Below are 55,243 nucleotides of genomic sequence, written 5' to 3'. Positions count from 1 at the left end.
TCCGGTGGCTGCCACCGCAGCGTAGCCCTGGAACAGTTCGGGCCGGTCCCGGCGTAGGCGGAGGGCGCGGGAGGTGACCAGGAGCTTGCTGGACTCTGTGCCCGCGGCCGGCAACGTGCCGGCGTCGAGCTTTGCCAGCTCTGCCTGGCGGGCCGCAAAGTCCACCGGACGCCGGTTGTCCGGGTCCGTCAGCGACCGTTCCCAGAACTCGCTGCCCTGGTAGACGTCCGGCACGCCGGGCATGGTCAGCTGGACCAGCTTGGCGGCGACGGAGTTGACGGCGGAGAAGGCGTCGATCCGGGCCACGAAGTCCTCGACCACCTTGGCGACCTGGGCGTTGTCGAAGACTGCGTCGACGGCGGCCTGCACCTTGGATTCGAAGTCCTCGTTGGGGTCGGTCCACTTGGTGGAGTTGCCGGCCTCGCGGGCCGCCTTTTCCGCGTACCCCTGCAGCCGTTCCCGGCTCGCGGGCCACGCCCCGACGATCGCCTGCCACAGCAGGTTCTCATACGGACCGTCCGGTATCGGCGCAAGGCCGCGCAGCGTTTCCAGGGTTTCCGCCCATTCCTGCGGAAGCTCGGCGATGACCGAGATCCTGGCCCGGGCGTCCTCGCTGCGCTTGGTGTCATGGGTGGACAACGTGGTCATGGACAGCGGCAGGTCCTGCTGCCGCCGCTGCATCCGCTGGTGGAACTCCTCGGGGGACACGGCGAATTCGGTGGGTTCGGCGCCCACTTCGGTCAGGGTGCCCAGCCGGGTGTAACGGTAGAACGCGGTGTCCTCCACGCCTTTGGCCATGACCATGCCGGAGGTCTGCTGGAAGCGGATGGCGATGGGGTTGGCGGGGTCCAGGAGCAGGGGAAGGAGCGTTCCTACCGCAACCTCCAGGTCCGGACGGTGCGCAGCCGCTGACTCGCACGCTTCCTTGAGGATTTCGGCGCCCACGGGCAGGTAGGACCGGTATACCGGGAAGGAGGCGATGATCTCCGCGATGGCGTCTGCTGCCTGGTCCAGCTCAAGCCCGTAGGACCCGGGGACCAGCCGGGCCAGCCGCAGCACCTCTGAGCGCAGGATGCCGTCGGCGATCATGCGCTTGGTGCCGCGGATCATTTCTGCATAGTCCGCGGGCCCGGACGTCCCCCGCAGTGAAGCGTCCAGCGCATCCAGCGCCTGCTCTCCCGCGGGGTCGATGAAGACCCGGTCCACGTCCGCCAGAGCGTCGTACCCGGTGGTGCCTTCGCAGGCGAACTCCTGCGGCAGGACCTCACCCGGTTCGAGGATCTTTTCCACCAGGATGTAGGCGCCCCCGCTGAGGTCCTTGAGCCAGCGGAGGTACCCGGCAGGATCGGCCAGGCCGTCCGGGTGGTCCACCCGGAGCCCGTCCACGAGCCCCTCGGTGAACCAGCGGCCCACCTCGGCATGGGCCTTATCAAAGACCGAGGGTTCCTCCACCCGGATCCCCGCGAGGGTTGTGACGGCGAAAAAGCGCCGGTAGTTCAGCTCGGCGTCGGCGCGGCGCCAGTCCATCAGCTGGTAGTGCTGGCGGCTGTGCACGTCCTGCGGGGAATCACCTTCCGCGTTGGTGCCTTCGGCCAGCGGGAACCGGTGGTCGTAGTACCGGAGTTCGCCGTCCTTGATTTCCAGCTTGTCCAGGTCGGCGTCCGAGCCCAGCATGGGAAGCCGGACCTTGCCGCCGCCCAGGTCCCAGTCGACGTCGAACGCCTCGGCGTAGGGCGAGCCCTGCCCTTCCTTCAGCAGGGACCACCACCAGGGGTTCTGGACAGGCGTGGCGACGCCAACGTGGTTGGGGACGATGTCCACCAGGACGCCCATGCCGTGTTCGCGGGCGGCCCTGGACAGGGCCAGCAGGCCCTCGGGGCCGCCGCGTTCCGGGTCCACCGCCGAGGGGTCGGTCACGTCGTAGCCGTGGTCCGAGCCCTGCTCCGCGGTCAGGATGGGTGACAGGTACACCCAGTCCACGCCGAGGTCCTTCAGGTAGGGCACTTTTTCGGCGGCGTCGAACAGGGTGAAACCGCGCCGGATCTGCAGGCGGTAGGTCGAGGCGGGCGTCCTCATGCCTTGGTCGCCTTTGCCTCGCTTGCTTCCGCCGCCTTGGTTGCCCTGGCCTCGCTGGCTTCGGCTGCCTTGGTCTGGGCCTCCACCATTTCCTCCTGGGCTTCTTCCTGCTCCGCCATGGAGGCCAGGGATGCGGCCGCGGAAAGCTCCACCTCAGCCTCGGGGCCGGAGTAGGCGCGAAGCACCACCATGGACTTGGCGTCCAGCCTCAGCGTGGCCCCGGCCTTGAGCGGTTCGTAGGCGTCGGCCTGGGCCGCGGTGTCAACCAGGACTTCCCAGTACTGCGAGTACTCGTCAGAGGGAAGGCAGAAGTCCACCACGTCGTCGTGCGCGTTGAAGGCCATGATGAAGCTGTCATCGGTGATCCTGCGGCCGCGGGAATCCTGCTCCTGGATGCCGTCGCCGTTGTAGAACACGCCGATGGTCCGGCCGAAGCCGCTCCCCCAGTCCTCGGGCAGCATTTCGGTGCCGTCGGTCTTCAGCCACACGATGTCCGGCAGCTTTTCGCCTTCGCCGCGGCGCACCGGCCGGCCGTCGAAAAAACGGCTGCGGCGGAACGTGGGGTGGTCGTGCCGGAGCTTGCTGACAAATGCGGTGAATTCGACAAGGGGCTGGTCCATGGCTTCCCAGTGCACCCAGCTGAGCTCGGAATCCTGGCAGTACGTGTTGTTGTTGCCCTGCTGCGTGCGGCCAAGTTCGTCGCCATGCAGCACCATCGGAACGCCCTGCGACAGGAGCAGCGTGGCAATGAAGTTCCGCTGCTGGCGGGCGCGCAGGGTCAGCACCTTCTCGTCGTCGGTGTCCCCTTCGGCGCCGCAGTTCCACGACCGGTTGTGGGATTCGCCGTCGTTGTTGCCTTCGCCGTTGGCCTCGTTGTGCTTCTCGTTGTAGGAGACCAGGTCCCGCATGGTGAAGCCGTCGTGGGCGGTGACGAAGTTGATCGAGGCCACCGGACGGCGGGCGGAGCTTTCGTAGAGGTCGGCGGAGCCGGTCAGGCGGGACGCGAATTCGCCCAGGGTGGAAGGCTCGCCGCGCCAGAAGTCGCGGACGGTGTCGCGGTACTTGCCGTTCCACTCCGTCCACTGCGGGGGGAAGTTGCCCACCTGGTAGCCGCCGGGTCCGACGTCCCACGGTTCGGCGATGAGCTTGACCTGGGAAACTACGGGATCCTGCTGGATGAGTTCGAAGAAGGTGGACAGCTTGTCGACGTCGTAGAACTCGCGGGCCAGGGTGGAGGCGAGGTCGAAGCGGAAACCGTCAACATGCATCTCCGTCACCCAGTAGCGCAGGGAGTCCATCAGCAGCTGCAGGGAGTGCGGGTGCCGGACGTTGAGCGAGTTGCCCGTGCCGGTGTAGTCCATGTAGTGCTTGAGGTCGTTGTCCACCAGGCGGTAGTAGGCCTGGTTGTCGATGCCCTTGAAGGACAGGGTGGGGCCCAGGTGGTTGCCTTCGGCGGTGTGGTTGTAGACGACGTCGAGGATTACCTCGATGCCAGCGCGGTGCAGGTCGCGGACCATGGCTTTGAACTCCTGGACCTGGTGTCCCACGTCGCCGGTGGAGCTGTAGGTGTTCTGGGGGGCGAAGAAGCCGATGGTGTTGTAGCCCCAGTAGTTGCTCAGCCCCTTCTCCTGGAGGGTGCCGTCGTTGACGAACTGGTGCACGGGCATGAGCTCGATCGCCGTGACGCCGAGTTTCTTCAGGTGCTCGATCACGGCCGGGTGCGCCACGCCTGCGTACGTGCCGCGCTGCTCCTCGGGGATCTCGGGGTGCAGCTCGGTCAGGCCCTTGACATGGGCCTCGTAGATGACGGACTCGTGGTAGGGAACCTTGAGCTGGCGGTCGCCGTCCCACTCGAAGAACGGGTTGATGACCACGCCGTGCATGGTGTGGGGTGCCGAGTCCGCGTCGTTGCGGGAGTCGGGATCGCCGAACTCGTAGGAGAAGAGTGCCTGGTCCCAGTCGATCTGGCCCTGGATGGCTTTGGCGTAGGGGTCCATCAGCAGCTTGTTCGCGTTGAACCGGCTTCCGCTTGCGGGGTCGTACGGTCCGTGCACCCGGTAGCCGTACTTCTGGCCGGGCTGGATGTGCGGCAGGTAGCAGTGCCAGACGTAGCCATCCACCTCGGTGAGCTCAATGCGGGTCTCGGTCAGGTCGTCGGCCAGGAGGCACAGTTCAACCCGCTCCGCCTGTTCGCTGAACAGGGCGAAATTGGTGCCGGTGCCGTCAAAGGTAGCTCCCAGCGGGTAGGCGTTTCCAGGCCAGACTTCCATCGTGCTCCTCATTGTTGGTCAGCAGCAGAGGGCATCGGAACGCCCCTGCTGCTGGTGCGAACTAATGCCTACCGTAGTGGTTGGCTGTGACTTTTACGTTTCCGGGCTCCAGAGTTACTAAGCATGCTGACCTTACCCCACGTTTCGGGTATAGTATTCGCGATTCCGCTGGCGGCGATCGGACCGCCGGCGGCTCTTTCGGACGCCGCCGTTCCGGCACGTCCGTGCAGCGCCGCCCCCAGCGCGGCAAGCGCAGCCCAGCGGTCGTCGTCGTCGATGCCCAGGGCCCGGAAAGGTTCGACGTCGTGCCCCGCCTGGGCGAGCAGCGCACCGATGACGCCCGCCAGCACGTCCCCACTGCCTGCCGTAGCGAGCCACGGAGTGCCGTCCGCCTGGCTGAAGGTGGTACCCCAGGGCGCGGCCACGAGCGTGGTGGCGCCCTTGAGCAGGACGGTGGCGCCGGTACGTTCGGCGGCATGGCGGACAGCGGCGAGCGTGCCGGCTTCCACCGCTTCCCGGTCCTCCCCGTGGCCCAGCCGCTGGAACAGCGACGCGAGCTCGCCGGCGTGCGGGGTCAGCACGACGTGCGGGGCGAGCATGGCCGGCAGTGCGGGCAGGGCTCCGGCGTCGGCAACGACCGGAAGCTCCGACACGATTGCCTCCCGTGCGCGGGTGAGTTGTTCGTGGTCGCGCGGTCCGATGCCCGAACCCACCAGCCAGGCCTGCACGCGGTTTTCGGCCACGGTTCCGGTGCTGCAGACCACCTCGGGGCAGGCCTGGCGCACCAGGTCCGCCACCGATGGCGGCCCGAGGTAACGGACCATGCCCACACCTGCGGCCAGCGCGCCCCGGCAGGCCAGGACTGCGGCGCCCGGGTAGTCCTCGGAGCCGGCCACCACTCCCAGCACGCCGCGGGAGTACTTGTGGGCACGCCGGGCGGGGTGCGGCAGGAGCTGGGCCAGTTCGTCGTCCCCCAGCCGGCGCAGCGCAGGCCGGGGCAGGTGCTCCTCGATCCCGATCGGCACCACGAGCACCCGGCCCGCATGGTCTGCCCCGGGGTCAGCCAGGAGGCCGGCCTTGGCTCCCCCGAACGTGACAGTCAGGTCCGCGGGCAGGACCGGGGCGGCAGCCTCGCCGGTGTCGGCGTCCACGCCACTGGGAAGGTCGCACGCCACCACGAGGCCCCGGCCGTTGCCGTCGGTAATGGCACGGACCAGGTCCGCGGCAAGTCCGCGGAGCCCGCCCTTGGCTCCGGTGCCAAGGATGGCATCGATGACGACGTCGGCCCGGCCGGCTTCGGCTGCAAGGTCCGGAAGTGCAGCTTCGGTGAGCCGGTGCACCCGGCCGCCGGCACGCTCAAATGCCGCCAGGCCGTCCGGATGGGCGGCATCTCCGGTGAGGACCGCCGTCGTACGCATTCCGCGGGCGGCGAGGAAAGCAGCGGCGTACAGGCCATCGCCGCCGTTATTGCCCTTGCCCGCCAGCACCGCGATGCCGGCACCGTTCAGGCGGGCGCCGCGTGCCTTGAGTTCATGGACGACGGCGTTGGCCAGGCCGTGCGCGGCCCGGTGCATGAGGACGTCGCCGAGTCCGGAAGCCAGGAGGGGCTCCTCGGCTGCGCGGACCTGCGTTCCGGTGTAGGCGCTGATCATGGTGTCCCCTCCTGCAGCCCCGGCCGGGTCAGCCCTCGGCCAGTACCGTGGCCGTGGCGATGCCGCCGTCGTGGCTGATGGACAGGTGCCAGCGCTTGACGCCCTTGGCCTCTGCGACCGCCAGCACCGTTCCCTTGACCTGGACGGTGGGGCCGTTCTGGTCCAGGCCGATCCAGCAGTCCTGCCAGTTCATGCCTGCGGGGGCGCCCAGGACCTTGGCCACCGCTTCCTTTGCGGCGAACCGGGCGGCCAGGGACCGGGTGTTGAGTTCCCGTTCGGCGGGAACAAACAAACGGTCCCGGAGGCCCGGTGTCCGCTCAAGCTGGCGGCCGAACCGCTCGATGTCTACAACGTCTACGCCAATGCCAACGATCATGCGGCTTATTCTACGGTGGCGCCCGCGGGCGAAAGCCGCCGCGCGCCGGTGGCGGCCGGTGTCCGCCATCAGCGCAAAAGCTGGACTTTAACGTGCAAAACCCCGGGCCGCTGGGCCCGGGGTTTTGCGTCTACAGCGGTTACTCGACAGTGACGCTCTTGGCGAGGTTGCGCGGCTGGTCCACGTCGTAGCCCTTGGCGGCGGCGAGTTCGGCGGCGAAGATCTGCAGCGGCACGGTGGTGAGCAGCGGCATCAGCAGGGTGGGCGTTTCGGGGACGTAGAAGACGTGCTCGGCGTAGGCCTTGACGGCTTCGTCGCCTTCCTCGGCGATGACCAGGGTCCGGGCGCCGCGGGCGCGGACTTCCTGGATGTTGGAGACCACCTTGGAGTGCAGCGAGTCGCGGCCGCGCGGGGACGGGACCACCACGAACACCGGCTGGCCTTCGTCGATCAGGGCGATCGGGCCGTGCTTGAGCTCACCGGCGGCGAAGCCTTCGGCGTGGATGTAGGCGATTTCCTTGAGCTTCAGCGCGCCCTCGAGCGCCACCGGGTAGCCCACGTGCCAGGCCCAGGAACAGCACCGACTTCTCGTCCGCCATGCTCCGCGCAAGCTCACGCAGCGGGCCGGCGTTGTCCAGGATGGTCTGGATCTTCGCCGGGATCTTGTTCAGGTCCGCCAGGACGTCCTTGATCTGCCCGGAGAAGATGTTCCCGCGCAGCTGCGCCAGGTACAGGCCCAGCAGGTAGGCGGCGGTGATCTGGGCCAGGAACGCCTTGGTGGAGGCGACGGCGATTTCCGGGCCCGCGTGCGTGTAGAGCACGGCGTCGGATTCACGCGGGATGGTGGAGCCGTTGGTGTTGCAGATCGAGATGGTCTTGGCGCCCTGCTCGCGGGCGTAGCGGACGGCCATCAGGGTGTCCATGGTTTCGCCGGACTGGCTGATGGACACCACCAGGGTGTTCTCGTTCAGGATCGGGTCCCGGTAGCGGAACTCGTGCGCCAGCTCCACCTCCGTGGGGATCCGGCACCAGTTCTCGATCGCGTACTTGGCCACGGTGCCGGCGTACGCGGCGGTGCCGCAGGCCAGCACGATGATCTTGTCGACCTTCTTCAACAGCTCGGGATCGATCCGCAGCTCGTCCAGGGTCAGCTTGCCCTTGATGTCCGAGCGGCCCAGCAGGGTCTGCGCCACGGCGTCGGGCTGGTCGTGGATTTCCTTCTCCATGAACGAGGAGAAGCCGCCCTTTTCAGCAGAGGCAGGGTCCCAGTCCACGTGGTATTCCTTGCCGGAGGCCGGGTTGCCGTAGAAATCGGTGATGTCCACCGTGTCCGCGGTGATGGTGACGATCTGGTCCTGGCCCAGTTCCACCGCGCGGCGGGTGTAGTCAATGAAGCCGGACACGTCCGAACCGAGGAAGTTCTCCCCGTCGCCCAGGCCAACCACCAGCGGCGAGTTGCGGCGCGCGGCCACCACGACGTCCGGCTGGTCGGCGTGCACGGCCAGGAGCGTGAAGGCGCCCTCGAGGCGCTGGCAGGCCAGCTCCATGGCGCGGGTCAGGCCGCCGTCGGCGGTGACGCCGCCCAGCTTGTTCCGGAAAATGTCACCCAGCAGCGCCGCGGCGACCTCCGTGTCCGTTTCAGAAATGAACGTGACGCCCTTTTCCAGCAGCTCAAGCTTCAGCTCGGCGAAGTTCTCGATGATGCCGTTGTGGATCACGGCGAGCTTGCCGCCGTCGGACAGGTGCGGGTGCGCGTTGCGGTCCGTCGGGCCGCCGTGGGTGGCCCAGCGCGTGTGCCCGATCCCGGTGGTGGCTGCCGGCAGCGGCCGGGCTTCCAGCTCGGCCAGGAGGTTGGTCAGCTTCCCGGACTTCTTCCGCGACTCGATGGTCCCTTCGGACACCACCGCCACACCGGCGGAATCGTACCCGCGGTACTCCAGGCGGCGCAGCCCCTCAAGGACAACATCCAAAGCACTGTGACCCTTAATTGCACCGTCAGACGAACGGCCTACGTATCCCACGATTCCACACATAGGCACAAGACTATCGGGAGCGTGCCTGTTGCTGCTAAACGGGCACGTCAGCGCCGTGTGCGTTCCTGGTCCGGGCGCGGCAGGCTCGTGACCGGGACCGCCGCGCTGAACAGGACCGTCATTTCGTGATGGCGCGGGAGCGGGGCAGAATCTTTAGCGTGACTTCGCAACGCAACGAAGCGAACGGGGAGGGTGCCTCGCCGTTCGTGGAGCTGGACCGGCAAACCTGGTCCCGGCTCGCAGCCCAGATGGAACAGCCCCTTAATGAAGAGGACGTGCTGCGCCTTCGTGGTCTTGGCGACCCCTTGGACATCAACGAGGTCCGGGATGTCTACCTCCCGCTGTCCCGGCTGCTGCACCTGTATGTCGAAGCCGCGGGGCAGTTGCATGCGGCCACCACAACCTTCCTGGGGGAGCAGACCCAGCGCACCCCGTTCGTCATCGGCGTTGCCGGATCCGTTGCCGTGGGAAAGTCGACCATTGCGCGCGTGCTGCGGGAGATGCTCCGCCGCTGGCCCGGCACCCCGAACGTGGAGCTGATCACCACGGACGGGTTCCTCTATCCCCTGGCCGAGCTCAAGCGCCGGCAGTTGCTGGACCGGAAGGGTTTCCCCGAGTCCTACGACCGGCGGGCGCTGCTGCGGTTCGTCAGCGAGATCAAGAGCGGCGCGGAGGAGGTCCGGGCGCCCTGGTACTCGCATGTCACGTACGACATCGTCCCCGGCAAGGAAGTGGTGGTCCGCCGTCCGGACGTCCTGATTGTGGAGGGACTGAACGTCCTGGCCCCGGCCCGGCCGCGGCATGACGGGCGGCAGGGCCTGGCGCTGAGCGACTTCTTCGATTTCTCCATCTACGTGGATGCCAAGACCTCGTATATCGAGGAGTGGTACGTGGACCGGTTCCGGAAGCTGCGGAGCACGGCGTTCGCCCAGCCGGAGTCCTACTTCCACCGCTACGCCACGCTCTCGGACGAAGAGGCGGAGAGCACCGCCCGGGACATCTGGAAGCGGATCAATGAGCCCAACCTGGAGGAGAACGTCCTGCCGACGCGGGGACGCGCGCAGCTGGTGCTCACCAAAGACGCGGACCACTCGATCCGCCGCATGCTCCTGCGGAAGGTGTAGCACAGGTGTGCCATGACTGCGGTTCCCCGAGCCGCCGCAGCTTCGCCCGCTTCCTCGCTGCCGGCGCCGGGCTGACTGTCCTGTCAGCCTGCGCGCCGGAGGCACCCGTGGCGGTGCCGTCGTCGGCTGGTCTTTCCCCTGCCGCCCCCTCCCCTGCTGGCGGATCGGCTTTGCCGGGCGCGACGCCGGATGCCGCCACGGTGGGCCAGTCACCGGACGTGCCGTCCCCGGCGCCGCCGCCCTCGGCAGCGTTGGCGCGGCAGTTTTCGCTGAGCGACCCGGCGAGCCAGTGGGTCATCGTGAACAAGCACCGTCCGCTGGCGCCCGCGGACTATGCGCCGGCTGACCTGGTGCGTCCCGCCGTCGCAATCTCCGCTTCGGGTGAGGCGGCGCTGCTGAACAGCACGACGGCGGCTGCGGCGGAGGCGATGTTCGCCGCTGCCGCGCGGGACGGCGTGGCGGTGGTCCTGGCCAGCGGCTACCGGTCGTACGGCACGCAGGTGACCACGTACAACGGGTATGTGGCGGCACGGGGACAGGCCGACGCCGACACGGCCAGCGCCAGGCCGGGCCATTCCGAACACCAGACGGGATGGGCGTTCGACATTGGCGACGGCGGCGGCGCGTGCAGCTTCCAGCCGTGCTTCGCGGACCAGCCCGCGGCGGTGTGGGCGAAGGCGAACGCCTACCGGTTCGGGTTCGTGGTGAGGTACCCGTGGATGCTGCACCCCGTCACGGGGTACTACTACGAGCCGTGGCACCTGCGGTATGTGGGCGTGGAGGCGGCCACGGACATGGCGAACCGCGGCATCGGCACACTGGAGGAGTACTTCGGCCTGGAGGCGGCGCCCGCGTACCTGTAATGCCGGTGCGCTAGGTTGGTTTCCATGCTTAATGGATTCAAGAACTTCATCATGAAGGGCAACGTGGTGGACCTGGCGGTCGCCGTTGTCATGGGTACCGCGTTCGGCGCGGTGGTGACGGCGCTGGTGAACAAGGTGCTGATGCCCTTCGTCTCCGGCCTGGTGGGCGCGCCGAATTTCGACAGCTTCGCCAGAGTGGAGCTGAACGGCAACGCCATCGAGTTCGGCGTCCTGTTGACTGCCGTGGTGAATTTCCTGCTGATCGCCGCGGCCATCTACTTTGTGGTGGTGATGCCCATGAACCTGATGATCGAGCGCCGCAACCGCCGGCTGGGGATCAACAAGGACGTGAAGAAGGACGCCGCCGAGGACCCGCAGGTTGCGCTCCTTACCGAGATCCGGGACGCGCTGAAGAGCCGCACGCCCTAAGCCCTCTGACCAACGCAGAGCGGCCCGTCTCCCCTGCGGGGAGGCGGGCCGTTCTTTTTGCTGCGCCTAGTTCGAGGCCAGTTCCAGCGCAAGTTCGCTGCGGACCACCTGGGCCAGGTGTTCGGCGATGGACTGCGCTGTCTCTTCGTCCGCGGCTTCCACCATGACGCGTACAACAGGTTCGGTGCCGGAGGGACGGAGCAGGACGCGGCCTGTTTCGCCGAGCGCTGCCTCCGCGGCGGCGACGGCCTGGGCCAGGACGTCGTTGCTGCCCACCCTGGTGCGGTCCACGCCCTTGACGTTGATGAGGACCTGCGGGAGCTTGGTCATCACGGTGGCCAATTCCTTGAGCGGCTTCCCGGTGAGGGCCACCTGGGCTGCGATTTGCAGGCCGGTGAGCACGCCGTCGCCGGTGGTGGCATAGTCGGAGAAGATCACGTGGCCGGACTGTTCGCCGCCCAGGTTGTAGCCGCCGTCGCGCATTTCCTCGAGGACGTACCGGTCCCCCACCGCAGTTTCGCGGATGCTGATGCCGGCCTGGCGGAGGGCGATTTTAAGGCCGAGGTTGCTCATGACGGTGGCCACGAGGACGTCGTCCCTGAGCTTGCCGGACTTCTGGAGTGCGATGGCGAGGATGGCCATGATCTGGTCGCCGTCCACCTCGTTGCCTTCGTGGTCCACGGCGAGGCAGCGGTCGGCGTCGCCGTCGTGGGCGATGCCCAGGTTCGCCTGGTACTTGACCACGGCTTCCTTGAGGGGGCCCAGGTGGGTGGAGCCGACGCCGTCGTTGATGTTGTGGCCGTCGGGCTCGGCGCCAATGACGACGACGTCCGCGCCGGCATCCTTGAAGACCTGCGGGGAGCAGCCGCTGGCGGCGCCGTTCGCGCAGTCCAGGACCACTTTGAGGCCTTCGAGGTTGTGCGGGAGCGTGCGCAGGAGGTGCACGATGTAGCGGTCCTCGGCGTCGGAGAAGCGCTGGATGCGCCCGACGTCGGCGCCCACCGGGCGGGCCGCCTCCTTGGACATCTGCGCCTCGATGGCGTCTTCCACGTCGTCCGGGAGCTTTTGGCCGCCGCGGGCGAAGAACTTGATGCCGTTGTCCGGTGCGGGGTTGTGGGAGGCGGAGATCATGACGCCGAAATCGGCGTCGAGGTCCGCCACCAGGTAGGCCGCCGCAGGGGTGGGGAGGACGCCGGCGTCGTAGACGTCGATGCCCGAGCTCGAGAGCCCGGCCTCCACTGCGGCGGCGATGAATTCACCGCTGGCGCGCGGGTCACGGGCCACCACGGCGCGGGGCCGCGAGCCGTTGGAGTTGCGGTCGTGGCCGAGCACGACGGCGGCCGCCTGGGCCAGCTGCATAGCCAGCTCCGCAGTCAGCAGACCGTTCGCAAGCCCCCGGACACCATCAGTTCCAAATAATCTAGACACCGGTCAAGTCTAGTGGATGGGCTGGGTGAGACCTGCGTAGGCCGCCTCCCGCGGTCCGTGCTACTTGGTGTGTACCTGCCTTCGGCCAGGGGCAATTACTGGGACTACTTGGTTTTTTTCGTTGCTACCTGTCTTTATCCAAAACCCTCGCCACGCCTGTTTGGGGGCTCCTACGATCCATGCATGACACCTAGCTATGGGGGCTTGGCGCTCGAAATTGTTGTACCGGTCTTCAACGAAGAAGCGGTACTCGAAAGCAGCATCACAAGGCTCGCCGACTACTTGACCCAAGAAATGCCATCGACGTGGAAAATCACCATCGCCGATAATGCAAGCACCGACCGGACTCCGGTGATTGCCGCTCGACTCAGCGAGCACATGCCGAACGTTGAATACCGCCGCCTTGAGGTCAAGGGGCGCGGCTTTGCATTGAGAGATGCATGGAGCGCCTCCGAAGCGAAGGTTCTGGCCTATCTTGATGTGGATCTTTCCACTGATCTTGCCGCCCTTCCGCCGTTGGTGGCCCCCCTTTTGTCCGGTCACTCCGACATTTCCATAGGCACACGCCTGGGCCAGAGTGCGCGCGTGAGCCGGGGCCCCAAGCGGGAATTCATTTCCAGGTCCTATAATTTCCTGCTTCGACGCACAATGCAGGTGCGGTTCTCGGATGCTCAGTGTGGGTTCAAAGCGATACGCGCAGATGTTGCCGCGCGCTTACTCCCGCATATCGAGGACAACGGCTGGTTTTTTGACACCGAACTGCTGATCATCGCTGAGCGCTCGGGACTGCGGATTCACGAAATTCCCGTTGACTGGGTGGACGACCCCGATAGCCGCGTGGACATCAAGCAGACCGCTCTTGATGACCTCCGGGGAATGATCCGGGTAGGTACATCTCTTGTTAGGGGGCTCATCCCGGTCCAGGCAATATACGCTGAGCTGGGGCGGGGGCCAATCGCGCCGGTGAGCCGGCCGAGCTTCTTCGGCCAGGTACTCCGTTTTGGGCTCGTTGGTGTCGCCTCAACGCTGGCTTTCGCACTGTTATACCTGATCCTCCAGGGCCCATTCAGCGCGCAGGAGGCTAACTTCCTGGCACTCCTGCTCACCGCAATTGGAAACACAACTGCCAACCGCAAATTTACCTTTGGTATCAGTGGCCCGGCGAAACTCTTCACCCAGCAATTCCAGGGGTTGCTGGTGTTTTTGCTCGCTTGGGGAATCACATCTTCGTCGTTGCTGGTTCTGCACTCGGTGCACGCCGATGCCGCACCCAACGTGGAACTCCTCACTCTTACCGCAGCCAACGTCTTGGCGACTCTGATCCGGTTTGTTCTCTTACGTCTTTGGGTGTTCCGCGTCCGGCGTTATGACGTACCCCGAACGATCACTGCTCTCCGCCCGGCGGGGGAATCTGTCCGATGACGATAACAACCCGGGCCCGGACAGCGGCCCTTCTGCCAAGCCGTGCCACGGGTAGTTCCTGGCCTTGGGAGGGAATCGGCCTGGCCGTCCTTCTCCTCGGGACCGCAGCGGCATTCCTCTGGGGACTGGACCGCAACGGCTGGGCCAACCCCTATTACTCCGCCGCGGCACAGGCAGGATCCCAAGACTGGAAAGCCTTCTTCTACGGCTCCCTCGACGCGGGCAATCTCATCACCGTCGACAAACCGCCCCTGAGCATCTGGATCATGGGCCTGTCCGTCCGGCTGTTCGGACTGAACTCCTGGGCCCTGCTCGTCCCCCAAGCGTTGATGGGTGTCGCCACAACCTGGCTCATCTACAAAATCATCCGTCGAAGCCATCCCGCAGCACCGGCATTGCTGGGCGGGCTGATTTACGCAACGACTCCCGTAGTCGTCCTCATGTCCCGGTACAACAATCCCGAACCGCTCATGGGCATCCTGACCGTAGCCGCTGTCTACTTCGTCATCCGGGCGATCGAATCCAACCACTGGCACTGGTACCTGCTGGCCGGCACATCACTGGGACTGGGCTTCATGGCCAAACAGATCCAAGCATTCCTTCCCATCCCTGCCCTCGTATTCGTGGTCCTGCTGTTCGGCGCAGGGACCATGGCATCACGACTCCTCCGACTCCTCGGATCGCTTGTCGCCCTGGTCATCAGCGGTGGCTGGTGGATGGCATTGGTCGAACTTACGCCGGCATCTAATCGGCCCTACGTCGGTGGATCAGCGACCAACAGCATCCTCGAACTCACCCTCGACTACAACGGCCTCGCTAGATTCATCCGTATCCCGACCCAAATAAGTGGGAATCGGGCTACTGCGAAAGATGAACTCGCACCATACAACGGTGGCTTTACGCGAATCTTCGATGGCAACTTCGCCCCTGAGATCGCGTGGCTTACTTTCACCGCAATAGCTTTGACGATCGTTCTGGTGGTTCTGTACCGGACCTTGGGACTTCCACGAGCACAGAGATGCCTCGTTGCCCTCTCCGCCAGCTGGTTTGCGGTCACATTCCTTTTGCTCTGTTACATGGGATCGATGATCCACACCTACTACACCTACTCATTGGCCGCGCCGGTCGCCCTAGTAGTTCCGGTTGGACTCGCCATTCTTTGGCAGCGGCGGGACAGGTTAGTCCTTCGGCTAATTGGCGCTCTGATTGTTGGTTCGTCCACATACATGTGCATCAGAGTGCTCAATTACAGCGATCAATGGCCAACATGGTTCCGGGTCCTTGTTGTCATAACGGGCGTCGCTGCCGTATGTGGATGGGTAGCCAGTAAAGACGACAGGCAGACACGAATCGCCTCCACTGCCATCGCGGCAGCTCTAGTGATAGCTCCGTTGGGAGCCAATGTCTACACCATTTCCACAGCACAAAACGGCACTAACCCCCAGTCCGGTCCCGTCGCCAACGATCCAATGGCTATGTCCCGCCTCCTGTTGATGGCAAAGGCCGGATCGCCAGCATGGGCTCTGCAAACCGCTTATGGTTCGACACCAGTTGAACGCGTAACAGAGATGCTCAGCCAGACCAAAGGCAAAAGCACTTGGGCCGCAGCCACATTCTCAGCGCAGAACGCAGCCCTGTATCAACTTGAATCAGGACAGCCTGTGATCGCTGTGGGCGGTTGGCTCGGAACGGATCCGGCCCCCACTCTGGCCCAGTTCAAGGCACTTGTGGCTGAAGGCAAAATTGGCTTCTTCATCTGGCAGCAGGAGCTTCTGGATCGGGGCGAACTGAGCCAGGACACGATGGACATCTCACAATGGGTGCAGGACAACTTTAAGGAGCAGAGCGTTGACGGCGTCACGATCTATCACCTCAGCTCCTAATGGCGAGCGGCCATCACGACCGAAAAATGAAACTGCCACAAGGCGTTGGGCTTCCCTAGCACGGCAACTCTTTCGGGGCACCAAGGCAAGCCCGGTTTGGGAGCGGCCAGCTCTCCTGCTAATACTTCTCGCCAACTCCGCGCTCTACTTTACAAACATCGGGATAAACGGGTGGGCAAATTCGTTCTACTCGGCGGCGGTTCAATCCGGGACAATGAACTGGGAGGCGTTCTTCTTCGGGTCGTCTGATTGGGGAAACGCAATCACTGTGGACAAGCCTCCACTTAGCCTGTGGATTATGGGTGCATCGGTTAGGCTATTCGGATTTTCACCCACGAGCATACTAATTCCTCAAGCGATAATGGGAGTTACAACAACTTTCCTAATTTATGTAATTGTCCGCCGCAGTTTCTCTGCTGTCGCAGCCCTGGTCGCAGCAGTGATTTTTTTCACAACACCAATCATCACTCTGCTTTCCCGATACAACAATCCAGACCCTCTAATGTTGCTGCTCATGGTCGCGGCAGCCTACTTTGTGATACGGGCAGTAGAATCCGGAAGTTCTGTAGCTTTTGCATTGGCAGGCGCCCTCCTGGGTCTGGCCTTTATGACCAAGCAGCTCCAGGCGCTACTAAATGTTCCTGCACTCGGGATAGCTTTCATGGTGTCGGCCACCTGTGCGTGGACGAAGAAACTTCGAGCTTGCATGTATGGGGTGGTCTCCCTAGTGCTACTAGGCGGGTTGTGGACTGCCACAGTTGAACTTATACCGCCGGCCAGCAGGCCATTTATCGGTGGTTCTACCAGTAACAGTGCAGTTGAACTCACACTTGCTTATAACGGACTTGCTCGACTTTTTCCGACGCAGAAGGACCCAACCGTTGGTTTGATTCCGGAGGCTTTCAAAGCGGCGGAAAGTGACGCTGGGTTTCTCCGGTTGCTAAACAGCAACTTCTCGCAGGAGATTGGCTGGCTGCTGATGGTCGGATTGTTCTCTTGCATATGGGTGCTTCTGACATGGCGGAGTGTTGCCTACACTCCGGCACGCCGGGCTACCGCTGTTATCTCACTGGTCTGGTTTCTTACCGCCTACCTCATGCTGTCGTTCATGGGAGACGGCATTCACACGTATTACACGGCAACCTTGGCCTCTCCCCTGGCACTCATGATCGCAATGGGTCTCGAATCAATCATGGCAATGAAATCCAGGACAGTCGCCAGGATCTTAGCCTCATGCAGCATACTGGTCGGATCCCTTGTGCAGTGGGCCCTCCTCAGCGGAGTCGAAGGCTGGCAACCAGCCTTCATTACTGCCGCACTTATCTTGGGCCTTTCAGGAGCCGCGCTACTTGCAATCCGCCCGCCTGCCGGGTGGATCAACGTCGCAGGGTGTGGCCTTGCGGCTGCAGGGTTATTGGCCGGTCCCGTAGCAACATCCCTTTACACAACGACTGTGGCACACCAGGGTTCAAATCCAGTTTCCGGCCCCCTCACCAAAAGCAGTAACTCAATAAGTCACTTTCTCGCGGGTGTAAAAGCCAGGGAATCGGGATGGTCCTACGATCTGGGCTTCGGGTTCGATCCATCACCGGCCTTGATTTCGCTGACTCGCGATGCCTCTACGTGTGATTGGGGAGCGGCAACGTACCCGTCACAATCGGCGGCGAAGCTTCAGCTGGCTAGCTCGAGAGCGGTGCTGCCGCTTGGCGGCTTCAACGGCACCGACCCTGCACCGACGCTGGAGCGCTTTCGAGCGCTCGTCCGAGAAGGAAAAATATGTCTGCTCGTCTGGCATCAGGACCATTTGGACCTTCCCGGCCGGAGCGGTGAGCTGCTCGAAATATCGAGCTGGGTCAAATCCAATTTTCCATCCACCCTGATAGACGGTGTAACTGTCTACAACCTGAAGGCGCAGCAGTAGGCATCCAGTGAGGGCTAAGGGCGGTAAGGCATCAAGTTGTTGTTCGTGCAGTCAGGAACGCAGAAAGCCCGTCCCACCAAACGGCGGGACGGGCTTCTGTGCAAGCGGATTTAGCGCTTGGAGTACTGCTGGGCCTTGCGGGCCTTCTTGAGACCGGCCTTCTTACGCTCGATGACACGGGCGTCGCGGGACAGGTAACCGGCCTTCTTCAGGGTCGGGCGGTTGTTCTCGACGTCGATCTCGTTCAGCGAACGGGCGATGCCGAGGCGCAGGGCGCCGGCCTGGCCGGAGATGCCACCGCCGTGGATGCGGGCGATGACGTCGTAGGCGCCTTCAAGATCGAGGATCTTGAAGGGCTCGTTGACGTCCTGCTGGTGCAGCTTGTTCGGGAAGTAGTTCGCCAGCTCGCGGCCGTTGATGGTCCACTTGCCGGTGCCGGGCACAACGCGGACGCGTGCAACGGCTTCCTTGCGGCGGCCAACAGCTGCGCCGGCAACCGTCAGGGCCGGGCGTTCCTTCTTGGGAGCAGCTTCAGCAGCGGAGCTCTCAGAGGTGTAGCTGGTCAGGTTTTCCTCGGCCTCGGGGGCCTCGGTGGTCAGTTCTTCGTTCTGAGCCACGATTCTCCTTGTATTAAGTAAGTTGTTTGGTGGCCAGGACTACTGGGCGACCTGGGTGATTTCGAAAGTCTTGGGCTGCTGTGCGGCGTGCGGGTGCTCGGCACCGCGGTACACCTTCAGCTTGCCCAGCTGCTGGGCAGCCAGGGAGTTCTTGGGGAGCATGCCCTTGATGGCCTTCTCAACGGCGCGGACCGGGTTCGATTCCAGCAGTTCCGCGTAGTTGACGGAGGTCAGGCCGCCCGGGTAGCCGGAGTGGCGGTAAGCACGCTTCTGCTCCAGCTTGGCGCCGGTCAGGGCAACCTTCTCAGCGTTGATGATGATGACGAAGTCGCCCATGTCCATGTGGGATGCATAGGTGGCCTTGTGCTTGCCGCGCAGCAGGATTGCGGTCTGGCTTGCAAGACGGCCAAGGACAACGTCGGTGGCGTCAATGACGTGCCACTGGCGGTTGATATCGCCGGGCTTCGGGGTGTACGTACGCACGGTGTTTGCCTCGTTCTTGTTCTGGCGTTCTTGTTTAGGTGTCACTAGCTCGTGCACCTACTGTCTGCGCGCTACCGGAACAGAGGTGAGGGCTCTATGTAACCAGTCATCCTGAAGTTCCGAATATGCACGTTGAGTAGTTATCCTGCAACCGGATTCTCAAGCGGGCACGCACCATCGGAATAGGACACGCACAACGACTACCAAGATTAGCGCGTCCGGGGGTTCAGGGTCAAAATGGGGTAGCCGGATGCCGCCTCAGCGCCTGCCGGCCTGACGGACGCAGGGGGTCGCGGTGTTTACAACGGGTCATGAGGGCCTGCCGGGATGGCTTTGGGTTGTTGGCATCGGCCTAGTGGGCGCCGCACTCTCCCCCCTGGCCGAGGTCCTCATCGCCAAACGGCTCCCGCGGCTGGGTGGCCTGCCTGGCCTCCCCGCACGGATTACGACGGCGGCACTCACCGGGCTCGCGTGCGCGGCTTTTGCTTTCCATTTTGGAATTTCTTTTAGTCTTCCAGCTTTCCTCTTCCTTGCAGTATTAGGCGTACAGCTGGCACGGATCGACGTTGCGCTCCATCTACTGCCTAATCCGCTCGTATTATCACTCCTTACTGGTGGCGCACTATTGTTTTTACTTCCCTGGCTCTTTGAGAAACAGGCGGATAGTTTCCTGCGGGCATTGCTTGGAGGGGCAGTTTTGTTCGCCAGTTACTTGATATTGGCCTTGATCTCTCCCGGCGGCATCGGCATGGGAGACGTCAAGCTTGCCGCGCCAGTGGGCTTGTACCTCGGGTACCTAGGCTGGGTCCAACTCCTCTACGGCGGCCTTCTCGGATTCATCCTTAATGGGGTGGTGACGGTCATTGTCGTCGGCCGAAAGGGCCGAAAACAGGCCACAGAGGTGGCACACGGCCCCGCGATGCTCGGTGCCCTCGCGACAATTGCGCTCCTCTTCACGTAGCCACTGCTGCGGAGCACATGCCTGTGCCCCGACGTCCCTGCAAGGGGACTCCAAGTAGTGAGCCGCGTACCTGCCGCGGCTTATGAGTACTGCCCTCACTTTTCAAGTACGTACTTTTGACAACCCCCAAAAAAATCGAGTACCACTACGCATTGTTGCCCCTGCCCCCAAATGACAATCTCTTCTTAGCGAAGTCCAGCCGCTAAAGGATTTATGGGGGCAGCTGGAAATTCGTTGAAATAAATAATCAATTCAATTTCACCGAATTAAGGAAAATACAATGACTTCTCTCATGGTCTCGATGATGGCTTTCGTCGCCGGCATCAAGGATCGCTTCTCTTCCGAAAAGGGCGCCACGGCAACTGAGTACTCGCTTCTGGTGGGCCTCATCGCCCTCGTTATTGTCGCGGGCGTCACCCTCTTCGGAAGCAACCTCCAGACCTTCTTCAGCAGCCTCGCCGTCAAGGTCGGGGCCTGGTAACCGTCAGCCCATCAGCAGAAAGGCTCGGAATCATGTCGGATTTCCCATCAGCTCTTCAAAAAATGGCTGCAACGATTCGGGCGATATTCACCAACGAAAAGGGCGCTACGGCAACTGAGTATTCCCTTTTGGTGGGACTCATCGCCCTGGTGATCGTCGCCGGCGTCACCCTCTTTGGAAGCAACCTCCAGACCTTCTTCAGCAGCCTCGCCACTACGGTCGGCACCTGGTAGGTCAAATCCACCGGTGTGCCGCGCCTTATCGGCGCGGCACACCGCACTTAAAGCCCACGCTGCAACCGCCCAGGGGGACCCGTTGAAACGCAGCCCAAAAAATCGGAAACACGATGAGCGAGGCGCAGTTGCCGTCGAATTCGCACTCGTCGCCCCGATCCTGATCGCCCTGATCATCGCCATCGTCGAGTTCTCCAACGCATACAACATCCAAGTTTCCGTTACCCAGGCTTCCCGAGAGGCCGCACGGACTATGGCCATTACCAAGGACGCCACGAAGGCAACTGCCGCCGGCAAAGCCGGCGCACCCTCAATCAACTCTTCTCTGCTCACCTTCGACTACTCGGCCGCAACCTGCCCCGCGGCGACGCCAGCGTCGACCGCCGTCGTGACCGTCACATACAGCGGCTCGTCGTTGACAGGATTCTTCGGGTCCACACTCACAGTTACAGGCAAAGGAGCCATGCAATGTGGCGGCTAAAGAAGAAAGCACAAGTCGCTGATGGTGAACGCGGCGCCGCAGGCGTAACGGTGGCAGTGATGATGCTCGTACTCATCGGGGCTGGCGCCATGGCCGTTGACGTCGGCCAAATCTACGCTGAACGCTCGCAGCTGCAAAACGGAGCGGACGCCGGTGCCTTGGCAGTGGCCAAGAGTTGCGAGCAAGGCGCGTGTGCGCCAGCCTTGGCCGACGGATTGGCAAACTCGAACTCCAATGATGCCGCCAGCAATGCCTCCGTGGATCTGTCCGTCCCAGGTCAGGTGACCGTTACCACGTCGACCAAAAACGGTTCGTCCAGTTTCCTGACCAACCTTTTTGCGAATGCCATAAACGCTGGCCCGGTCACCGTGGGAGCACAGGCAACGGCAGGGCACGGTTTCCCTGGCAGTGGTTCTGGCTTTCCTCTAGCTCTGTCGGACAACTGCTTCAACCTGACGTCAGCAAGCCCCACCGCTGAGCTGCAGAAAATCTCGTACAAGCCAGGTGCCACGTGCACAGGCCCCTCCGGAACCGAGATCCCTGGTGGCTGGGGTTGGCTCGATGAATCATCACCGTGTGTGGCGACCACTCAAGTTGGCACGAACGGCATGGCCTCGGATCCGGGCAATAACCCTCCCAATGGGTGTTCGACGATCTTGGCCGGGTGGCAAAACACGATTCTTGGGGGCGGCGAGGTCAAAGCACAATTCCCGGTCTTCGACACCGCCACTGGCACAGGCAACACCGGCAGTTTCAACATCATCGGCTACGCGACTTTCAAGATCTGGGGCTGGAAGTTCGGGAACAACCACGAATACGAGTTTCGCAACACCGCAACTGACCCGGGCATGACCAGTGCTCTCGCATGCAGTGGAGGGCAGGACCGTTGCATCATCGGTCAGTTTGTTGAATACGTCGCTATCGGGTCCGGAAGCCCGGTCCCCGGCGGTGTGGACCTGGGCACCTCGGAAGTTCGACTTATCAAGTAGTTCCAACAAAGGGGAAGTAGAAAATGAAAGCACGCCTACTGGGAGGCATTGCCGCGCTGGTTGTCGCAATCATAGGCACCGTCCTTCTGTTCAATTACGTCCAGGGCGCAGACCGCCGCGCTCTCGCCAACACGGAAACGCAGGACGTCCTGGTGGTCAAACAGGGGGTGCCGGCGGGAACGCCGGCAAGCCAACTGTCGCAGTACGTCACCACAAAGCCTGTACCGAAAACCGCTGTTGCGGCCGACGGCGTGCAGGACCTCAGCGCCGTAGGTTCGATGGTCACCTCAGTGGCCCTCGTTCCCGGCGAACAACTCCTCAGCAGCCGCCTGGTGGATGCAAATGCGTATCTTGGGCCCGCGCGGGTAGCGGTGCCGTCCGGGCTCCAGGAAGTCACCCTCCGGTTGGGAATCGAGCGAGTGGTGGGCGGCAAGATACAGGCCGGCGACACCGTGGGCATCTTCATCTCGATGGCAGATGCTGCTGGTGGTGGCAATGGGACCCAGCTGACATTCCACAAGGTACTGGTCACGGCGGTCCAGTTCAGCTCTGGGGCTCCAGCCCAGACTCAGGCCCAAACCACCCAGGCGAGCTCAACGGGTTCTTTGAACGCCGACAAGAGTGCACAGACATCCGGTGATTCTTACCTAATAACCTTCGCACGTGACGCCGTCGACACCGAGAAGCTCGTCTACGCGGCCGAATTCGGAAAGATCTATCTCTCAAAAGAGCCGGCTGATGCCACTGAGGGCACCAGCGGTGTGGTCAATCAGACAAAGGTATTCAAATGAGCCGCTTCATTTTGATTTCCCCGTCTCTGGACTACGAGCGGAAGGTTCGGGCATCGGTGGCCCCGCTTAGCGGATCGCTGCAGTTCTTCCAAGCCGCATACTTGCCCGAGTCCCCGGATGACATCCTCCGCCAGCAGGCCGGAGAACCGCCCGAAGTACTGATTCTCGGCCCGGGTTTGCCGCAGGAAGAAGCACTCAAGTTCGCGGCCGTCATGGATCTCCAATACCCCGAAATCAGCATCGTGTTGGCAGCTGACGACGACGGCGAACTCGCCTTGAACGCCATGCGTTCCGGCATCCGTGATCTCATTCCACCGTCCGCCGACATGGATCAGGTCCGGGCATTGGTGGAGCGGGCGAGTTTGGCCTCTGCAGGCCGTCGACGTGGGTTGGGTCCCAACACCGCTGAGCGTCCCACTGCGGAAGGTGGACGCGTCGTTGCAGTCATGTCGCCGAAAGGCGGGGTAGGCAAGACAACAATCGCGAGTAACTTGGCCATCGGTCTTGGGCAGATTGCGCCGATGAGTGTAGTGGTGGTGGACTTGGATCTGCAGTTCGGTGACATCGCCAGTGGCCTCATGCTCGACCCCGATTTCACCATCACCGACGCCGTGGTGGGAGCGGCGAGCCAGGATGCCATGGTTCTCAAGACCTATCTGACCCTCCATCCGGGAAATATCTACGTCTTGTGCGCCCCTCGCAACCCTATCGATATGGACAGGATCACCGGGGAGCATGTCAGCCATCTCCTGCGTCAACTACGGGCTGAATTCCAATATGTAGTTGTGGATACAGCGCCAGGCCTGGGAGAACACGTGTTGGCCACCCTCGAGCAGGCCACCGATGCCGTGTGGGTCTGTGGAATGGACATACCAAGCATCCGCGGCCTCAGGACCGGCTTCCAGATTCTGTCGGAACTCGATCTCCTCCCCGATAACAGACATGTTGTCCTCAACATGGCGGACCGCAAGACCGGCCTCACCGTCCAGGACGTGGAAGCCACCATTGGTGCTCCCGTCGACATCGTGCTTTCCCGCTCCCGAACCGTTCCGTTTTCGACAAACAAGGGCGTTCCCCTCCTTCAGGACGGAAGCCGCGATTCAGTTGCCAAGGGCCTCCGGCACCTGGTCGAGCGATTCAAACCAAATTGGGAAGCTCCCCGTAAGAAGCTCCACCGAAGGGCGGTAGTGCAATGACACTCTCAAACCGATTTGCCAGGCTGCGCTCCGATGGAAGCAGCACTCCCGATGTAAGCGTCGAGACTCCATCCGCGCCGCAGGCCCCAGCAGCTACCCTGAGTGCATTGCAGCAGGCACAAGCAGCTGAACAGTCCCAGGCTGCCACGCATATCCAACTCACCGAGGGCGGCGCAAGTGAAGCACTGGCAGGGCTTAAGGAACGGGCCAGCCAAGCCTTGTACGAGCGGCTTGGATCCAGGATTACCGATTCGTCCCTTGACGAGGCTGAGCTTCATCAGTTCGTCAAGGATGAACTGCGCGCAGTCGTCGATGAAGAGCAGGTTCCCCTCTCCCAGGGGGAACGCCAGCGACTAACCCGCGAAATCATCGATGACGTGCTGGGGCATGGCCCCATGCAGCGCTACCTCGATGATCCCAGCGTCACAGAAATCATGGTGAACCGAGCGGACCAAATTTACGTGGAGCGCAACGGCCAACTGTTCCTCACTGACACCAAGTTCACCAGCGAAGATGCACTGCGGCGAGTCATTGAGCGCATCGTCACCAGGATTGGGCGGCGCATCGACGAATCATCTCCTTTGGTCGATGCCCGGCTTCCCGACGGATCCCGCGTCAACGCGATCATCCCGCCCTTGGCTGTCAACGGGGCCTCCCTCACAATTAGGAAATTCTCCCGGGAGGCTCTCACCGTTGAGAAACTCATTAGTTTTGGGAGCCTGTCCCCCGAGATGGCTGAGTTGCTCAGGGCATGTGTGTTGGCCAGGATGAACATCATCGTTTCCGGCGGTACTGGCACCGGAAAGACAACGATGCTGAACGTTTTGTCCTCCTTCATCCCGGCCTCCGACCGGATCGTCACCATTGAAGACGCCGTGGAACTGCAGCTTCAGCAGGATCACGTCGTCAGGTTGGAAAGCCGGCCAGCGAACATCGAAGGAAAAGGCGAAGTCTCAATTCGCGACCTGGTCCGCAACTCCTTGCGTATGAGGCCGGACCGAATCGTTGTAGGCGAAGTTCGTGGAGGCGAGTCGCTGGACATGCTTCAAGCGATGAACACCGGTCATGACGGTTCGATCTCAACTGTCCATGCGAATTCCCCTCGAGATGCTGTCGCCCGTTTGGAAACCCTCGTGCTGATGGCCGGGATGGACCTCCCTCTGCGGGCCATTCGCGAACAGATTGCTTCCGCAGTGAACTTGATCGTGCACATTTCCCGGCTTCGGGACGGATCTCGACGGGTCACGCATGTTACGGAGGTGCAGGGAATGGAAGGGGACATCGTCACGCTTCAGGATGCCTTCGTGTTCGACTATTCTGCCGGCATCGATGCCAACGGGCGCTTCTTGGGGAAGCCAATTCCCACAGGCGTCCGGCCCCGATTCACGGACAGGTTCGAGGAACTCGGCATCAGGATCTCCCCCGCCGTGTTCGGTGCCCAAGCAGTCAGGAGCCGGTAATGGAGGTACCCGAGACCTCTCTCGTACCGCTGGCCCTGGGAGTGCTGTTGATTCTGGCGGCGATTACCCTGCTCTTCACAGTGGTTCTCAAGTCCACGCACGTGATTCCAGTCGAGCGGCGTCGACCGGACGTCCCCTCGGCTACTTCCAAGCTGACCCTTCTCACCGATTCCGCTGTGGGCGCGATCAACAAGAGACTCAAGGGGAAGAACGACTTCCTCATCAACCGGGAACGGCTCGAGCGTGCTGGGCTGAAGTCGCAGCCAGCAGACTTTCTCCTAATGATGGGAGCAGGCGCTCTGGCAGGCGGAGTTCTGGGGTTCTTGCTGGGCGGCCTTTTCTTCGCAGTCCTGGCAATTATGGCGGTTCCTGCTGGAATGCTGGCGTACCTCACCGTGTTGACTTCACGGCGAAAGAGCAAGTTCGACGAACAGTTGCCGGACACGCTCCAGATGCTGACCGGGAGCATGCGGGCGGGTCACAGCCTTCTCCGTGCCATTGATGCCTCGGCAAAGGAGTCGGAGGCTCCGATGTCCGAAGAGCTGAGCCGCATTGTCAATGAGACCAGGATCGGCCGGGATCTCGGCGAGTCCATGATGGATGTTTCCGCACGCACAGGCAGTGAGGATTTCTCCTGGATCTCACAGGCGATAGAGATCCACCGCGAGGTTGGTGGAGACCTTGCCGAGGTACTGGACCATGTTGGCGAGACCATCCGGGACCGGAACCAGATCCGGCGCCAAGTGAAAGCCTTGAGTGCCGAAGGCAAGATGTCTGCCGCCGTCCTCATGGGTCTTCCCGTAGTACTGTTCTTCGCCTTGATCTTTATCAACCCTCAATACTCGAAGACGTTCACGAGCACGGTGCCCGGTTATCTGATGCTGGGAGTTGCCGCTGTCATGCTGACCGCCGGCGGTGTCTGGCTCAGCCGCCTGATCAAACCCAAGTACTAGGAGCAATGAGATGTCACCAATAGCACTAGGCGCGACGCTGGCAATCGTTCTTCCGATTTCATATTTGGTTTGGTCCGTGTTCGCAACGGACAGGGTTGCCATCCGCAACATTCAGGCCAACCTGGGGCAAAGGGCCAGGAATGCCTCCCAGCAAAGCCTCTCTGTCGATACTGCTGCAATCGCCCGCAAAATCACTCCCGTGGGCTATGTAGCTTGGCTGGACAAGCAACTTGCTGGTGTGGGGAGGCCGAAGGAGTGGCCTTTGGAACGCCTCCTGGTGGTCAAGCCAATGTTGGCTCTCGGAGGTGCGGCTTTCGGTCTGTTCTTCTTCCTTGCTTCCCCGGAGCCGTCCCGTTTTGCCGTGTTCATGGCCGCGACGGCGTTTGGCTACTTCGCGCCGGATCTGCTGGTGCGAACCAATGCCGAGAAGCGTAGGGCCAAGATCAGGCAGGAACTGCCCAACACCCTGGATCAAATGCTGATCTCCGTGCAGGCAGGTTTGGGTTTCGAGGCCGCGATGGCCCGCACGGCCCAGAATGGCAGCGGCCCCTTGGCAGAAGAGATGACCCGGACGCTGCAGGACATGCAGGTAGGGCGCTCGCGGAAGGAAGCGTACCTGGCGATGTCTGACCGTGTTGATGTCCCTGATTTGCGGTCCTTTATTCGGGCGATTGTCCAGGCAGACGCTTACGGCATCGCCATCGCCAAGGTACTGAAGGTTCAAGCCCACGAAATGCGCCTCAAACGGCGTCAACGTGCTGAGGAACACGCGATGAAGATCCCCGTGAAAATCCTTTTTCCGCTGATCTTCTTCATCTTCCCGACCCTGTTTATCATCCTGCTGGGGCCGGCAGTCATGAATATCATCGCTGCTTTCTCCTAGGCGGAGTCATGAGGAACTTAAAACAGGCACTGTCCCTGGTCCGAGAGATCGCGCAGCGGCTGAGAAGCGAGGAAGGCGGTGCCACCGCCACGGAATATGGGATCACAGTCGGGTTCATAGCAATCGTGATTGTGGCTGGCGTGGGCGTATTCGGCATCTCGCTCAACGGCTTCTTTGACCATCTCGCCACCGGCGTTAAAACGGCGCTCGGTATCCCCTAGGCGCAGTCTGGCTGCAGCGCCCCATAGACCGGACCCCCTCGGCACCCAGAACCGAGGGGGTCCGTTTGTGTGCGCGCCACCACCCCAAACCCGGCTTTAGCGCAGCGAAATCCAAGCAAAAGCGCAGGAAAAGTGCGGAAGTGAAAGCGTTTGCGCAGGATGTTCCAAGATACGGCTTTTAGGCCAAATTCGGTTGCTAACTTATTTTCAGTGCTGGTGCAGGGCCAGCCAATCCGTCTCGCTCAGGAGTCAAAAATGCTTTCTCTCTACACCAACCTCATGATCCGCCTCCGCAGTGAAAAGGGCGCCACCGCCGTTGAATACGGCATCATGGTCGCACTCATCGCCGTGGTCATCATCGTCGCCGTCACCCTCCTGGGTGGCAACCTCAGCAGCATGTTCAACAACGTTGCCGGCAAGGTTCCGGTGCCGACGACTGCTGCCACCACCACCCCGTAGTAGAACCCGCTAGTCCGGTTCCGGACCCCATATCGGAACCGCACCGCCTCCAGCGACAGGGGCAACAACAAGACAGACCAAGAGGAGGTGCAGCAGGTGTCACGAGATTCGGAGCGCGGAGCAGCCGCCGTCGAATTCGCGATCCTGCTGCCCCTCCTATTGATGCTTGTCCTGGGGACCATTGAGTTCGGCAGGGCGTACAACGCCCAGATCACCCTGACCAACGCAGCCCGTGACGGCGTGCGGGTCATGGCGATCAACAACGACCCCGCTGCGGCGAAGACCGCGGCCCAGAATGCAGCTGCATCGGTCAGCAGCACCATCCCGGCTTCGGACATCACGCTCAGCACCAATACGTGCAGCACGGGGAGCCAGGTGACCCTCACCATCAAGTACACGCTTTCCACCATCACCGGCATCGCGGGCCCGTTCCCGATGACGGGTAAAGGAGTCATGCTGTGCGGCGGCTGAACAGGAACACAAGGGAGCAGCACGGCGAGCGCGGTGCCGTGAGCGTCATCGTCGCCATCCTTCTGGTTGTCCTCTTGGGCTTCGTGGCCATCGCCGTCGACGTCGGCGTGATCTACTCGGAGAAGGCCCAGCTGCAGAACGGCGCAGACGCTTCAGCCATCGCCCTCGCACAGAAGTGCGCACGCAACAGCTCGGACACCCTGTGTTCGACGACGTCGACGCTCGCCGGAAGCCTCGCCGACCAGAATGCCTTGGACGGCAAGAGCAACGTCAACAACATCCAGCTCGACAAGACAGCCAGAACTGTATCCGTCATCACTACGGCGAAAGAAGCCGGCGCTCCGGACAACTCCGTCTCGCTCTTCTTCGCCTGGGCGCTTGGGATCCCGTCAAAAGAAGTCGGTACCAAGTCGTCTGCGATGTGGGGCAGCCCCAAGGCCGGCCGCACCGCTTTCCCGCTCGCGTTCTCCATCTGCCAGGTCAAGGACTACGTCGACGGCCCGCTGCAGCTCCTCCAGGACCACGGCAAGAATGCAAACGCCGACTGCAACTACGGACCGTCAGGAGCTGCCGTTGAGGGCGGCTTCGGCTGGCTGGTCCAGGACGCCGGAAAATGCGGCGGCACCATCGACCTCGCCCTCAGTGAAGGCGGCAGCGACCCTGGGAACAATGCCCCAGGCAATTGCTCGGACACGCTCACCAAGTGGTCCAACGACATCAGCGCGGGCAAGCACGTCATCGTGCTGTTGCCCGTCTACAACAAAGTCACCGGAACAGGATCGGGTGCAGTTTACGGCCTGATCTCGTTCGCGGCCTTCGATGTCACCGGCTGGAAGTTCAGTGGTGACAGCGGCCTTCCCTACACCTTCCAGAACCGGGCCTCCACCGTCACCGGGGTAACCGCCACGACTGAATGCCGCGGCGAATGCCGAGGCATCATCGGCAAGTTCGTCAAATACGTTTCCCTCGCCGACGGTTACACCCTCGGCCCCGTGGACCCCTACGGTGCCACCATCGTCCGCCTCGCTTCCTGATCCACCCCTCAACACACCACGGAGTCCAACGTGAAGTCTCGCATGCTCGCAGGCACGGCCGCAGTGGCCTTGGCGCTTGTGGGAGCCCTCTTGATTATTTTCTATGCACAGGGAGCAGACCAGCGGGCGATTGCGACCACAAGTCCCAAGAAAGTGTTGGTGGTGCAGAAAGCCATTCCCGCCGGAACCCCGGTGAACGATATGGCCCGGTCGCTTGCCGTCGAGGACGTTCCAGCCGCCGGCGTTGCCACCACAGCCCTCAGCAGCCTCGACAGCAAAGCCGGAACCGTCGCCGCCGTGGACCTCGTCCCCGGCGAGCAGCTCCTGGCCGAGCGGCTTGTGAACCCGGCGGATGCCAAGACGAGCGGCGCGGTCAAGGTGCCCACCGGCCTGCAGGAAGTGACATTCGAACTGGAAGCTAAGCGTGTGGTGGGTGGCCGGATCGAGGCCGGCGACCATATCGGTATCGGCTTCAGCTTCGCCGCCGGCGCGGACAAGGACAAGGCCAAGGCAGGCGAGCCCACCACCCAGCTCACGCTCCGCAAGGTCCTGGTCACCGCCGTCCAGCGTGCACCCCAGGCAACGGCCAAGCCCACCGACGGCACCAACCCCCAGGACACCACACTCCCCCAGGGATCACTCATGGTCACGGTGGCAGTGAACGACGTCGACGCCACCAAGATCATCTACTCCTCCAACAACGGCGACCTCTGGCTCACCAAGGAACCCCTCGACGCGCAGGACAACGGCGGCTTCATCGCCAGGAAGGACACGGTGTACAAATGAGCCGCTTCGTCCTCCTCTCCCCCAACGCCGAGTTCGAACAGAAGCTGCGCGCCGCCGTCGCCCACGGCCTGCGCGGCTCCGTGCAGACCATCGCCAGTGACATCCTGCCGGCAGGCCCGGCGGAGCTGTTCGCCCTCCTCAACCAGGAACAGCCCGAAGTCCTCATCATTGGCCCGGACGTTCCATATGAAGAGGCATTGCGGTTCGCCAAGGTCTTCGACGTCCAGCTCCCCGGCCTCAGCCTGGTCCTGGTCAGCGACGTGGATCCGTCCCTACTGCTGCACGCCATGCGCGCGGGCATCCGGGACATCCTCAGCCCGCAGGCTGACGCCGCCGAAATCAGGGTGCTGCTCGAACGCGCCTGCCAGTCCTTCGCCACCCGCCACCGCGGCATGGAGCCGCAGCAGACGGAGAACAGCAAGGGCCTGGTCATCGGTGTCTTTTCCCCCAAGGGCGGCGTGGGCAAGACCACCCTGGCCACCAACATCGCAGTCGGCCTGGGCCAGATCGCGCCCATGAGCGTGGTGATCGTGGACCTGGACCTGCAGTTCGGGGATGTCGCCTCCGGCCTCTACCTCAACCCGGAACACACCGTCACCGATGCCGTCACCCCGGCCGCAGCCCAAGACTCCCTGGTCCTCAAGGCCTTCCTCACCGTGCACCCCGCCGGCATCTACGCCCTCTGCGCCCCGTCGAACCCGGTGGACGCGGACCACATCACTCCGGACCAGGTCAGCCACCTGATCGAACAGCTGGCCCAGGAGTTCCAGTACGTGGTGATCGATAGCGCCCCGGGCATGCCGGAAATCGGGCTCGCAGCCATGGAACAGTGCACCGACGTGGTCTGGGTCAGCGCCATGGACGTGCCCAGCCTGCGCGGCCTGCGCTCCGGCCTGGAAGTCCTCCGCCAGCTCGACATCATGCCCGAATCCCGGCATGTGGTCCTCAACATGGCCGACGCCAAGGCTGGCCTCAACGTCGCTGACGTTGAATCCACCATCGGCGCCCCCGTGGACGTCAGCGTCCCCCGGTCCCGGGCCGTGGCGTTGTCCACCAACCGCGGCGTCCCCGTCCTCCAGGAATCCAGGAAAGACCCCGCCGTCAAGAGCCTCCGCCAGCTCGTGGAGCGCTTCAACCCGGCCTGGCGTGCACAGGCACAACGGAAGCTTCACCGAAGGGTGGTCATCTAATGAAACTCTCAGAACGCATCAACGCAGCCCAGGGCCGCGGCCCGGTATCCGCCTCAGGGCCGGGCACCGCCACCGCGCTGCTTGAGGCGCCGCGTCCGGTGCCCGCGCCCATGACGCCCCCGGTGGAAAGCACCGACCGGCACCTTCCGGCCCGTCCCGTCGTCGTGCATTCAGCGCACGACGACGCCAGCCAGCAGGTTCCCACCGCACCTAAGGTGGACGTCTTCGCGGCCATGAAGGACAGGGCGGCCACCGCTCTTTTCGAACGCATGGGAACGCGTTTCAACGACGCCACCGTCACCGAGCAGGAACTGCGGAGCACCGCCAAGAAGGAACTCACCCGCATCATCGACGCCGAGCAGGTGCCGCTGACCCCTGAGGAACGGACACGCCTGGTCCGCGATGTTGCCGACGACGTCCTGGGCTACGGGCCCCTCCAGCGCCTGCTCGATGATCCCGCCGTCACCGAAATCATGGTCAACCGCATGGACCAGATCTATGTGGAACGCAAAGGCAAGCTCACCCTTACCGAGTCGCGCTTCAGCTCCGAGGAACACCTGCGCAAGGTGATCGAACGCATCGTGTCCAAGGTGGGCCGCCGCATCGATGAGTCCTCGCCCCTGGTGGACGCCCGCCTGGAAGACGGCTCGCGCGTCAACGCCGTCATTCCTCCCCTGGCCGTGGGCGGTTCCTCGCTGACCATCCGTAAATTCAGCAAGACCCCACTGACCGTCCGCAACCTCATCGACTTCGGCACCCTGACCCCTGAGATGGCGGAACTGCTCAACGCGTGCGTCAAGGCCAAGCTCAACATCATCGTCTCCGGCGGTACCGGCACGGGCAAGACCACGCTGCTGAACGTCCTGTCCTCTTTCCTGCCGCACGACGAACGGATCGTCACCATCGAGGACGCCGTGGAGCTGCAGATCCAGCAGGAACACGTGGTCCGGCTCGAAAGCCGGCCGCCCAACACCGAAGGCAAGGGCGAGGTGACCATCCGCGAGCTTCTCCGCAACTCGCTCCGTATGCGCCCCGACCGAATCGTGGTGGGCGAGGTCCGTGGCGGTGAATCGCTGGACATGCTGCAGGCCATGAACACCGGCCACGACGGCTCGCTCTCCACCGTTCACTCCAACTCCCCACGGGACGCGGTGGCCCGACTCGAGACCCTGGTGCTGATGGCCGGCATGGAGCTTCCACTGCGCGCCATCCGCGAGCAGATCGCCTCCGCCGTGAACCTCATCGTCCAGATTTCCAGGCTCCGCGATGGCTCCCGCCGCATCACCCACGTCACCGAGGTCCAGGGCATGGAAGGCGATATCGTCACCCTCCAGGACGCCTTTGTCTTCGATTACTCCGCAGGCGTGGACGCGCAGGGCCGCTTCCTTGGCAAACCGGTTGCCACCGGCATCCGGCCGCGGTTTATCGACCGGTTCGAGGACTTGGGGATCCACGTGTCCCCGGAAGTTTTTGCCAGTCCGCTGTCCCCCGGCGCCAAGTAGGAAAAGCAGCCATGATCATCGCCATTGGAAGTGCCATCCTCCTGGCAGCCGTCTGCCTCGTCGGTGTGGCCGTGCTCTTGCCGAGCGCACCCTCCGTGCCGCTGGACCGCCGTCGCCCGTTCGAAGCCGAGCCGCCCTCCTCCCTGTCCCGGCTGGCGCTCACCGGCGTCAGGTCCTTTGAACGCATCCTCGCCGGCCGTAATGTCAAACTGTTCGCCCGCGCCGAGCTGGAAAACGCAGGCCTTCGCCTCAGCCAGGCCGAGTTCTTCCTGCTGGTGGGCATTGGTGCGTGTGTCGGAATGCTGGTCGGCGTGGTAACGGTGGGCCCCTTGGTGGGACTGTTGCTTGCCCTGCTGGCACCCTTTGTGGGCAAGCTCGTCCTCGGGTTCCTGGCCGGCAAGCGCCGTACCGCCTTCGACGGCCAGCTGGGCGACACCCTGCAACTGCTTTCCGGCAGCTTGCGCGCCGGCCACAGCATCCTGCGCGCCATCGACGCCGCGGCAGCTGAGTCCCAGAAGCCGACGTCGGAAGAGATGCGCCGGGTGATCACCGAGACCAGCCTGGGCCGCGACCTGCTGGCCGCCCTCAACGACACTGCGGACCGGATGAAGAACGAGGACTTCATCTGGATCTCGCAGGCCATCCAGATCAACCGCGAGGTGGGCGGCAACCTGGCCGAGGTGCTGGATCAGGTCGGCGAGACCATCCGCGAGCGCGCGGAGATCAAGGGCCACATCAAGGCCCTCGCCGCGGAAGGCAAGTTCTCCGCGTACATCCTGATCGCCATGCCGTTCGGCATCGTGGCCATGCTCCTGGCGGTGAGCCCCACCTACATGAACTCGATGTTCAACCATCCCCTGGGTTGGGTGATGATCGGCGCCTCGTTCGTGCTCATGACCATTGGTGCGCTGTGGATGCGCAAGATCATCGACCTGAAGTTCTGAGGACGCCGTGAATCTGATAATTCTCCTCTCCGTACTGCTGGTTTGTGTCCCACTGGCGGCCCTTGCGTGGTCCGTACTGACCGTGGACAAGCAGGGCCGGCTGGCTGTCAACGACCTGCTCTCCCGTGGCGCCCCTCCCGTGGCCGCTGCACCCGCCGGAGCCGCGGGACGCCTCGAGGCCCTCGGACGGCGGCTCACTCCCCCCGCGTACGTCGCCTTCCTGGACCGTCTGTTGTCCCTCGCGGGCCGGCCCGTGTCCATGCCACTGGGCAAAGTCCTGGGAACCAAGCTCGCCCTCGGCCTGGCCGGCGTCGCCATGGGCGGTTACTTGGCCGCTGCGGGCAGCAGCCCCCTGATGAAACTCGCCGGGCTTTTCGTCATGTTCCTTGGCTACTTCATCCCGGACCTGCTCCTGTACAGCAAAGGCCAGGAGCGGCAGAAGGCGATGCAGCTGGAACTGGCCAACACCCTGGACCAGATGCTGATCTCGGTGGAGGCAGGACTGGGCTTCGAAGGGGCCATGGCCCGGGCCGGCGAAAACGGCAAGGGCCCGCTGGCGGAAGAACTGGTCCGCACCCTGCAGGACATGCAGGTGGGCCGCAGCCGGCGCGAGTCCTACATCGCCCTGGCCGAGAGGACCAACATCCCGGAGCTTCGCAGCTTCGTGCAGGCAGTGGTCCAGGCTGACACGTACGGGATCGCCATCAGCCGGGTGCTGCGCGTCCAAGCCAAGGTGATGCGCGTCAAGAGGCGCCAGCGGGCTGAGGAAAAGGCCATGAAGCTGCCCGTCACGATCCTGTTCCCGCTGTTGTTCTTCATCTTCCCGGTCCTCTTCATTGCCATTCTTGGGCCGGCCGTCATCAACACCGTGGTGACCTTCAGCGGGCACTAAAGGCCGCCTCAAGGGCGGCAAGGTTGCCTCAAGGTTTACACAGAACATCCGAAATAGGACGCCGAAGGAAATTCCAGGAAGTAGCCTTGAACAATGCACAGTCCCGATCCCGAACCCAGCGGAGAGAGCACCACAACGGACTCCCTGGTGCCCGGGGTCATCTTGCCTCCTTCATCCGTTCCGGCCGGCACCGCCGCCCCCTCATTGGAAGCGGTGGCTCTCTTGCCGTTGATTGATGCAGCAGTCCTGGACGAACTCGAGGACGAGCTGGCCGGGTCCGGGCTGGCCCAGCGGTTCGCCCGGGACTACGCCGCCATGTGGGACCAGCGCCTCTCCCGGCTGGGAGCTGCAGTGGACAGCCAGGACGAGGACTCGGCCCTGGACGCGGTCATCAGCCTCAAGATCAGCTCAGCCATGGTGGGCGGAGTACGCCTCGCCAGGCTGGCTGAACTCCTCGAAGCGATGATCCGCAAGGGCGACTTCGTCGAAGGCCAGGCGCTGATGGTTGGCGTCGCCCTGGACGGCGCCCGTACGGTATCCGAGCTGCAGTCGACCTACATCCTCGAAAACGGCTAGGCGTCGGTGGGGCGGCGGGGCGCCAGCCGGTACCCCACCCCGCGCACTGTCTGCAGCCAGCGCGGTGAGAGCTGGTCCTCCTTGAGCTTGCGCCGCAGGTTGCCCACGTGGACCTCGACGGCGCGCTCATCCGCCTCGCTGATGTAGGTGTCCCGGTCGTAGAACTCGCCCCGCACTGCCCGCACCAGGTCGGCCCTGGTGCACACCGCACCGCCGCCTTTCAGCAGGACATGCAGCAGGTCGAATTCGCTGCGCGTGAGAACCAGCGGCTCGCCCAGGATCTCAACGGTGCGCGTCCGGTGGTTCAGGGACAGCCCGTTGTGCTGCAGGACCGCAGGGTCCGCTTGAGGCGGTGCAGGAGCCGGGGCCTGCCCCCAGGCGGAAGACGCCCGTTGGCCGCCGGCTTCATGCCGGGGCCTGCGCATCATCGCGGCAACCCGGGCCCGCAGTTCCCGGGGCCGGAAAGGTTTTGCGATGTAGTCGTCCGCCCCTGCATTGAGCGCTGACAGCAAATCCGGTTCCTCCGTCCTGCCGGTCAGCATCACCACGTACGCATTGCTGAAATTGCGAATCCGCCGGAGAACCTCAAAGCCGTCGATATCCGGAAGGCCGATATCAAGGGTCACGACATTCGCCTGCTTGCTGCGGACCACTTCAACCCCGGCCCGCCCATCAACTGCCGTATGGACCTCGAAGCCGGCCTGCGTCAGTACACCCTCAAGGAGGTTCCGCACGTCAGCATCGTCTTCGATGACCACAGCTACACCAAGATCGTCCATTACTATCCCTGCGCCAGGCGAAGATGGCCCCCCATTGGCCCAGCGCCAATGCCATACCCGCTCCAACAATTTATACGCTACTAGTAAGCCCCACTGATCACATCTAAAACGTCCCATAAATTGAAAAGTCAATTATTATGACAAGATATGTGCATTATGGGCACGGGCGGGTACGTGCACAGTAACGGGAGCAATTCGCAGGTATTTGGGGGACGCTGCATTCCATTCACAGGGGGTACACGTCAAAATCATGGCTGAGCCGACGTTCCATCGGGGACCTGGTCGCATCTTCCGCCGGCTGGGGCCGCGCGCGCAGGTGGCGCTGTGCCAGCTCCCACTCACCCTCTTCGTGGCAGTAATCGCGGTGGCGACACCCCTAGCGTGGCCCTCATTGACCCACAGCCCGCTGTACCTCTCCGGCGTCATCCTCAGCGGAATCCTCTTCCTGGGGTGCTTCCTGGTCCCTTGGGAACGCCTGCCCCACCGCCCGTACCTGCTGATTCCAGTCCTGGACTTCGTCGCCATCGGGCTGCTGCGGAACGGCGCAGCCCCACTGCTGCCGGGCCTGGCGGTACTGGTGGTGTTCCCGGTGATCTGGCTCTCGGCTTCGGGCATGCTGGCCCGCAGCAGCCTGGTCCTCAGCTTCCTGGGACCGTTCTTCATCATGCTCCCTTCGGCATTGGACCATGTGCCTTCCGTGGCCGCGTCGGACCTCACCACTGTGGTCCTCTTTCCCCTCATGATGCTGGCCGTCTCCCTGGCCATCCGCTTCGCCAGCGTGAACCTTCGGCTGCAGCAGCGCGAGCTGGCGGAGAAGGACAGGGAACTGCGGGAACTGCTCGCCGCGAGCCGGGAACGGGAAAAGCTGCTGGAAACCGTCCTGGACGCCACGGACGTGGGGATTGCCGCCGTCGACCGCTCCGGGCACTTCCTGGTTTCCAACAGCAGGCAGCGCAGCTTCAGGCGGGCCACCGGCGCTGACGAGGCTGTCCCCGGGCAGGGCCACCAGCTCATCTTCGGCCAGGACCGGCACACCCTGCTTCCCCCGGACCGGCGCCCCATCAGCCGCGCCATGGCCGGCGAATCGTTCGCCGACTACCTCGTCTGGGCTGGAGTTGGTACCGAGCAGCGCGCCCTGTCCACCGCTGCCCGTCCGCTCGTCAGCGAGGACGGGCGCCTCACCGGCGCAGTGGTGGTGTACACCGATGTCACCGGATGGGTGGAGTCGCTGGCCGCGAACCAGGACCTGATCTCCAATGTGTCCCACGAATTCAAGAGCCCGCTGAATTCGATTATCGGCAACGTGGATCTGGTCCTTGAGGAACCCGAGCCGCTGCCGCCGCAGGTCACCCGCCGCCTGCTCGTGGTCCAACGCAATGCGGAGCGGCTGCTGTCGCTGGTCGCTGACCTGGCCGCTTCCGCCTCCACAGCGCTGAACGTCCACCCGAAACGCACGGACCTGGCCAGCCTGGTGGAGACCACCGTTGGCTCGGCGCAGGCGTGGGCGGAACGGTCACAGGTGGAGATTTCCGCCGACGTGCCCTCACCCCTGTGGGCGTACGCCGATCCCCTCCGGATAGGCCAGGTACTGGACAACCTGGTGTCCAACGCCATCAAGTACTCTCCCGACGGCGGGAGGGTCAGCATCAGCGCAGAGGCGGACAGGCAGTGGGTCCGGCTGAGCGTCCAGGACACCGGGATGGGCATGTCCCGGGAGGACAAGGCGCGGGTCTTCAACCGGTTTTTCCGCGCCGACGCGGCGCAGCAGGCAGCCATCCCCGGTGCCGGGCTGGGGCTTTCCATCACGCAAATGATCGTGGAGCGGCACGGCGGCACCATCAGCTGCGAAAGCGGCGAGGGAACGGGAAGCACCTTCACGGTCACGCTGCCGGCAGAGGGCCCGCCCCCGGCGTTCTAGTACTCGCGGACCGCCCGGGTCTGTTCGGCGCGGGCCAGGAGTTCGTGGTCGGACGGGTAGGCCACTTCCTCCAGCACCAGCGGATGCGGGGCCGCCAGGACGGACTTGGCATCCCGCTTCTGCGCCAGCAGCCGCTCGTACAGCCACCCGGGTTCCACGGTGCCCTCCCCCACGTACAGCGCGGAACCGATGAGTGCGCGCACCATGTTGTGGCAGAAAGCGTCCGCCTGCACGGTGGCCACAATGGCGCCGTCCTCCGCGCGGGCGAACTCGAAGCGCTGCAGGTCCCGGATGGTCGTGGCGCCTTCGCGCGGCTTGCAGAAGGACAGGAAGTTCTGCAGCCCCAGAAGCTTGGCTGCCCCTTCGTTCAGGAGGGAAACGTCCAGCGGGTTCTTGTGCCAGAGCGTGAAGTACCGCTCCAGCGGGTCCCACAGCGCGGGCCCGTCGGCAATGCGGTAACTGTAGCGCCGCCACAGGGCCGAGAAACGGGCATCGAAGCCGGCGGGCGCCAGCGAGATCCGGTGCACCTCCACGGCGCCGGTCAGGTCGCCCAGGGCACGGCTGAGTGCGCCGCGGATCCGGCGCAACATCGCGACGGCGGGATCGAGTTCATGCCCGCGCGGCAGTCCCAGCCACTCGGCTTCGGTGAGGTCCAGGTGGACCACCTGGCCGCGGGCGTGCACGCCGGCGTCAGTCCGGCCGGCAACGGTGACGCGGACCGGCCGCCGGACCAGCAGTTCCAGGGCTTCCTCAAGCACGCCCTGCACCGTGCGCCGCCCCGGCTGCAGGGCCCACCCGCTGAAGGGACCGCCGTCGTAGGACAAATCCAGCCGGATACGCAAAAACCCGCCGCCCCCCAAAACGGGGGCCGCGGGTTTTTGGTCGTTCATAGACCCAAGTCTATGCGAAGAAAATCAGCGAATTACTTCGCGTCCTTCTCTTCAGCAGGAGCTTCCTCAGCGGCCGGGGCCTCTTCGGTTGCAGCCTCTTCAGCAGCAGGAGCCTCGGTGGTTTCCTCGGCAGCCGGAGCTTCCGTGGTTTCCTCAGCGGCAGGAGCTTCCTCGGCAACCGGAGCAGCCTTGTCTGCATCGCGCTTGGCAGCCGCGGTAGCCTCGGCTACGACGGCCTGCTTGGCGGAAACCGGCTCGAGGACCAGTTCGATGACAGCCATGGGAGCGTTGTCGCCCTTGCGGTTGCCGATCTTGGTGATGCGGGTGTAGCCGCCGTCGCGGTTCTCCACTGCCTGCGCGATGTCGGTGAACAGCTCGTGGACGATGCCCTTGTTGCTGATCAGGCCGAGCACACGGCGGCGGGAAGCGAGGTCGCCACGCTTGGCGAAGGTGACCAGGCGCTCTGCGTACGGCTTCAGGCGCTTGGCCTTGGTGACCGTGGTGGTGATCCGCTTGTGCTCGAACAGGGAAGCTGCCAGGTTCGCGAGCATGAGGCGCTCGTGAGCCGGGCCGCCGCCGAGACGCGGACCCTTAGTGGGGGTAGGCATAATTGTTTCTCCTCATGTGGAAGCCGTGGGCCGCACACCATGGTGCTGCCCGCCGGCCAAGGTCTGGTTTAGAGTTCGTCGTCGCCGAACGCGGCGTCGTCCTCTTCGATTGCTGCGGCGCGTGCTGCGAGGTCAAAACCGGGAGGCGAGTCCTTGAGGGACAGGCCCAGTTCAACCAGCTTTGCCTTGACCTCGTCAATGGACTTGGCACCGAAGTTGCGGATGTCCATCAGGTCAGCCTCGGAGCGGGCAACGAGTTCACCCACGGTGTGGATGCCCTCACGCTTGAGGCAGTTGTAGGAACGGACGGTGAGGTCCAGATCCTCGATCGGCAGTGCCATGTCGGCTGCCAGGGCAGCGTCGGTGGGCGACGGGCCGATCTCGATACCTTCAGCTGCGGTGTTCAGCTCACGGGCCAGACCGAACAGTTCCACCAGGGTGGTGCCTGCGGAAGCAACGGCATCGCGCGGGGCGATGGCCTGCTTGGTCTCGACGTCGACAATCAGCTTGTCGAAGTCGGTGCGCTGCTCAACACGGGTTGCTTCCACGCGGAAAGTAACCTTCAGCACCGGCGAGTAGATGGAGTCGACCGGGATGCGGCCGATCTCTGCGTCGCCGGACTTGTTCTGAGCTGCCGAAACGTAGCCGCGGCCGCGCTCGATGGTCAGTTCGAGTTCGAACTTGCCCTTCGAGTTCAGCGTGGCGATGTGCAGATCCGGGTTGTGGAATTCGACGCCGGCCGGCGGGGCAATGTCCGCGGCGGTGACGACTCCGGGGCCCTGCTTGCGCAGGTAAGCCACGACAGGCTCGTCGTGCTCGGAGGAAACCGACAGGTTCTTGATGTTCAGGATGATCTCGGTGACATCTTCCTTGACACCCGGAACCGTGGTGAACTCGTGCAGCACACCATCGATCCGGATGCTGGTTACGGCAGCACCGGGGATGGAGGAGAGCAGGGTACGGCGGAGGGAGTTTCCGAGGGTGTAGCCGAAGCCCGGTTCCAGCGGTTCAATGACGAAACGCGAACGGTTTTCGGAGACTACCTCTTCGGAGAGGGTGGGGCGCTGTGCAATGAGCACTTAGGTTTCCTTTCGGCGAGCATCCGCTATATGACGCAACACAGGTGGTGGAAATTCGGTCTGAAGACTTAACGCGCTGGGCTTGCCCGGACCATCGCTGGTCCGGGCAAGCTCCTGCTGCGGAAAAGAATTAGACGCGGCGGCGCTTCGGCGGGCGGCAGCCGTTGTGGGCTGCGGGGGTGACGTCCTGGATGGAGCCAACCTCGAGGCCTGCGGCCTGCAGCGAACGGATTGCGGTTTCGCGTCCGGAACCCGGTCCCTTGACGAAAACGTCTACCTTGCGCATGCCGTGCTCCTGCGCACGCTTGGCAGCGGCTTCGGCAGCCATCTGGGCAGCGAACGGGGTGGACTTACGCGAGCCCTTGAAGCCAACCTCACCGGAGGAAGCCCAGGAAATAACAGCGCCGGTCGGATCCGTGATGGAAACGATGGTGTTGTTAAAGGTGCTCTTGATGTGCGCCTGGCCAAGCGCGATATTCTTCTTGTCCTTCTTACGCGGCTTGCGAACCGCGCCACGAGTCTTCGGGGGCATTTTTTCTCCTACAGAAAGTTATTGGGGAAAGCTCCGTTAATCCCGGCGGGGATTTTAACGGGCCTTCTTCTTGCCGGCGACGGTACGCTTCGGGCCCTTGCGGGTACGTGCGTTGGTCTTCGTACGCTGACCGCGTACGGGCAGGCCCTTGCGGTGGCGCAGGCCTTCGTAGCTGCCGATCTCAACCTTGCGGCGGATATCTGCTGCTACTTCGCGGCGAAGGTCACCCTCAACCTTGTAGTTGCCTTCAATGTAGTCACGCAGCTCAACCAGCTGGGCGTCAGTCAGGTCCTTGACGCGAACGTCAGCGCTGATGCCCGTGGCAGCCAGGGTTTCGTGTGCACGGGTCTTGCCCACGCCGTAGATGTAAGTAAGCGCAATTTCCAGCCGCTTTTCGCGGGGAATGTCTACGCCAGCGAGACGAGCCATAGTGGCAGTACTCCTTGATAAACCGGAGGTCGTAGGCAGTACACCCGCACGTTCCGTACGGCCCCAGCCTCCGACCGGGGGTTAGCTGTCCGGACTCTTTGATGCTCAATGTTCCAGATCAGCTTGTGCTGCCTTTATTTACTTGCGTGGGTTAGCAACCCAGGGTTTTCCTTCAGGGAAGGAAATTAGCCCTGGCGCTGCTTGTGGCGCGGGTTCTCGCAGATCACCATGACCCGGCCGTTACGGCGGATCACTTTGCACTTTTCGCAGATCTGCTTGACGCTCGGCTTGACCTTCATGGCATTCCTTTGCGTGTAACAGTTGGTCAGCTGGAGCAGCGGCCAGCTTGCGCTGCAGCCGCCCAGCAATTTACTTGTAGCGGTAGACGATACGACCACGGGTGAGGTCGTACGGGCTCAGCTCCACCACTACGCGGTCCTCGGGGAGGATCCTGATGTAGTGCTGACGCATCTTTCCAGAGATGTGTGCCAGAACGATGTGCTTGTTGGTGAGCTCAACGCGAAACATCGCATTAGGCAGCGCCTCGGTCACAACGCCTTCGATCTCAATGACCCCGTCCTTCTTGGCCATACCCTCCGCTAACTGTTGTTGCCGCAGCCCCGCCGGATTGCACCGGGCATGGCCACGAACGTTTTTGTTGGATCGATTGTCGTCTCCAAGCCCAAAGAGGGCGCGGCAGTCCAGACAACCAACAAACAACACTACGCCATTTGGCGGCGAAAGTTAAATCCAGCCATGCTAGCGCATCTGCCCGCCATACGCACCATAGGTGCCGACCGGAGTGGCAACGGCGTCGGCGCTGGCCACCCCGTCAAGGACGGCCAGGCGTACGACGTCGGCTGCCGCACTTTGCAGTGTCACCAGGCTGATTTGCCGGGCAACGTCGTCCGAGCGGTCCAGTGCCACGGCCCCGGTTGCAAGGCAAAAGACAGTGTCCCCATCGGCGAGCGTATGGCTCGGATTCAGCGCGCGGGCAATCCCCGCATGGGACGCCGAAGCGGTCCGCTTGCACTCAGCCACGTCCAGCACAGCGTCCGTGGCGACGACGACCAGGGTTGTGTTCAATCCCCGTCCGGGCTCGACTACCGACTCCTCCACCACCGAGTGTTCCGTCACCGGAAGCCCCAGCGCGTTGACCACTGCGAGCGCTCCAACCACCGCGCCGTTCTCCAAAGTGATCGACGCCGTGCCGACGCCTCCTTTGTACGTCCTGCCAATGAGCGCCCCGGTTCCGGCGCCCACGTTGCCGCGGCCGACGTCGTGCCCTTCCTTTTCTGCTGCTGCTGCGGCCGCCGCAGCGTAGCCCATGTCCGGCGTCGGACGTGCTGAAAAGTCCCCGCCCCGGCCCAGGTCGAAGATTGCGGCGGCCGGGACGATCGGAACCACTCCCCCGGGCACGGCAAAGCCGCGGCCGTTCTGCTCGCACCAGCGCTGGGCACCGCCGGCCGATGCAAGCCCGTAGGCACTGCCGCCGGTGAGGACGACTGCGTCCACGGTACTGACCAGCGTGGTGGGATCGAGGGCGTCTGTCTCGTGCGTGGCGGGACCGCCCCCTTGGACGTCAACCGAGCCCACCGTGCCCGGCGGCGGCAGGACCACGGTCACTCCCGTCAGCCAGCCGTCGTCGCCCTTTTGCACATGGCCCACCCGGATACCCGGGACATCGGTGATCGCTCCCATTCCCCTATTCTCCCCTTTCCCCGCGAGCCCCTGCCGCAGGCGCGAACTTTATGCAAGACTGCATGCAACACAGCGTTAACGGGCGACGAAGCCTTGGATAACAGTCCTTTGACAAGGGCATATGCGGGTTTCAGCCCACTGACGGTCTGGTGTAGTAGTGCCTAGATCCGACCCTCCGGCCAGCCACGAGCAGGCTCCCTACCCGGGAGAGACACGCATGACCCGTCAACTCGCCCAGCCCCCGTCCACCAGAACCAACAGGTCCGCCAGATCCAAGAGGCCCCCGGGAGGGACGGCCGCCGTCCCCAAGCGGCGGTGGACGGCGCGCAGCCGCCGGGACTTCTTCGTTTTCCTGGCCATGGCACTGCCCAACCTGGTGCTGATTGCCGTCTTCACCTACCGGCCCCTCTTCAGCAACATGTACTACTCAACGCTGGACTGGACCCTCGGGTCCCCTACAGCCACAGTGGTGGGCCTGGCCAACTATGTGACCTTCTTCAGCAGCAATGACGCCCCGAAGGTCCTGGGCACCACGGCGGTATTCACCCTGGTGACCGTGGGCGGGTCGATGCTGCTGGGTTTGCTGATCGCGCTGGCACTGAATGCGAAGGTCCGGGGAACCACCTTTGCCCGCTCCGCCGTCTTCGCCCCCTACGTGCTTTCCGGGGTGGGCGTGGGCCTGGTCTGGCTGTTCATCTTCGACCCCGGGTACGGTGTCCTGGCCTGGCTGCTGCGGGGCCTCGGGCAGCAGAGCCCGCAGTGGATCAACGACCCCCAGCTTTCGCTGGTCATGGTGATCATCGTCTACGTCTGGAAAAACCTCGGCTACTGCGCCGTGGTGTACCTGGCCGGGCTGCAGTCCCTGCCGCAGGACGTCATGGAAGCGGCGGCCCTGGACGGGGCCAACGGGTTCCGGCGGTTCCTCAGCATCTCCCTGCCACTGCTGTCCCCCACCACCTTCTTCCTCCTGATCACCACGATGCTCAGCTCGCTGCAGGCATTCGACCTCATCCGCATCATGACGCCGCTGGGCACCGGCACCAGCACCCTGATCTACGAGGCCTACCTCCAGGCGTTCGGCGCCTACAACAGGGCAGGCTACTCGGCCGCGATCTCGGTGGTGCTGTTTGCCATCCTCCTGGTGATCACCGTGCTGCAACTGCGGTTCGTGGAACGAAAGGTGCACTACTCATGACCTCCCTGTCCCCGGTCAGCCCGGACCCAACGGCGCCCGCAGTCACGCCACCGGAACCGGGCCCGCACCGCGACCGCCCGTTCTCGCGCCGCAACCTCGTCCAGACGGTCGTGGGCGGTTACGTGCCCCTGGCCATTGCCACCCTGGTGGTGTTCCTGCCCCTGCTGTGGATGGTGCTCAGTTCCTTCAAGCAGGCCGGCGAAATCGTCACCACGGACCTGAAGATCCTGCCGGAGAGCCTCAACCTGGAGAACTACAGGACCGCCATGACAACCGTGCCGTTCGGGCAGTTCTTCCTGAACAGCACCATCGTCACCCTGGTGGGGGCCACCATCAAGGTCCTGCTCGCGATCCTCACCGCCTACGCCCTGGTCTTCGTCCGCTTCCCGTTCCGGAACTTCATCTTCCTGCTGATCCTGGTGGCCCTCATGGTGCCGCCGCAGGTATCCATCCTGCCGAACTTCATCCTGATTGCCGGGATCGGTGGAAAGAACACCTTGTGGGGCATCATCCTTCCCGGCCTGGGCACCGCCTTCGGCACCTTCCTGCTGCGCCAGCACTTCCGGACACTGCCCGCTTCAATCCTGGAGTCGGCCGAGATGGACGGTGCAGGCCACTGGCGCCGGCTGTGGCAGATCGTGGTCCCCGTATCGGTCCCCTCCATCGCCACCGTGGCCCTGGTGACCATCGTGACCGAATGGAATGACTACATCTGGCCGCTCATCATCACCGACCGGCCCGAGACCATGACCCTGCCTGTGGGCCTGACCCTCCTCCAGAACAGCGAGAGCAACGCCGCCGGGTGGGGCGTCCTCATGGCCGGCGCAGTGCTGGTCATCGTCCCGATCCTGATCATTTTCGCCGCCCTGCAGCGCTACATCGTGGCAGGCCTCACCCAGGGCAGCGTGACCGGCTAAGCCGCCGGCCGCCGTCGTACTTCACCATTCCAAGGCAACAACCGAAAGGAAACCCTCATGGCATTTCATCTGGACCGGCGGCACTTCCTGGGCCTCGCGGGGGCCACCGCCTCCGCAGCAGCCCTCGCCGCCTGCGGCGGCCCCTCAACCACCGGCGGCGGCCAATCCACGTCACAGGCAACGGACATCGACTTCAGCGGCGTAAAGCCGGCCGCTAAGATCGACTTCTGGTCCAGCCACCCCGGCCAGTCACAGGAGGTGGAGAAGAGCCTGATCGAGAAGTTCCAGGCCAAGAACCCGGGCATCACCGTCAACCTGGTCACCGCCGGGGCCAACTACGAGGAGATCGCCCAGAAGTTCCAGACGGCGCAGGCGGCCAAGTCCGGCCTCCCCGGCGTTGTTGTCCTCTCCGATGTGTGGTGGTTCCGCTACTACACCAACGGCAGCATCATTCCCGTCGACGGCCTGACAAAGCAGCTGGACACGAAGATGGACGACTTCCAGCAGTCACTGGTCAACGACTACAAGTACGACGGCAAGCAGTGGGCGCTGCCCTATGGCCGGTCCACGCCGCTGTTCTACTACAACAAGGACCACTTCGCCGCGGCAGGGCTGCCGGACCGCGCTCCCAAGACCTGGGACGAATTCGCTGAGTGGGCGCCCAAGCTCAAGGCGGCCTCCGGCGCACAGTACGCCTACATCTACCCCGCGCTTGCCGGATACGCGGGCTGGACGCTGCAGAACATGCTGTGGGGGTGGGGCGGCGGCTGGTCCAAGGAATGGGACATCACCTGCGACTCCGCTGAATCCGTCGCGGCACTGCAGTGGGCGCAGGACTCGATCTACAAGGACAAGTGGGCCGGCGTATCGTCCAAGGAAGCGGCGGACGATTTCTCCGCCGGGCTGACCTCCACCACCATCTCGTCCACCGGCTCGCTGCTGGGGATCCTGAAGTCCGCCAAGTTCAATGTCGGAGTCGGGTTCCTGCCGGGCGGCCCGAAGGCCGACACCAACGTCTGCCCCACCGGCGGCGCAGGGCTCGGCATTCCCAGCGGCATCACCAAGGAGGAGCAGATGGCCGCCGGGATGTTCCTGGACTTCGTCACGCAGCCCGAGAGTACCGCAGAGTTCTCTGCCGCCACCGGCTACATGCCCACCCGCAAGTCGGCGGACATGACGGCGGTGCTGGCCAAAACGCCGCAGATCAAGACGGCCATGGACCAGCTGGCGGTGACCAAAGTCCAGGACAACGCCCGTGTGTTCCTGCCCGGGGCCGACCAGGAGATGGCGAAGGCTGCCGCGAAGATCCTCACCCAGCAGGGCGACGTGAAGTCCACCATGACGGACCTGAAGAACACGCTGCAGGGGATCTACGACCGCGATGTGAAGCCCAAGCTGAAGGCCTAGGCCCCTTCCCCAACTGAGTAGCGCCAAGTGTCGTTTTGAACCGTCAAAACGACACCTGGCGCTACCTGCTTCACGGGGAGCGGGACCCTACGGAATCGGCACGGGGGTGACGCCGAGCGGCTCCAGGTGCTCCGCGCCGCCGTCGGGCGCTGACAGCACCCAGATGCCCTTCTCGTGGACCGCCACGGAGTGCTCCCACTGGCAGGAGCGCTTGCCGTCGGTGGTCACCACGGTCCAGTCGTCCTCGAGGACGGCAGTGTCGATGCCGCCGCGGACCAGCATCGGCTCGATGGCAAGGCAGAGGCCGGGCTTAATCCTGGGGCCGCGGTGGTTGGTGCGGTAGTTGAGCACGTCCGGTGCCATGTGCATTTCGGAGCCGATGCCATGGCCCACGTAGTCCTCCAGGATGCCCAGGGGCTTGCCCGGCACAGAAGAGACATAGTCGTCGATGGCGGCGCCGATATCACCCACATGCGTGCCCTTGGCCAGGGCGGCGATGCCCCGCCACATGGCTGCGTGCGTGACGTCCGAGAGTCTCTGGTCCTCGGGGTCGGCAGTGCCCACGATGACGGTGCGCGCTGAGTCGGAGTGCCAGCCGTTGACGATTGCGCCGCCGTCGATGGAAATGATGTCGCCGTCCTGCAGCACGCGGCTGCCGGGGATGCCGTGGACCACTTCATCATTGACCGAAGTGCAGATGGTGGCCGGGAAGCCGTGGTAGCCGAGGAAGTTGGACTTGGCCCCCGCCTCGTTCAGGACGGCGGCGAAGACGTCATCCAGGTGCTTGGTGGTGACCCCCGGCACCGCGGCTGCCACGGCGGCGTCCAGCGCGCGGCTGAGGACCAGCCCGGCCTCGTGCATGGTGCGCATCTGGGCATTGTTCTTGTATTCGATCCGGGGCTGGCCGAAGGCCATGGTGTTTGTCCTTTCACATGGCTGAGGCTCCTCCCGGTTGCCGGGAGGAGCCTCGCTCGATGGGGGCGCCTGGGTCAGGCTGCCTGTGCCGCCTTGATGGCCTGCATCACGCGGTTGGTCACCTCGTCGATGGGACCAATCCCGTCGACCTGGGTGAGGATGCCGCGCTCGGCGTACTTTGCCACGACGGCTTCGGTCTGCTCGTGGTAGAGGTCCAGGCGGTGGCGGATGACGGCTTCGTTGTCGTCGCTCCGGCCCGTCTCCTTCGCACGGCCCAAAAGCCGGTGCACCAGTTCCTCGTCGTCAGCGGTCAGCTGCAGGACGACGTCGAGCTTCTCGTCGCCGTTGGCGAGGATCTCGTCGAGGTAGTCCACCTGCGCGGTGGTGCGCGGGTAGCCGTCCAGCAGGAAGCCGTTGTCGACGTCGGGCTCGTTCAGGCGGTCGCGGACCATCTTGTTGGTCACGCTGTCCGGAACGAAGTCACCGTTGTCCATGTACTTCTTGGCCTCAATGCCGAGCGGGGTTTCGCCCTTCACGTTGGCCCGGAAGATGTCGCCGGTGGAGATGGCCACAACGCCGAGGCGTTCTGAGATCCGCTCCGCCTGCGTTCCTTTTCCGGAACCGGGAGGTCCAATAATCAGCATTCTCGTCATCGCAAAAGCCCTTCGTAGTGACGTTGTTGTAGCTGCGCATCAATTTGTTTGACGGTTTCCAGGCCAACGCCCACCATGATCAGGATCGAGGTGCCACCGAACGGGAAGTTCTGGTTCGCGTTGATCAGCACGAGCGCCACCAGCGGAATCAGCGCCACGAAGCCCAGGTACAGGGCACCGGGAAGAGTGATCCGGGAAAGCACGTACTGCAGGTAGTCCGCGGTCGGCCGGCCGGCGCGGATACCCGGTATGAAGCCGCCATACTTCTTCATGTTGTCGGAGACCTCTTCAGGGTTGAAGGTAATCGCGACGTAGAAGTAGGTGAAAAACACGATCAGGACGAAGTAAACGGCCATGTAGATCGGGTGGTCGCCGCGGGTCAGGTTGTTGTTGATCCATTCAACCCAGGGCTGGAGCTGCTCGCCGTTCTTCGGCTGGTTGAACTGCGCAATCAGGCCGGGAATATAGAGCATTGAGGAAGCGAAGATCACCGGAATGACGCCGGCCATGTTCACCTTGATGGGAATGTAGGTGCTGGTGCCGCCCACGGTCCGCCTGCCGATCATGCGCTTGGCGTACTGGACGGGGATGCGGCGCTGCGACTGTTCAACGAAGACCACCAGCGCCACGGTCAGCAGGCCCACCACCAGGACGAGGAAGAACGTGCCGGGACCCTGCGAGGTCCAGATCGCGCCAAGCGACGTGGGGAACTGCGCCGCGATGGACGTGAAGATGAGCAGCGACATGCCGTTGCCCACGCCCCTCTCGGTGACGAGCTCGCCCATCCACATGATCAGGCCGGTGCCGGCCGTGAGCGTGATGATGATCAGGATCGTGGTGATGACGCTGGAGTCGGGGATCACCGGCAGCTGGCAGCCGGGAAGCAGCTGGCCGGAGCGGGCCAGGGACACCAGGGTGGTTGCATTTAGCAGGCCCAGCGCGATGGTGAGGTAGCGCGTGTACTGGGTCAGCTTGGACTGCCCCGACGCGCCCTCCTCGTACAGCTGCTGGAACCGGGGAATGACCACCCGCAGGAGCTGGACGATGATGCTGGCCGTGATGTAGGGCATGATGCCCAGGGCGAAGATGGACACCTGGAGCAAGGCCCCGCCGCTGAACAGGTTGACGAGCTGGTAGAGCCCGCCGGCAGTCTGACCGTTCTGCAAGCATTGCTGGACATTCTGGTAGTCCACACCAGGCGAGGGAATGAAAGCGCCCAAGCGGAAGATGGTGATGATTCCCAGCGTGAACAACAACTTGCGTCGCAGATCAGGCGTGCGAAAGGCCCGGCCAAATGCGCTAAGCAAGCGTCCTCCTGTGGTGTCAATAAAGAGTGGGGTGAGGGAATTCGATAGATCCCGACAACCGAGTCTAACGGTTGTATGCGCCATGCGAACAATCCGCAGGCTCGATCGTGCGCCCGGTGGCGGGAAATATACGACCGGCGGAAGTGAAAAACTCCCGGTATCCGGGGCCGAAGCCTGCGGATACCGGGAGTTTTTACAGCTGGCGCCGTCCTTAGAGGGCGGTGGTGCTTCCGCCTGCTGCAGCAATCTTTTCCGCGGCGCTGGCCGAGAATGCGTGGGCGGTGACGTCAACCTTGACGGTGATGTCGCCGGTGCCCAGCACCTTGACGGGCTGGTTCTTGCGAACGGCACCCTTTTCGACCAGGTTCTCCACGGTGACAGCGCCACCTTCCGGGAACAGCTCGTTGAGCTTGTCCAGGTTTACCACCTGGAATTCGACCCGGAACGGGTTCTTGAAGCCGCGAAGCTTCGGCAGGCGCATGTGCAGCGGCAGCTGGCCGCCGGCAAAGCCAGCCTTCACCTGGTAGCGGGCTGCCGTACCCTTGGTACCGCGACCGGCGGTCTTACCCTTGGATGCCTCACCACGACCAACACGGGTCTTGGCGGTCTTGGCACCCGGGGCGGGACGCAGGTGGTGAACCTTCAGGGCGTTCTGCTTCTCAGCAGCCTGTGCCTTATCAGCAGTGTTCTCTGCCATTTACTTCGCCTCCTCTACCTTTACCAGGTGCGGAACCGTGTTGAGCATTCCGACGGTCACGGCGTCGGCGGTGCGGACAACGGTGTGTCCGATCCGCTTCAGGCCGAGGGACCGCAGGGTGTCGCGCTGGTTCTGCTTGCCGCCAATGGCGGACTTGATCTGAGTGATCTCCAACTGAGCGTCGGAGGGGACCAGGTTCTTAGCCATGACTAGACACCTGCCTTCGGGGCGAGGAGGGCCTTCACCAGTGCCTGGGGAGCAACCTCGTCCAGCGGCAGGCCGCGGCGTGCTGCCACGGATGCCCGGCTCTTCGAGGCGCTTGAGGGCGTCAACAGTCGCGTGAACGATGTTGATGGCGTTGGAGGAACCGAGCGACTTGGAGAGGATGTCGTGGATGCCCACGCACTCCAGTACTGCACGGACCGGACCACCGGCGATAACACCGGTACCGGCGGAAGCCGGACGCAGCATGACGACGCCGGCGGCGGCTTCACCCTGTACGCGGTGCGGGATGGTGTTGCCAACGCGAGGAACGCGGAAGAAGGACTTCTTGGCCTCTTCAACGCCCTTGGCGATAGCAGCGGGAACTTCCTTGGCCTTGCCGTAGCCGACGCCGACCATGCCGTTACCGTCACCAACGACGACCAGTGCGGTGAAGCTGAAGCGACGACCACCCTTGACGACCTTGGAAACGCGGTTGATGGTGACAACGCGCTCTACGAACTGGTTCTTTTCGGCTTCACGGCCACCGTCGCGGCCGCCACGGCCACCGCGGTCGCCGCGGCCCTGGCCGCGGTCGCCACGCTCGCCGCGACGGGCGCCACCACGGCGGTCCTCGGCAGCGGGGGCAGTGGTCTCAGCAGCTGCGGCCTCGGGAGCCTTCTGATCTGCAGACACAGTGTCCTTTTCCTTGTTTGCTTCGGTCACAGTGACAGCCCACCTTCGCGTGCACCGTCGGCGACGGCTGCGATGCGGCCGTGGTACTTGTTACCACCACGGTCGAAAACGACAGCCTCTACGCCGGCAGCCTTGGCACGTTCGGCGACGAGCTCGCCAACGCGCTTGGCCTTGGCAGTCTTGTCACCGTCGAATGCACGGAGGTCAGCTTCCAGAGTGGACGCGCTTGCTACGGTCTGCCCAATGCTGTCGTCGACAACCTGGACAAATACGTGGCGTGCGGAGCGGTTGACCACCAGGCGGGGGCGGGCAGCCGTACCGGCAATGCGCTTGCGGATACGAAGCTGGCGGCGGCTGCGGGCAGCAGCCTTGCTCTTGTTCGTACGCTTCTTGTTAATGGCGATGGCCATGGTTACTTACCAGCCTTTCCGACCTTGCGGCGGATAACCTCGCCGGCGTAACGGATGCCCTTGCCCTTGTACGGGTCAGGCTTCCGCAGCTTGCGAATGTTGGCAGCAACTTCGCCGACCTGCTGCTTGTTGATGCCTGAGACAGAGAGCTTGGTCGGTCCCTCTACTGCAAAGGTGATGCCGGCCGGAGCCGCAACGCTGACCGGGTGGCTGTAGCCGAGAGCGAACTCAAGGTCAGAACCCTTGGCCTGAACGCGGTAACCGGTACCAACGATTTCAAGCTTCTTCTCGTAGCCTGCGGTGACGCCCTGGATCATGTTGGCGATCAGGGTGCGGGTCAGGCCGTGGAGCGAACGGGAGGCGCGCTCGTCGTTCGGGCGGCTGACGGTCAGGGTGTTTTCCTCAAGGGCAACCTCGATCGGGCTGGCCACAGTGTGGCTCAGCTCGCCCTTGGAACCCTTGACGCTGACGACAGAGCCGTCAACCTTGACCTCAACGCCGGCAGGAACGGTGATGGGGAGACGTCCAATACGTGACATTATTCTCTTCCTTTCCCGTTACCAGACGTACGCGAGGACTTCGCCGCCCACGCCCTTCTTGCCGGCCTGCTTGTCAGTCAGGAGGCCGGAAGAGGTGGACAGGATTGCGATACCCAGACCACCGAGCACGTGCGGCAGGTTGGTGGACTTCGCGTAAACGCGGAGACCCGGCTTGGAGATACGGCGAACACCGGCGATGGAACGCTCGCGGTTCGGACCGAACTTCAGCTCGAGGGTCAGCTTCTTGCCAACCTCAGCGTCCTCTTCCTTCCAGCCGGCGATGAAACCTTCGGCCTTGAGGATGTCGGCAACGCGTGCCTTGAGCTTGCTGTAAGGCATAGTCACGGAGTCGTGGTATGCCGAGTTTGCGTTACGCAGGCGCGTAAGCATGTCTGCGACAGGATCTGTCATTGTCATGGTGGGCTCTTGCCCTTCCTCGTAACGGTTTCCGCCGTTCGCCCACGCGGAGCGGAGCGGCCGGACCTTTTACGTAGTAATTAAGCTTCGGTCTTGAACGGGAAACCCAGCGCCTTGAGCAGCGCGCGGCCTTCGTCGTCAGTCTTGGCGGTGGTCACAACCGTGATGTCCATACCGCGGACGCGGTCGATCTTGTCCTGGTCGATTTCGTGGAACATAACCTGCTCGGTCAGACCGAAGGTGTAGTTGCCATTGCCATCGAACTGCTTGCCGCTCAGGCCGCGGAAGTCGCGGATACGGGGCAGTGCCAGGGTGACCAAGCGGTCGACGAATTCCCACATGCGGTCGCCACGCAGGGTTGCGTGTGCACCGATGGGCATGCCTTCGCGCAGCTTGAACTGTGCGATCGACTTGCGGGCCTTGGTAACCTGCGGCTTCTGGCCGGTGATCTGGGTGAGATCGCGGACAGCGCCGTCGATCAGCTTGGAGTCCTTGGCGGCATCTCCAACACCCATGTTCACAACAACCTTCACCAGGCGGGGTACCTGGTTCACGTTCTCGTACTTGAATTCATCCTGCAGCGCAGCCTTGATGGACTCGGCGTACTTGGTCTTCAGACGAGGAACGATCTTCGTTACCGGAGTCTCGAGAGTCTCAGTCATTAGATGTCCTTCCCGGTGCTCTTGGACACGCGGATACGGACGGTCTTCTTGACGCCGTCCTTCTCTACGGTGTCGAGGCGGAAGCCCACACGGGTCGGCTTCTTGGTCGACGGGTCAACCAGGGCCACGTTGGAAACGTGGATCGGGGCCTCTACGACCTCGATGCCGCCGGTCTTGGTGCCGCGCTGCGACTGCCCAACCCGGGTGTGCTTGGTGACGCGGTTGATGCCTTCAACCAGCACGCGGTTGGTGTCGGTGAATACGCGCAGAACCTTGCCCTGCTTGCCGCGGTCGCCGCCGCGCTCAGCCTTGGCGCCAGTGATGACCTGAACCAGGTCACCCTTCTTGATCTTTGCAGCCATGGACTAGAGCACCTCCGGAGCCAGAGAAACGATCTTCATGAACTTCTTGTCACGCAGTTCACGACCAACCGGTCCGAAGATACGGGTACCACGGGGGTCACCGTCGTTCTTCAGGATCACAGCTGCGTTCTCGTCAAACTTGATGTAGGAACCATCCGCACGGCGGCGTTCCTTCTTGGTACGGACGATGACAGCCTTGACCACATCGCCCTTCTTTACGTTGCCGCCCGGGATTGCATCCTTGACGGTGGCGACAATGACGTCACCGATGCCTGCGTAGCGACGGCCGGATCCACCGAGAACGCGAATGGTAAGGATTTCCTTAGCACCCGTGTTGTCGGCGACCTTCAGTCGCGACTCCTGCTGAATCACTATTTACTCCTTGCGTCGCGCCGGTTCTCAGGCCGTGGTCATGCTACGGAATGAGCCTTGCGGAACGGTTGATCGGGGTGTCTCTTGACCTGCCTGGATTTTGCCAGACCAGGCCTAAACGCCCGTGCCAGAAGCAGTTGCCTCCATCCGGTCCGGGAAGGATCCCGGGCGCAAGGAAGCACTATGCTGTGGCACGCTTGTTTACGAGGTTAATGACGGCGCACAGAAGGCGCCATACAAACTCAATATCCTAGCACGTTTCCCATCGATCCCCATATCACCCCTCCTGCCCGGGCTGCAAGACGGACGACGGCGTCTCGCAGGGCAGCCTTTCGGCCCACCCATGGTGCCACTCCCCCGCGAGGCCACGTCCCGCCGTCGTCCGCCCACGTGAAAAGGTGCCGGCGTGACGCTTGCTTAAACGAGGAAGCCCCCGCTCCCGTAAGGGAGCAGGGGCTCAGCTAAGCAGCAGGTGCTACTTGGCCTTCTCGAGGATTTCCACGAGCCGCCAGTTCTTGGTGGCGGACAGCGGACGGGTCTCGGCAATGACAACGAGGTCGCCGATGCCGGCGGTGTTCTCTTCGTCGTGCGCCTTGACCTTGGAGGTGCGGCGGATGACCTTGCCGTACAGTGCGTGCTTCACGCGGTCTTCAACCTCGACGACGATGGTCTTTTCCATCTTGTCGGAGACCACGTAGCCGCGACGGGTCTTGCGGTAACCGCGCTGCCCAGCCTTGGCTTCGGTAGCAGATTCGGTCACGTTCTGGTCCTTTTCACTCACTTGGCGTCCTCCTCGGTCTCAGCCTTTTCAGCCTTGTCGGCCTTCTTGGTTGAAGCCTTCTTGGACTTCTTCTCTTCCTTGGCTTCCACAACCGGTGCGGCAACCTCGGCACGAATGCCCAGCTCGCGTTCGCGGAGAACGGTGTAGATGCGTGCGATGTCCTTCTTTACCGCGCGCAGGCGACCGTGGTTCTCCAGCTGTCCGGTGGCGGACTGGAAACGCAGGTTGAACAGCTCTTCCTTGGCCTTGCGGAGTTCTTCAACGAGACGCTCGTTGTCGAAACCGTCCAGCTGTGCGGGAGCCAGATCCTTGGATCCTACTGCCATTTCTATTCACCACCCTCGCGACGCACAATGCGTGCCTTCAACGGCAGCTTGTGGATTGCCAGGCGCAGGGCCTCGCGAGCTACCTCTTCATTGACACCGGAGAGTTCGAAGAGAACCCGTCCCGGCTTGACGTTGGCGACCCACCATTCCGGTGAACCCTTACCGGAACCCATGCGGGTTTCGGCAGGCTTCTTGGTCAGGGGACGGTCCGGGTAGATGTTGATCCAGACCTTGCCGCCACGCTTGATGTGGCGGGTCATCGCGATACGAGCGGACTCGATCTGACGGTTGGTGACGTATGCCGGGCTCAGGGCCTGGATGCCGTACTCACCGAAGGAGACCTGGGTGCCGCCCGTAGCAGCGCCGGAAC

Annotated in this window: 60 protein-coding genes and 2 pseudogenes (2 of these 62 only partly in view); 30 read left to right on the top strand and 32 right to left on the bottom strand. The window is 63.3% G+C overall.

Translation table 11 applies throughout. From position 1 onward, the window contains the following. The 5 genes and pseudogenes from treY to glmS form a co-directional block, all read right to left on the bottom strand. A protein-coding gene (treY, locus tag AC2JAJ_RS14000; RefSeq protein WP_486415434.1) for a malto-oligosyltrehalose synthase crosses the window boundary here: on the bottom strand, positions 1-2,076 show its 5' portion. The gene continues 252 nt to the left of window position 1, outside the view; the window shows 2,076 of its 2,328 coding nt (coding positions 1-2,076); it begins with the start codon at positions 2,074-2,076; the stop codon falls past the left edge of the window. Next, positions 2,073-4,346: a glycogen debranching protein GlgX gene (glgX, locus tag AC2JAJ_RS13995; protein ID WP_486415435.1), complete on the bottom strand. Its 2,274-nt coding sequence runs from the start codon at positions 4,344-4,346 to the stop codon at positions 2,073-2,075. The genes treY and glgX overlap by 4 nt, the downstream gene beginning before the upstream one ends. Positions 4,347-4,414: 68 nt before the next feature. Continuing rightward, positions 4,415-5,998: an NAD(P)H-hydrate dehydratase gene (locus AC2JAJ_RS13990; RefSeq protein ID WP_486415436.1), complete on the bottom strand. Its 1,584-nt coding sequence runs from the start codon at positions 5,996-5,998 to the stop codon at positions 4,415-4,417. A 28-nt stretch (positions 5,999-6,026) separates the two neighbouring features. Then, positions 6,027-6,374 (bottom strand): holo-ACP synthase, encoded by a 348-nt coding sequence (locus AC2JAJ_RS13985; protein WP_018760400.1) that lies wholly within the window; start codon positions 6,372-6,374, stop codon positions 6,027-6,029. A gap of 139 nt (positions 6,375-6,513) precedes the next feature. Next, positions 6,514-8,407, bottom strand: a pseudogene (glmS, locus tag AC2JAJ_RS13980) (glutamine--fructose-6-phosphate transaminase (isomerizing)). 128 nt (positions 8,408-8,535) lie between these two features. On the opposite strand from glmS, the gene coaA reads away from it, so the two are divergent. From coaA to mscL, 3 genes are read left to right on the top strand one after another with little or no spacing between them, the layout of a single operon-like run. Further along, positions 8,536-9,531, top strand: coding sequence for a type I pantothenate kinase (coaA, locus tag AC2JAJ_RS13975; RefSeq protein ID WP_221386505.1), 996 nt, complete (start codon positions 8,536-8,538; stop codon positions 9,529-9,531). Positions 9,532-9,536: 5 nt separating this feature from the next. After that, complete coding sequence (locus AC2JAJ_RS13970) at positions 9,537-10,394, top strand: M15 family metallopeptidase (protein ID WP_486415437.1); 858 nt, start codon at positions 9,537-9,539, stop codon at positions 10,392-10,394. Positions 10,395-10,418: 24 nt separating this feature from the next. Continuing rightward, positions 10,419-10,823: a large conductance mechanosensitive channel protein MscL gene (gene mscL, locus AC2JAJ_RS13965; RefSeq protein WP_221386503.1), complete on the top strand. Its 405-nt coding sequence runs from the start codon at positions 10,419-10,421 to the stop codon at positions 10,821-10,823. 66 nt (positions 10,824-10,889) lie between these two features. Here mscL and glmM read toward each other — a convergent pair whose 3' ends face one another. Continuing rightward, entirely contained in the window at positions 10,890-12,251 is a 1,362-nt protein-coding gene (gene glmM, locus AC2JAJ_RS13960) for a phosphoglucosamine mutase (RefSeq protein WP_486415438.1), read from the bottom strand. Between the two features lie 183 nt (positions 12,252-12,434). Here glmM and AC2JAJ_RS13955 point away from each other — a divergent pair, with 183 nt between their 5' ends. The 3 genes from AC2JAJ_RS13955 (at position 12,435) to AC2JAJ_RS13945 (ending at position 17,477) form a co-directional block, all read left to right on the top strand. Beyond that, on the top strand, positions 12,435-13,673 hold the full coding sequence (locus tag AC2JAJ_RS13955; RefSeq protein WP_486415439.1) for a bifunctional glycosyltransferase family 2/GtrA family protein: 1,239 nt from the start codon (positions 12,435-12,437) through the stop codon (positions 13,671-13,673). Then, complete coding sequence (locus tag AC2JAJ_RS13950) at positions 13,670-15,556, top strand: glycosyltransferase family 39 protein (protein WP_486415440.1); 1,887 nt, start codon at positions 13,670-13,672, stop codon at positions 15,554-15,556. The genes AC2JAJ_RS13955 and AC2JAJ_RS13950 overlap by 4 nt, the downstream gene beginning before the upstream one ends. 214 nt (positions 15,557-15,770) lie before the next feature. Then, positions 15,771-17,477: a glycosyltransferase family 39 protein gene (locus tag AC2JAJ_RS13945; RefSeq protein WP_486415441.1), complete on the top strand. Its 1,707-nt coding sequence runs from the start codon at positions 15,771-15,773 to the stop codon at positions 17,475-17,477. A 110-nt stretch (positions 17,478-17,587) separates the two neighbouring features. On the opposite strand, the gene rpsI is transcribed toward AC2JAJ_RS13945, so the two are convergent. Beyond that, on the bottom strand, positions 17,588-18,094 hold the full coding sequence (gene rpsI, locus AC2JAJ_RS13940) for a 30S ribosomal protein S9 (RefSeq protein WP_141942595.1): 507 nt from the start codon (positions 18,092-18,094) through the stop codon (positions 17,588-17,590). Between the two features lie 39 nt (positions 18,095-18,133). Beyond that, positions 18,134-18,577: a 50S ribosomal protein L13 gene (gene rplM, locus AC2JAJ_RS13935; RefSeq protein WP_009358699.1), complete on the bottom strand. Its 444-nt coding sequence runs from the start codon at positions 18,575-18,577 to the stop codon at positions 18,134-18,136. A gap of 295 nt (positions 18,578-18,872) precedes the next feature. On the opposite strand from rplM, the gene AC2JAJ_RS13930 reads away from it, so the two are divergent. The 20 genes from AC2JAJ_RS13930 (at position 18,873) to AC2JAJ_RS13835 (ending at position 35,080) form a co-directional block, all read left to right on the top strand. Continuing rightward, on the top strand, positions 18,873-19,538 hold the full coding sequence (locus AC2JAJ_RS13930) for a prepilin peptidase (RefSeq protein ID WP_486415442.1): 666 nt from the start codon (positions 18,873-18,875) through the stop codon (positions 19,536-19,538). Positions 19,539-19,818: 280 nt separating this feature from the next. Continuing rightward, entirely contained in the window at positions 19,819-20,019 is a 201-nt protein-coding gene (locus AC2JAJ_RS13925) for a Flp family type IVb pilin (protein WP_486415443.1), read from the top strand. A gap of 62 nt (positions 20,020-20,081) precedes the next feature. After that, positions 20,082-20,252 (top strand): Flp family type IVb pilin, encoded by a 171-nt coding sequence (locus AC2JAJ_RS13920; RefSeq protein WP_486415444.1) that lies wholly within the window; start codon positions 20,082-20,084, stop codon positions 20,250-20,252. Between the two features lie 82 nt (positions 20,253-20,334). After that, a complete protein-coding gene (locus AC2JAJ_RS13915; protein WP_486415445.1) occupies positions 20,335-20,733 on the top strand; it encodes a TadE/TadG family type IV pilus assembly protein in 399 nt (132 codons plus the stop codon). Next, on the top strand, positions 20,721-21,722 hold the full coding sequence (locus tag AC2JAJ_RS13910; protein WP_486415446.1) for a pilus assembly protein TadG-related protein: 1,002 nt from the start codon (positions 20,721-20,723) through the stop codon (positions 21,720-21,722). The genes AC2JAJ_RS13915 and AC2JAJ_RS13910 overlap by 13 nt, the downstream gene beginning before the upstream one ends. A 23-nt stretch (positions 21,723-21,745) precedes the next feature. Next, positions 21,746-22,513, top strand: a complete 768-nt coding sequence (gene cpaB / locus AC2JAJ_RS13905) for an RcpC/CpaB family pilus assembly protein (RefSeq protein WP_501053165.1) — start codon at positions 21,746-21,748, stop codon at positions 22,511-22,513. Further along, a complete protein-coding gene (locus AC2JAJ_RS13900) occupies positions 22,510-23,709 on the top strand; it encodes a CpaE/TadZ family protein (protein ID WP_486415448.1) in 1,200 nt (399 codons plus the stop codon). Before cpaB (AC2JAJ_RS13905) ends, AC2JAJ_RS13900 begins: the two co-directional genes overlap by 4 nt. After that, the gene (locus tag AC2JAJ_RS13895) at positions 23,706-25,169 is read left to right on the top strand and encodes a TadA family conjugal transfer-associated ATPase (protein ID WP_486415449.1); all 1,464 of its coding nucleotides are present in this window, start codon (positions 23,706-23,708) and stop codon (positions 25,167-25,169) included. Before AC2JAJ_RS13900 ends, AC2JAJ_RS13895 begins: the two co-directional genes overlap by 4 nt. Next, the gene (locus AC2JAJ_RS13890) at positions 25,169-26,122 is read left to right on the top strand and encodes a type II secretion system F family protein (protein ID WP_486415450.1); all 954 of its coding nucleotides are present in this window, start codon (positions 25,169-25,171) and stop codon (positions 26,120-26,122) included. The genes AC2JAJ_RS13895 and AC2JAJ_RS13890 overlap by 1 nt, the downstream gene beginning before the upstream one ends. A 10-nt stretch (positions 26,123-26,132) precedes the next feature. Beyond that, positions 26,133-27,005 (top strand): type II secretion system F family protein, encoded by an 873-nt coding sequence (locus AC2JAJ_RS13885; protein WP_486415451.1) that lies wholly within the window; start codon positions 26,133-26,135, stop codon positions 27,003-27,005. Positions 27,006-27,013: 8 nt separating this feature from the next. Further along, on the top strand, positions 27,014-27,226 hold the full coding sequence (locus AC2JAJ_RS13880) for a Flp family type IVb pilin (protein ID WP_486415452.1): 213 nt from the start codon (positions 27,014-27,016) through the stop codon (positions 27,224-27,226). A gap of 255 nt (positions 27,227-27,481) precedes the next feature. Continuing rightward, positions 27,482-27,685 (top strand): Flp family type IVb pilin, encoded by a 204-nt coding sequence (locus AC2JAJ_RS13875; RefSeq protein ID WP_486415453.1) that lies wholly within the window; start codon positions 27,482-27,484, stop codon positions 27,683-27,685. A 96-nt stretch (positions 27,686-27,781) separates the two neighbouring features. Next, on the top strand, positions 27,782-28,156 hold the full coding sequence (locus AC2JAJ_RS13870; protein ID WP_486415454.1) for a TadE/TadG family type IV pilus assembly protein: 375 nt from the start codon (positions 27,782-27,784) through the stop codon (positions 28,154-28,156). After that, a complete protein-coding gene (locus AC2JAJ_RS13865) occupies positions 28,144-29,190 on the top strand; it encodes a TadE/TadG family type IV pilus assembly protein (RefSeq protein WP_486415455.1) in 1,047 nt (348 codons plus the stop codon). The genes AC2JAJ_RS13870 and AC2JAJ_RS13865 overlap by 13 nt, the downstream gene beginning before the upstream one ends. Positions 29,191-29,349: 159 nt before the next feature. Further along, positions 29,350-29,976 carry a Flp pilus assembly protein CpaB gene (cpaB, locus tag AC2JAJ_RS13860; protein ID WP_486415456.1) on the top strand — a complete coding sequence of 209 codons (627 nt, stop codon included), beginning with the start codon at positions 29,350-29,352 and terminating at the stop codon, positions 29,974-29,976. Then, positions 29,973-31,166, top strand: coding sequence for a CpaE/TadZ family protein (locus AC2JAJ_RS13855; RefSeq protein ID WP_486415457.1), 1,194 nt, complete (start codon positions 29,973-29,975; stop codon positions 31,164-31,166). The genes cpaB (AC2JAJ_RS13860) and AC2JAJ_RS13855 overlap by 4 nt, the downstream gene beginning before the upstream one ends. Next, complete coding sequence (locus tag AC2JAJ_RS13850) at positions 31,166-32,668, top strand: TadA family conjugal transfer-associated ATPase (protein ID WP_486415458.1); 1,503 nt, start codon at positions 31,166-31,168, stop codon at positions 32,666-32,668. Before AC2JAJ_RS13855 ends, AC2JAJ_RS13850 begins: the two co-directional genes overlap by 1 nt. An 11-nt stretch (positions 32,669-32,679) precedes the next feature. After that, entirely contained in the window at positions 32,680-33,612 is a 933-nt protein-coding gene (locus AC2JAJ_RS13845; RefSeq protein ID WP_486415459.1) for a type II secretion system F family protein, read from the top strand. A gap of 7 nt (positions 33,613-33,619) precedes the next feature. Further along, positions 33,620-34,504 (top strand): type II secretion system F family protein, encoded by an 885-nt coding sequence (locus AC2JAJ_RS13840; RefSeq protein WP_486415460.1) that lies wholly within the window; start codon positions 33,620-33,622, stop codon positions 34,502-34,504. Positions 34,505-34,597: 93 nt separating this feature from the next. Continuing rightward, positions 34,598-35,080: an Hpt domain-containing protein gene (locus tag AC2JAJ_RS13835; RefSeq protein WP_486415461.1), complete on the top strand. Its 483-nt coding sequence runs from the start codon at positions 34,598-34,600 to the stop codon at positions 35,078-35,080. Here the strand turns inward: AC2JAJ_RS13835 and AC2JAJ_RS13830 are convergent. Next, positions 35,077-35,859 (bottom strand): response regulator transcription factor, encoded by a 783-nt coding sequence (locus AC2JAJ_RS13830; protein WP_486415462.1) that lies wholly within the window; start codon positions 35,857-35,859, stop codon positions 35,077-35,079. The genes AC2JAJ_RS13835 and AC2JAJ_RS13830 overlap by 4 nt on opposite strands. A gap of 250 nt (positions 35,860-36,109) precedes the next feature. Here AC2JAJ_RS13830 and AC2JAJ_RS13825 point away from each other — a divergent pair, with 250 nt between their 5' ends. Continuing rightward, positions 36,110-37,777 carry a sensor histidine kinase gene (locus AC2JAJ_RS13825; protein WP_486415463.1) on the top strand — a complete coding sequence of 556 codons (1,668 nt, stop codon included), beginning with the start codon at positions 36,110-36,112 and terminating at the stop codon, positions 37,775-37,777. Here the strand turns inward: AC2JAJ_RS13825 and AC2JAJ_RS13820 are convergent. From AC2JAJ_RS13820 to AC2JAJ_RS13785, 8 genes are all read right to left on the bottom strand, one after another. Beyond that, positions 37,774-38,667: a tRNA pseudouridine synthase A gene (locus AC2JAJ_RS13820; RefSeq protein WP_486415464.1), complete on the bottom strand. Its 894-nt coding sequence runs from the start codon at positions 38,665-38,667 to the stop codon at positions 37,774-37,776. The genes AC2JAJ_RS13825 and AC2JAJ_RS13820 overlap by 4 nt on opposite strands. Before the next feature lie 32 nt (positions 38,668-38,699). Then, positions 38,700-39,275: a 50S ribosomal protein L17 gene (gene rplQ / locus AC2JAJ_RS13815; protein ID WP_486415465.1), complete on the bottom strand. Its 576-nt coding sequence runs from the start codon at positions 39,273-39,275 to the stop codon at positions 38,700-38,702. Positions 39,276-39,343: 68 nt separating this feature from the next. Then, positions 39,344-40,354: a DNA-directed RNA polymerase subunit alpha gene (locus tag AC2JAJ_RS13810; RefSeq protein WP_009358719.1), complete on the bottom strand. Its 1,011-nt coding sequence runs from the start codon at positions 40,352-40,354 to the stop codon at positions 39,344-39,346. A gap of 130 nt (positions 40,355-40,484) precedes the next feature. Continuing rightward, positions 40,485-40,886 carry a 30S ribosomal protein S11 gene (gene rpsK / locus AC2JAJ_RS13805; protein ID WP_009358720.1) on the bottom strand — a complete coding sequence of 134 codons (402 nt, stop codon included), beginning with the start codon at positions 40,884-40,886 and terminating at the stop codon, positions 40,485-40,487. A 54-nt stretch (positions 40,887-40,940) separates the two neighbouring features. Further along, positions 40,941-41,315: a 30S ribosomal protein S13 gene (rpsM, locus tag AC2JAJ_RS13800; RefSeq protein WP_003803743.1), complete on the bottom strand. Its 375-nt coding sequence runs from the start codon at positions 41,313-41,315 to the stop codon at positions 40,941-40,943. A 185-nt stretch (positions 41,316-41,500) separates the two neighbouring features. Continuing rightward, positions 41,501-41,614 carry a 50S ribosomal protein L36 gene (gene rpmJ / locus AC2JAJ_RS13795; protein WP_009358722.1) on the bottom strand — a complete coding sequence of 38 codons (114 nt, stop codon included), beginning with the start codon at positions 41,612-41,614 and terminating at the stop codon, positions 41,501-41,503. Between the two features lie 70 nt (positions 41,615-41,684). Then, on the bottom strand, positions 41,685-41,906 hold the full coding sequence (gene infA / locus AC2JAJ_RS13790) for a translation initiation factor IF-1 (RefSeq protein WP_009358723.1): 222 nt from the start codon (positions 41,904-41,906) through the stop codon (positions 41,685-41,687). A gap of 168 nt (positions 41,907-42,074) precedes the next feature. After that, a complete protein-coding gene (locus AC2JAJ_RS13785; RefSeq protein WP_486415466.1) occupies positions 42,075-43,016 on the bottom strand; it encodes a P1 family peptidase in 942 nt (313 codons plus the stop codon). A gap of 217 nt (positions 43,017-43,233) precedes the next feature. Here AC2JAJ_RS13785 and AC2JAJ_RS13780 point away from each other — a divergent pair, with 217 nt between their 5' ends. The 3 genes from AC2JAJ_RS13780 to AC2JAJ_RS13770 are packed head-to-tail and all read left to right on the top strand — an operon-like array spanning position 43,234 to position 46,535. Continuing rightward, a complete protein-coding gene (locus tag AC2JAJ_RS13780; RefSeq protein ID WP_486415467.1) occupies positions 43,234-44,211 on the top strand; it encodes a carbohydrate ABC transporter permease in 978 nt (325 codons plus the stop codon). Continuing rightward, positions 44,208-45,128, top strand: coding sequence for a carbohydrate ABC transporter permease (locus AC2JAJ_RS13775; protein WP_486415468.1), 921 nt, complete (start codon positions 44,208-44,210; stop codon positions 45,126-45,128). The genes AC2JAJ_RS13780 and AC2JAJ_RS13775 overlap by 4 nt, the downstream gene beginning before the upstream one ends. Before the next feature lie 57 nt (positions 45,129-45,185). Continuing rightward, positions 45,186-46,535 carry an ABC transporter substrate-binding protein gene (locus AC2JAJ_RS13770; protein WP_486415469.1) on the top strand — a complete coding sequence of 450 codons (1,350 nt, stop codon included), beginning with the start codon at positions 45,186-45,188 and terminating at the stop codon, positions 46,533-46,535. 87 nt (positions 46,536-46,622) lie between these two features. On the opposite strand, the gene map is transcribed toward AC2JAJ_RS13770, so the two are convergent. The 15 genes and pseudogenes from map to rplP form a co-directional block, all read right to left on the bottom strand. Further along, on the bottom strand, positions 46,623-47,450 hold the full coding sequence (gene map / locus AC2JAJ_RS13765) for a type I methionyl aminopeptidase (protein WP_221386474.1): 828 nt from the start codon (positions 47,448-47,450) through the stop codon (positions 46,623-46,625). Between the two features lie 74 nt (positions 47,451-47,524). Next, positions 47,525-48,094 carry an adenylate kinase gene (locus tag AC2JAJ_RS13760; protein WP_221386473.1) on the bottom strand — a complete coding sequence of 190 codons (570 nt, stop codon included), beginning with the start codon at positions 48,092-48,094 and terminating at the stop codon, positions 47,525-47,527. 5 nt (positions 48,095-48,099) lie between these two features. Then, entirely contained in the window at positions 48,100-49,410 is a 1,311-nt protein-coding gene (gene secY / locus AC2JAJ_RS13755) for a preprotein translocase subunit SecY (RefSeq protein ID WP_486415470.1), read from the bottom strand. A gap of 211 nt (positions 49,411-49,621) precedes the next feature. Continuing rightward, positions 49,622-50,107, bottom strand: coding sequence for a 50S ribosomal protein L15 (rplO, locus tag AC2JAJ_RS13750; RefSeq protein WP_013601817.1), 486 nt, complete (start codon positions 50,105-50,107; stop codon positions 49,622-49,624). After that, positions 50,108-50,314, bottom strand: coding sequence for a 50S ribosomal protein L30 (rpmD, locus tag AC2JAJ_RS13745; protein ID WP_009358731.1), 207 nt, complete (start codon positions 50,312-50,314; stop codon positions 50,108-50,110). A gap of 2 nt (positions 50,315-50,316) precedes the next feature. Beyond that, positions 50,317-51,034: pseudogene (rpsE, locus tag AC2JAJ_RS13740) on the bottom strand (30S ribosomal protein S5). Next, a complete protein-coding gene (gene rplR / locus AC2JAJ_RS13735) occupies positions 51,031-51,414 on the bottom strand; it encodes a 50S ribosomal protein L18 (RefSeq protein WP_018760446.1) in 384 nt (127 codons plus the stop codon). Before rplR ends, rpsE begins: the two are co-directional and overlap by 4 nt. Positions 51,415-51,416: 2 nt before the next feature. Next, the gene (gene rplF / locus AC2JAJ_RS13730) at positions 51,417-51,953 is read right to left on the bottom strand and encodes a 50S ribosomal protein L6 (RefSeq protein WP_221386471.1); all 537 of its coding nucleotides are present in this window, start codon (positions 51,951-51,953) and stop codon (positions 51,417-51,419) included. Positions 51,954-51,971: 18 nt separating this feature from the next. Further along, positions 51,972-52,370: a 30S ribosomal protein S8 gene (gene rpsH, locus AC2JAJ_RS13725; RefSeq protein ID WP_018760448.1), complete on the bottom strand. Its 399-nt coding sequence runs from the start codon at positions 52,368-52,370 to the stop codon at positions 51,972-51,974. Positions 52,371-52,450: 80 nt separating this feature from the next. After that, a complete protein-coding gene (rplE, locus tag AC2JAJ_RS13720; protein WP_486415471.1) occupies positions 52,451-53,032 on the bottom strand; it encodes a 50S ribosomal protein L5 in 582 nt (193 codons plus the stop codon). After that, positions 53,032-53,394 carry a 50S ribosomal protein L24 gene (gene rplX, locus AC2JAJ_RS13715; protein ID WP_058266512.1) on the bottom strand — a complete coding sequence of 121 codons (363 nt, stop codon included), beginning with the start codon at positions 53,392-53,394 and terminating at the stop codon, positions 53,032-53,034. The genes rplE and rplX overlap by 1 nt, the downstream gene beginning before the upstream one ends. A gap of 3 nt (positions 53,395-53,397) precedes the next feature. Next, positions 53,398-53,766, bottom strand: a complete 369-nt coding sequence (gene rplN, locus AC2JAJ_RS13710) for a 50S ribosomal protein L14 (protein WP_003803789.1) — start codon at positions 53,764-53,766, stop codon at positions 53,398-53,400. A gap of 475 nt (positions 53,767-54,241) precedes the next feature. Beyond that, the gene (gene rpsQ, locus AC2JAJ_RS13705; RefSeq protein ID WP_221386470.1) at positions 54,242-54,547 is read right to left on the bottom strand and encodes a 30S ribosomal protein S17; all 306 of its coding nucleotides are present in this window, start codon (positions 54,545-54,547) and stop codon (positions 54,242-54,244) included. Next, positions 54,544-54,873, bottom strand: a complete 330-nt coding sequence (gene rpmC / locus AC2JAJ_RS13700; RefSeq protein WP_018769136.1) for a 50S ribosomal protein L29 — start codon at positions 54,871-54,873, stop codon at positions 54,544-54,546. The genes rpsQ and rpmC overlap by 4 nt, the downstream gene beginning before the upstream one ends. A gap of 2 nt (positions 54,874-54,875) precedes the next feature. After that, positions 54,876-55,243, bottom strand: partial view of a 50S ribosomal protein L16 gene (gene rplP / locus AC2JAJ_RS13695; RefSeq protein WP_043454603.1) — the 3' portion only. Its footprint extends 49 nt past the window's final position; only the last 368 of its 417 coding nucleotides appear in the window; its start codon lies beyond the right edge, outside the window — the gene reads right to left on this strand; its stop codon occupies positions 54,876-54,878.

This window comes from Arthrobacter sp. MOO21 (genome assembly GCF_057369995.2).
The sequence above is the reverse complement of the archived record's forward strand: the minus strand, read 5'-3'. Positions and strand labels throughout refer to the sequence as shown.

Coding starts and splice junctions, on each gene's coding strand:
- glgX (WP_486415435.1), bottom strand. CDS start 4,346: ATGGAAGTCTGGCCTGGAAACGCCTACCCGCTGGGAGCTACCTTTGAC.
- AC2JAJ_RS13990 (WP_486415436.1), bottom strand. CDS start 5,998: ATGATCAGCGCCTACACCGGAACGCAGGTCCGCGCAGCCGAGGAGCCC.
- AC2JAJ_RS13985 (WP_018760400.1), bottom strand. CDS start 6,374: ATGATCGTTGGCATTGGCGTAGACGTTGTAGACATCGAGCGGTTCGGC.
- coaA (WP_221386505.1), top strand. CDS start 8,536: ATGGCGCGGGAGCGGGGCAGAATCTTTAGCGTGACTTCGCAACGCAAC.
- mscL (WP_221386503.1), top strand. CDS start 10,419: ATGCTTAATGGATTCAAGAACTTCATCATGAAGGGCAACGTGGTGGAC.
- AC2JAJ_RS13955 (WP_486415439.1), top strand. CDS start 12,435: ATGACACCTAGCTATGGGGGCTTGGCGCTCGAAATTGTTGTACCGGTC.
- AC2JAJ_RS13950 (WP_486415440.1), top strand. CDS start 13,670: ATGACGATAACAACCCGGGCCCGGACAGCGGCCCTTCTGCCAAGCCGT.
- AC2JAJ_RS13945 (WP_486415441.1), top strand. CDS start 15,771: ATGAACTGGGAGGCGTTCTTCTTCGGGTCGTCTGATTGGGGAAACGCA.
- AC2JAJ_RS13925 (WP_486415443.1), top strand. CDS start 19,819: ATGACTTCTCTCATGGTCTCGATGATGGCTTTCGTCGCCGGCATCAAG.
- AC2JAJ_RS13920 (WP_486415444.1), top strand. CDS start 20,082: ATGGCTGCAACGATTCGGGCGATATTCACCAACGAAAAGGGCGCTACG.
- AC2JAJ_RS13910 (WP_486415446.1), top strand. CDS start 20,721: ATGTGGCGGCTAAAGAAGAAAGCACAAGTCGCTGATGGTGAACGCGGC.
- cpaB (WP_501053165.1), top strand. CDS start 21,746: ATGAAAGCACGCCTACTGGGAGGCATTGCCGCGCTGGTTGTCGCAATC.
- AC2JAJ_RS13900 (WP_486415448.1), top strand. CDS start 22,510: ATGAGCCGCTTCATTTTGATTTCCCCGTCTCTGGACTACGAGCGGAAG.
- AC2JAJ_RS13895 (WP_486415449.1), top strand. CDS start 23,706: ATGACACTCTCAAACCGATTTGCCAGGCTGCGCTCCGATGGAAGCAGC.
- AC2JAJ_RS13890 (WP_486415450.1), top strand. CDS start 25,169: ATGGAGGTACCCGAGACCTCTCTCGTACCGCTGGCCCTGGGAGTGCTG.
- AC2JAJ_RS13885 (WP_486415451.1), top strand. CDS start 26,133: ATGTCACCAATAGCACTAGGCGCGACGCTGGCAATCGTTCTTCCGATT.
- AC2JAJ_RS13880 (WP_486415452.1), top strand. CDS start 27,014: ATGAGGAACTTAAAACAGGCACTGTCCCTGGTCCGAGAGATCGCGCAG.
- AC2JAJ_RS13875 (WP_486415453.1), top strand. CDS start 27,482: ATGCTTTCTCTCTACACCAACCTCATGATCCGCCTCCGCAGTGAAAAG.
- AC2JAJ_RS13855 (WP_486415457.1), top strand. CDS start 29,973: ATGAGCCGCTTCGTCCTCCTCTCCCCCAACGCCGAGTTCGAACAGAAG.
- AC2JAJ_RS13850 (WP_486415458.1), top strand. CDS start 31,166: ATGAAACTCTCAGAACGCATCAACGCAGCCCAGGGCCGCGGCCCGGTA.
- AC2JAJ_RS13845 (WP_486415459.1), top strand. CDS start 32,680: ATGATCATCGCCATTGGAAGTGCCATCCTCCTGGCAGCCGTCTGCCTC.
- AC2JAJ_RS13835 (WP_486415461.1), top strand. CDS start 34,598: ATGCACAGTCCCGATCCCGAACCCAGCGGAGAGAGCACCACAACGGAC.
- AC2JAJ_RS13830 (WP_486415462.1), bottom strand. CDS start 35,859: ATGGACGATCTTGGTGTAGCTGTGGTCATCGAAGACGATGCTGACGTG.
- AC2JAJ_RS13825 (WP_486415463.1), top strand. CDS start 36,110: ATGGCTGAGCCGACGTTCCATCGGGGACCTGGTCGCATCTTCCGCCGG.
- AC2JAJ_RS13820 (WP_486415464.1), bottom strand. CDS start 38,667: ATGAACGACCAAAAACCCGCGGCCCCCGTTTTGGGGGGCGGCGGGTTT.
- rplQ (WP_486415465.1), bottom strand. CDS start 39,275: ATGCCTACCCCCACTAAGGGTCCGCGTCTCGGCGGCGGCCCGGCTCAC.
- rpsK (WP_009358720.1), bottom strand. CDS start 40,886: ATGCCCCCGAAGACTCGTGGCGCGGTTCGCAAGCCGCGTAAGAAGGAC.
- rpsM (WP_003803743.1), bottom strand. CDS start 41,315: ATGGCTCGTCTCGCTGGCGTAGACATTCCCCGCGAAAAGCGGCTGGAA.
- rpmJ (WP_009358722.1), bottom strand. CDS start 41,614: ATGAAGGTCAAGCCGAGCGTCAAGCAGATCTGCGAAAAGTGCAAAGTG.
- infA (WP_009358723.1), bottom strand. CDS start 41,906: ATGGCCAAGAAGGACGGGGTCATTGAGATCGAAGGCGTTGTGACCGAG.
- AC2JAJ_RS13785 (WP_486415466.1), bottom strand. CDS start 43,016: ATGGGAGCGATCACCGATGTCCCGGGTATCCGGGTGGGCCATGTGCAA.
- AC2JAJ_RS13780 (WP_486415467.1), top strand. CDS start 43,234: ATGACCCGTCAACTCGCCCAGCCCCCGTCCACCAGAACCAACAGGTCC.
- AC2JAJ_RS13775 (WP_486415468.1), top strand. CDS start 44,208: ATGACCTCCCTGTCCCCGGTCAGCCCGGACCCAACGGCGCCCGCAGTC.
- AC2JAJ_RS13770 (WP_486415469.1), top strand. CDS start 45,186: ATGGCATTTCATCTGGACCGGCGGCACTTCCTGGGCCTCGCGGGGGCC.
- map (WP_221386474.1), bottom strand. CDS start 47,450: ATGGCCTTCGGCCAGCCCCGGATCGAATACAAGAACAATGCCCAGATG.
- AC2JAJ_RS13760 (WP_221386473.1), bottom strand. CDS start 48,094: ATGCTGATTATTGGACCTCCCGGTTCCGGAAAAGGAACGCAGGCGGAG.
- rplO (WP_013601817.1), bottom strand. CDS start 50,107: ATGGCAGAGAACACTGCTGATAAGGCACAGGCTGCTGAGAAGCAGAAC.
- rpmD (WP_009358731.1), bottom strand. CDS start 50,314: ATGGCTAAGAACCTGGTCCCCTCCGACGCTCAGTTGGAGATCACTCAG.
- rplR (WP_018760446.1), bottom strand. CDS start 51,414: ATGGCCATCGCCATTAACAAGAAGCGTACGAACAAGAGCAAGGCTGCT.
- rplF (WP_221386471.1), bottom strand. CDS start 51,953: ATGTCACGTATTGGACGTCTCCCCATCACCGTTCCTGCCGGCGTTGAG.
- rpsH (WP_018760448.1), bottom strand. CDS start 52,370: ATGACAATGACAGATCCTGTCGCAGACATGCTTACGCGCCTGCGTAAC.
- rplE (WP_486415471.1), bottom strand. CDS start 53,032: ATGACTGAGACTCTCGAGACTCCGGTAACGAAGATCGTTCCTCGTCTG.
- rplX (WP_058266512.1), bottom strand. CDS start 53,394: ATGGCTGCAAAGATCAAGAAGGGTGACCTGGTTCAGGTCATCACTGGC.
- rpmC (WP_018769136.1), bottom strand. CDS start 54,873: ATGGCAGTAGGATCCAAGGATCTGGCTCCCGCACAGCTGGACGGTTTC.